Raw genomic sequence first — 56,245 nt, 5'->3', positions numbered from 1 at the left:
CAGCATCCGCTTCACGTCGAAGGCACTCGTGGGCAAGGTGGTGTTGTAGCCGCGCTCGGTCTCCAGCGGAATGCGATCGCCGAGTTGCTTCGCTAGCAGATGCGACCAGGCGCCGGCGGCGACGACGAGGTGCCGGGCCTGTCTGGTCGTGCCGTCTGCCAACGTCAGCGTCGCTCCATCCTGATCCGCCGCGACTTGGCTGATCCGGACCAGCTCAAAGCGAGCGCCCTTGGCCTGCGCATAGGTCCACACCGCTTTGCCCAGCAGTTTCGGGTCGGCGACCGTCTTCCATCCCGGCACGAATGTGCCTTTGATGAAGCGCGGCGACAGCCCCGGCTGCAAGGCGGCCAGTTCCTCGCCCTCGACGTGGCGGAAACCGATGCCGAAACGCTTACGCGCCGCCCAGCCGGGCAGCCCGGCCTGAAATTCGGCTTCGCTTTCGTAAAGCTCGAGCGAGCCATCCTCGCGCAGCATCGACCGCGTGCCGGAGCGATCGAGCAAGCCCATCCACTCCGCCTCGGCAAGCTTCATCATGCCTGCTTGAGCGGCAAGGCTCGCCTCGTATTTCCCCGGCGCACCGGCGCGCCAGAAGCGGATCAGCCAGGGCAGAAGCGTCGGCAGGTAGGCGGGCGGGATGCTGAGCGGGCCGAGCGGATCGGCCAGCCATTTCGGCAGCTGCCGCATCATGCCCTTGTGCGCCAGCGGCAGCACGTCGGAGAAGGCGAAGGCGGCGGCATTGCCCGAGCTCGTCTCCTCGCAAATGCCTGTGCGATCGAAGACGGTGACCCTGCGTCCCGCCTCAGCGAGAGAAGCAGCGGCACAGATACCGATGATGCCGCCACCGACGATGGCTATGTCCAACCCTTCTCCCCGTTCACGGGGAGAAGGCGCCCGAAGGGCGGATGAGGGGCTGCGCCCCGCTTCTGTCGACTTGGAATTTCCTTGCACGTGGGCGCTGCCCCTTATCTGGCTGCCACCATCTTCTCCCTGCGAACAGGAAGAAGAAGCCTCAGAACTGCGGCAGTGTCGGCCGCACCGCGAGCGCATCCTTGACGATCTTCTCGACGGACTTGCGGCGATCGCCAGACAGCGGCTGTCGCGGCATGCGAACGCGGTCATTTGTGTTGATCGCGAACACTTCGGCAAGCTTGATGTTTTGGACCAGATAGGTCGAGACGTCGAGATCGAGCAGCGGCCGGAACCAGCGGTAGATGCCGAGCGCCTCTTCGCGGCGACCCTGCTTCATCAGCTGGTAGATGGCGACCGTCTCGCGCGGGAAGGCGGTGACCAGTCCGGCCACCCAACCGATGGCGCCGACCGACAGCGCCTCGAAGGCCAGATTGTCGACGCCGGTGAACAGGTCGTAGCGAGTGCCCAGGCGATTGATGATCTCGGTCGAACGACGGATGTCGTCGGAGGATTCCTTGATCGCGACAAAGCGCTCGTCCGACGCCAGCTCCTCCATCTGGTCGACGCTGACGTCGACGCGGTAGGCAAGCCGGTTGGAGTAGATCATGACCGGCAGGTCGCCAGCCTGCGCGACCGCGCGCAGCGCCGCGACCGTCTCTTCCGCATTGGTGTGGTAGATCGGGCTCGGCACGACCATCAGGCCGTTGGCGCCTTCCCGGCTCGCGCGCTTGGCGATGCTGGCGGCCTCGCGTGTGCCGGCCTCGTTGACCGTCAGCAGCACCGGCTTCTTGCCGGCGACCTTTTGTGCGGTCTTCAGCACCTCGATCTTCTCATCGGGCGACAGCATCGGCCCCTCGCCGAGCGATCCGCAAACGATGATGCCGTCGCAGCCAGCTTCCATCTGCAGGTTGAAGCAGCGCTCCATCTCGGCATGATCGAGGCGATCATCCGCGGTGAATTTGGTCGTGACGGCAGGAAAAACTCCGGTCCACATGATCATCTCTCCATCTGATATATCACTGGTATATCTATTAACAAACCCGCTGTCAATGCGGAATCCGTTATGATATATTCAAGATATATCAGGAGAGCGCATTTGATATCCACGGCAGCAAGCACCTCGGCGGAGCCGGCCGCGACCAGGGCCTACCATGTGCTCGAGCACATGATCGTCACGCTCGAACTGGCCCCGGCAAGCTTCGTCACCGAGGGCGCCCTGATCGACAGGCTCGGGCTTGGCAGGACACCGGTGCGCGAGGCGATCCAGCGGCTGGCCTGGGAAGGGCTGCTCGACATCAGGCCGCGCGCAGGCATCGCCATCGCCCCGCTGCATCCCGGCGACTGGCTGCGCGTGCTCGACGCGCGTCGCGGCGTCGAGGTGGTGCTGGCCCGCTCGGCCGCCCGCTTCGTCACCCGCGAGGCCGCCGACCTGTTTCACGAAGCAGCGCTTGCCATGCAGAAAGCGGTGATCTCGGGCAACGTGCTTGCCTTCATTCAGGCCGACAAGGCACTTGACGAAGCGTTGGCACTGGCTGCCGACAATCCCTTCGCCGCCCGTTTGGCCGCCCCGTTGCAGACCCACAGCCGCCGCTTCTGGTTCCGCTACAAGGCCGAGACCGGTCTTGCCGAATCCGCCGAGCACCATGTCGCGCTGATCCGCTCGATCCTTGCCGGCGACGAGGAGGCCGCGGCCAAGGATGCCAAACGCCTGATGGCGCTGCTGCGCGGCCACGCCGAAACGGCTGCGACGCGCTGAACGTCTTTTAATCCGATGCGCTTTCGCCGCCGGTGCTTCCTCGAAACTCGGATCAGGTCCCTGGCAAAGCAGCCGCCGCCATCAACGAACCGTCCCAGCCTTCGCCCGCCGTGATGACGCAGCTCTGACCATGCGTGTCGGTGGCAAGGATCGTCCAGGTGCCCTGGTCGGAGACGAATATCTCAAGAATGACGCTCGGGTTGACCAGGCCGCGCGCAGCCTCGCTTTCGTGGAATTTTTCCCCGAGCGCTTTGATCATATCCGCACGGGCTGCGCATTGCTCCGCCATCGCCGGGACGGCGGCAAACGCGGAAACCGCCGCGAAAAATAGCGTTGCCACAAGACGGGTCATCTGACACCTCCTTGCGCCAGACGATGTCCCCGAAGCTGTCGCCAGCGCCGTTGCTTGATCTGCCGTACCTCCTTGCGGCAGGACTGCAAACCAAGACGGCAGATGCCCACTTGGTTCCATCACATTAGCGTTCACGCAGATAGGGTCGTCGCCGACCTGCAAAAAAGCCCGGGCGCGAGCGCCCGGGCCTCAAATTCAAAATCAATCTGTTGTCCGGTCAGTTCATCGTCGGGATGACGAATTCGGCACCGTCCTTGATGCCTGCCCGCGCGACCGCAGCCGAAGGCGAGGACGCGCAACCAGGAAATCGTCCGGTCAGTTCATCGTCGGGATGACGAATTCGGCACCGTCCTTGATCCCGGACGGCCAGCGCGAGGTCACCGTCTTGGTCTTGGTGTAGAAACGGAACGCGTCCGGGCCGTGCTGGTTGAGGTCGCCGAAGGAAGACGCCTTCCAACCGCCGAAGGTGTAGTAGGCGATCGGCACCGGGATCGGCACATTGATGCCGACCATGCCGACCTGGACACGGCTTGCGAAGTCGCGCGCGGCATCGCCGTCACGGGTGAAGATGGCGACGCCATTGCCCATCTCATGGTCGTTGGCGAGCTTGATCGCGCTCTCATAGGTCGGCGCGCGCACAACCGACAACACCGGCCCAAAGATCTCTTCCTTGTAGATGCGCATGTCCGCGGTGACGTTGTCGAACAGGCAGCCGCCCATATAGTAGCCGTCTTCATAGCCCTGCATGGAGAAGCCGCGGCCGTCGACGACCAGCTTGGCGCCTTCCTTGACGCCGGTGTCGACATAGCCCTTGACCCGCTCCAGGGCTTGGCGCGTCACCAGCGGGCCGAAATCGGCGGAAGAGTCGGTCGAAGGACCGACCTTCAGGCTTTCGACGCGCGGGATCAGCTTTTCCATCAGCCGGTTGGCGGTGTCGTTGCCGACCGGGACGGCAACCGAGATCGCCATGCAGCGTTCGCCGGCCGAGCCGTAGCCGGCGCCGATCAGCGCGTCGACCGTCTGGTCCATGTCGGCATCGGGCATGATGATCATGTGGTTCTTGGCGCCGCCGAAGCACTGCACGCGCTTGCCGGCGGCCGTGCCGCGCGAATAGATGTAGTGGGCGATCGGCGTCGAGCCGACAAAGCCGATGGCCTTGATGTCGGGATCGTCGAGGATGGCGTCGACCACGTCCTTGTCGCCATTGACGACATTGAGGATGCCCGCCGGCAGGCCAGCTTCGAGGAACAGTTCGGCGATGCGCATCGGCACGCCCGGATCGCGCTCCGAAGGCTTCAGGATGAAGGCGTTGCCGCAGGCGATGGCCGGCGCGATCTTCCACAGCGGGATCATTGCCGGGAAGTTGAACGGTGTGATGCCGGCGACGACGCCGAGCGGCTGGCGCATCGAATAGACGTCGATGCCGGGGCCGGCGCCGTCGGTGAATTCACCCTTCATCATGTGCGGCGCGCCGATGCAGACTTCGACCACTTCGAGGCCGCGCTGGATGTCGCCCTTGGCGTCGGCGATCGTCTTGCCGTGCTCGCGCGCTAGGATGTCGGCCAGTTCGTCATAGTCGCGGGCGACCAGTTCGAGAAACTTCATCAGCACGCGCACGCGACGCTGCGGGTTGGTTGCGGCCCATTTCGGCTGCGCAGCCTTGGCGTTCTCCACCGCAGCGCGCAGTTCCGCCTGTGATGCCAGCGCCACCGTGCCGCGCACGGAGCCGTCCATCGGCTGCATGACATCCTGCTTGCGGCCGCTGGTCCCGGCGACATGCTTGCCGCCGATGAAATGACCATAGTCGATCATGATTTCTCTCCCTTGTTTGTGATGCTGCATTGTCCGCCTTTGGCCGGCGGATGGCAACGCGACGAAGAACGCAACCGTTGTGCGGAAAGTAGATAGCGGTTGACGGACGAGCATCAATTCTCGCAAATGCGGAGACCTCGTCTGATAGCAGCAGGGATTGAGAGATTGAGTTCCCACCACAGGACGCGGCGTCAGCGATTGTCATCTGGACCATCCCCATGAACTGGGATGACGTCCGCATCTTCCTTGCCGTGGCGCGTGCCGGCCAGATCCTTGGCGCCGCCAAACGGCTGGAGCTCAACCACGCCACCGTCTCACGCCGCATCGCCGCACTCGAGGATGCGCTTCGGACAAAGCTGTTTCGCCGGCTGACCACCGGCAGCGAGCTGACTCCCGCCGGCGAGCGCTTCCTCGACATTGCCGAGCGCATGGAGGGCGACATGATCGCCGCGCGCTCGACCATATCAGGCGAAGGCGACGATGTTTCCGGCACGGTGCGCATCGGCGCCCCGGACGGTTTTGGCGTTGCCTTCCTGGCCAAGCGCCTTGGCGCGCTGACCGCCCTGCACCGCGAGCTGACGATCCAGCTGGTGCCGGTGCCGCGCTCCTTCTCCCTGTCGCGCCGCGAGGCGGACATCGCCATCACTGTCGAGCGGCCGACCGAAGGCCGGCTGGTGGCGGGAAAGCTGGTCGACTATTCGCTCGGCCTGTTTGCCTCGCGCGCTTATGTCGATGCCAATGGTCTGCCCAAAACAGCGGCCGAACTCGGCCAGCACACCCTTATCGGCTATGTGCCGGATCTCATTGTCAGCCCTTCGCTCGACTACGCGGCCGAATTCAGCGCGGACTGGCGCACCAGTTTCGCCATCTCCTCGGCGCTCGGCCAGGCCGAAGCAGTGCGCTCGGGCGCCGGCATCGGCATCCTGCACACCTTCGTCGCCCGCTCGATGCCGGAACTCGTGCCGGTCGATGTCGTGGCACCCATCCGCCGCGCCTACTGGCTGGTCTATCACGAATCGGTCAGGCCACTGCGCCGCGTCCAGATCGTCGCCAGCTTCATCACCAAGATGGTGGAGCGGGAGCGGAACCTGTTCGTCTGAGGCATGTCGCCCAAAACTGATCTCGGTTTTGGCGAACGACATGCATAAACTAAGACGCTAAAGCGCATCGCATGAATCCGATCAAACGCGATACGCTTTGGCCGTGCCGCCTTTTCCTTGCCACAAAACCGGCCAGTGTGGCATCAGGCGTGCGGTCGCCGGCCACGGGCAGGTCGCCGGGTGGGGAACCTTTCAGAAAGCTGGCGCGGATAGACATGCGAGCCGTTCTTGCCATCCTGCCGCTGCTTTTCATTTCCGCTTGCGCCAATCCGTGGACGAAGGTTCCGGAGGCCGAACTGCCCAAACCGATCCGCTACGCCATGGCGCGGCCTTCGCCTTTCGTCTTCGGCAATTATTGCGGCCCCGGCACCCGCACCGGCGATCTGTCGGCCCGGCCGGTCGATCGCCTCGACGCGGCCTGCCAGACGCATGATGCCTGCTACGTCGCCCGCCACAACCATTGCGACTGCGACGGCGCCCTGGTCGCCTCGGCGAAAGCGATCCGTGACGACAACGCAACGCCGCGCAAGATGCGCGGCGAGGCCGAACTGCTGATCGCCACCTTTGCCATCCCCGTCTGCAAGGTCTTCCCGCAGGGTTTCATGCCGCCGCGCGATCCGGCGCAATTGAGTGCCCTGAAGACCGGAGCTGCCGGGTGAAGGGTCGCGCATTCACCGCCGTCGTTCTGTTCGGGCTGGCTGTCCTTGCCGGCTGTGCCGGTACTGGTCGCAATGCCTGCGATCTCCTGCAAGGCCAGAGCGCTTGCGCGCGACCCGCGCTCTCCGCGGAGACAGCTGGGCCACGGATCGCCGCCGCGCAGTTTTTCGGCGACGCCGGCACCAGCGACTACGAAAAACGCTTCCTGGCGCTGCTCGCCCGCCATCAGCTTGGCGCCATGGACCGCGCCAACGGCACCGGCCCTTTCGGCCACGACCGCCATGAGATCGCCAACAGCGATTTCCAGGCGACCTACCGGACGCTGCAAAAACTGGCCGGGCCGGTTGCCGAAATGCATCTGCCGCCGGCCGGCGCCAACAGCGGCGAGGGTCATTTTGACGGACGCTGGCGGGTGTCGCGACAGACGCTCTACATCGATGCGGCGGCGCAGCCTTCGGCGCCCAAGACCTTCGATTTCTCCGGCCTGCAAGCGCGCAGCGTCGAGATCGTGCTGCGCCAGGCCGGCAAGCAACCGGCCGACATCGAAGGCGTCTGCGACGGCACGCTGGCGATCCGTGCCGGCGGCGCTTCACGCACCATCGCCACGGGCACGGCATTTCGCTTTCGCCTGTCCGGCGAGGACGATACGGTCAGCCTGTTTCCAAGTGACGGCCTGAACCGCTGCGCGGCAAGAATCCGCTCCAGCCTTGCTCCGGCCGGCGCGCCGCTCACCATCCGACGCGAAGAGACCGCCGATCCGGCGCTTGCCGCTTTCGACAGTCGCTACGAGCGTTGCCCGACGCCAGACCCAACCGGCCTCGATCCTCTCAGCCGCGCCTTCTATGCCAGCCGTTGGCTGTCGCAGACCTGTGCCTTGCCGATCGGAAAGCCGCGCCTGCTGCGCAAATCGCGCGATGGCTTCAACGCCAAGGTCGAGGCGCTGATGGGAGCGCCGCTGTCCGACAGCGCCATCGACAAGGGCGACCCGGAGCTGCCGCTCGACTTCTCCAGGGCCCCAAAACTGAAGCTGATCTATCTGTCATCCCTGGAGTTCAAGGCCGACTTCTCCGGCCGCATCATCGAACGGCTGATCCGTCATCATGCAGCCCTCGGCACCAAGGTGCGCATCCTGGTCACCGACGTGCTGGAGCGCGACAAGGACGACGCCATGCTGCATCGGCTGGCGGCCGAATTCCCCAATGTCGGGCTGCAGGAATATCGCTGGCGGGCGGACCGGGGCGCGCCGATCGACGAGCAGATTTCACAATTGCACAAGGTCCATCACGTCAAGATGCTGGCGACGCTTGCCGACGATCCACGGCGGTCGCGCGCCATCGTCGGCGGCCGCAACATCCATGACGGCTTCCTGTTCCACCAGCCGATCGATCTGTCGCGCTATCCCGACCTTGAGCAATACGGCAAGACCGATGGATTCTCGCTGAACTACTATTCGAACTGGAGCGACTTCGACGTCGAGTTCGCCGATCCGGCCACGGTCGAGACCCTTGCCGCGCATCTTTCGACAGTGTGGCTGCGCGACGCCGACACCAATCTGGCGCGCCCCTTCTCCATTCCGGCCCGGTCCGCCGGCGGCCGCCCCTCAGGCACGGCGCGGCACTTCATTTCGGTGCCCTACGAGGATGGCCATGCGCTGGAGGATTATTTCGTCGAGCTGGTCGACGCCGCCCAGCACCATATCCAGATCGTCAACCCCTATCTCAACCTGACGCCCAAGCTTGCCCAGGCTGTTGACCGGGCGCTCGCCCGCGGCGTCAGGATCGACATTGTCGGCCGCATCGATCTCAAGGGCGATATCGGCGGCAAGTTTCTCACCGCGCTCAACAAGCTGTTTGTCGAGAAATATGGCGATCGCATCAACATCCGCGAGTTCAAGGCGCCTGACGTGGTGCTGCATTCCAAGATCATGATGATCGACGAAAGGCTGGTCGCCATCTCGTCGGTCAACCTCAACAACCGCAGCTTCTTCCACGACAGTGAGAACGGCATGATGGTGCTCGATCCGGCCTTCTACACCAGGATGAAGCCGATCTATGACGACTATGTCGCCCACTCCAAACCGGTCGCCACCAATGTGACGATCCCGTGGGCGTATCGGCTGCTTTTCGACGAGGACTGGGTCCGGCAGGCGTTCTGACTCTCTAGCGCAGATAGCGCTCCTGCGCGAGGTCGCGGACGTCGATGTCAGGCACCCGGTTGGAGATGATGTCGGCCAGCACCTTGCCCGAGCCGCAAGCCATGGTCCAGCCGAGCGTGCCGTGGCCGGTGTTGAGATAGAGATTGGAAAGCTCGGTGCGGCCGATCAGCGGCGGGCCATCCGGCGTCATCGGCCGCAGCCCGCACCAGAACGTCGCGTCCCGCATGGCGCCGGCGCCCGGAAAGAGATCGCCGACCGAGTGTTCCAGCGTGCGCCGCCGCGATTCGTGCAGCCTGAGGTCGAAGCCGGAAATCTCGGCCGTGCCGCCAACCCGGATGCGGTCGCCAAGCCGGGTGATCGCCACCTTGTAGGTCTCGTCCATCACCGTCGAGACCGGTGCCGCGGCGGCGTCCTTGATCGGCACGGTGATCGAATAGCCCTTGACCGGATAAACCGGGATCGGCCGCTTCACTCGGCGCATGAAACCCGCCGAATAACTGCCCAGCGCCATCACATAGGCGTCGGCGGTCTTCCAGCCCTTGCTGGTGCTGAGATTGGCAATGCGGTTGCGGCTGCGGATGACGCGCCAGATCGTCACGTCGTACTCGAACTTGACGCCGCGCGCCACGCAAAGCTCGGCCAGCCTGTCGGTGAACATCTTGCAGTCGCCGGTCTCGTCGTGCGGCAGCCTGAGGCCGCCGACGAACTTTTCGCGCACCCCGGCAAGGCCAGGCTCAGCCGCGATGCAACCGTCCTGGTCGAGGATCTCGTAAGGCACGCCATACTTCTTCAGCACCTCGACATCGCCGCCGGTGCCGTCAAGCTGCTTTTGCGTCCGGAACAGCTGCAGCGTGCCCTGGGTCCGCTCGTCATAGGCGATGCCGGTCGCCTCGCGCAGCGCCTTGAGCGTATCGCGGCTGTATTCGGCCAGCGGCACCATGCGCGCCTTGTTGATCGCATAGCGCTCGGCCGTGCAGTTGCGCAGCATCTTGATGAGCCATGTCCACATATGCGGATCGAAGGCCGGCCGCACCACCAGCGGGCCATGCTTCATCAGCAGCCATTTGATCGCCTTCAGCGGAATGCCGGGCCCGGCCCAGGGCGAGGCGTAGCCGGGCGAAATTTCGCCGGCATTGGCGAAGCTGGTTTCCAGCGCCGGGCCTTTCTGGCGGTCGAGAACCGTCACCTCGTGACCGGCCTCGGCGAGAAAGTACGCCGTGGTCACTCCGATGACGCCGCCGCCCAGCACCATGATCTTCATCGTTTACTCCTTGCCGCGTCGCACGCCCTTGAGGACGCCTGGACGCGGCCGCATTTCCGATTTGCGCATGATCCCCGGCGAAAATCGATGCCGATTTTCGAGATCATGCAGTGTTGCCTGTTCACGCCGCCGCAGGACCGGGGTCGTCATCCCCTGTCTGCCGCATTCCGGCCCTTTCGCCAAGGGGCCGCCAATCGGCTGCGGCGCTGTAGACGAGGGTGAGCCCATGCGGCCGTCGCGCCTCGGCCTGGGATTTCTCCCTAACGGCACGCCGCGCGGCCTCCGGCTGGTAGAGCACGGTCGCGATCAGGACCGACTCCCGCCTGCCGTCGGCCTGTTCGATCCATGCGGTCTGGCCCTCGGCCATGCCGAGCATGCAAAGCCCCCGCCTTGTCATGATCGACAGGCTGGAGCCGACCGGGCCGCGCACCTCATTCTGCACCAAGGTCCGGGTCTGGGCGGGGCCGGCATCGACACGGAACACCAGCCTGCTGTTCAGCGTCACGATATCGGATCCGACCGAATCGACCGCGACGACCTCGGCCTTGGAAAGCTTGTCTTCAAGCATTGGAACAATCGGATCCGCGAAAGCCCGCCGACGCTCCAACATGATTTCGAGGACGGCGAAGTCCTTTGTCGTCAGCCGGAAATTCGCGCCTGTCATCACCGTCTCCATGATCAGGCCCCCTCCCGCCCGCAGGCCGGCGTATCGACCACTTCGATGGTCGCTGACAGTTCCCGGCCGCCACGGCTGCTCCAGCACACCGTCTGCCCAGCGGTCGCGCCGATGAGCGCCGTCCCCATCGGTGTCAGCACCGAGATCCTGTTTTCACTGATGTCTGCTTCGCCGGGATAGACCAGCGTGACGCGCTGGATGTTGCCGCCATCGTTGCGGATTGTCACCGCCGAACCCATCCGCACGACATTGGCCGGCATGGAAGCCGCTGCCGTGACAACGGCACGGTCCATCTCCGAAAGCAATTCTTCGGCCGTCTCGGGCACGCGGTCGAGCGACGCCCGCGCCAGGCCCGTCAGCCTGAGATGGTCGGCATCGGTGACCAGAAGCCGGCTCGGTGGACGCAATCCTGTTGCATGTTGCATGGCAAACCTCATGACTTGGCGCATCGAACAGACGCGCGCCTGCCGCCGCGCAAACGGTGGCTTGATGAAAAACCGGCAGCCGCGAAGCTGTCTGGCTCGGGAATGATAATGTCAGGTAGAAATGCCCCGGTTCGGACGGACGCCAAAAGGCGACCGCGCCGGGGCTACGATCCCGCGATCGGGCAGACCCTGAACAAGGTTCTGATATAAGCTGGGTTGCTCATGCATGGAGCCTTGCCGACAGGCGTCCGCTTGTCAAGCGCGGCCAAACCGCTCAACCGCCGACATAGCGCCGGTGGAAGCGCGGGCCGAGGCTGGTCAGGATCTCGTAGCCGATGGTGCCGGCATGGCCGGCGGCGTCATCGACGCTTTGCGAGGGACCGAGCAGTTCGACCAGATCACCCTCGCGCAGCCTGCCGGCCGGCAGGGCGGAAATGTCGAGAATGATCGAATCCATCGATACCCGCCCGACGAAAGGTAGCCGCACGCCCTCGAACCAGGCGGCGGACGCGGCGCGGCGTTGCCAGCCATCAGCGTAGCCGAACGAAATCGTCGCCAGCCTGAGCGGGCCTTGCGCATGATAGGTGTGGCCATAGCCGACGCCGGCGCCCTTTTCGACGCTGCGCGTCTGTGCCACCTTTGCCTGCAGCCGCACCACCGGCAGCATCGGATTGGACTTTGGCGGCGTCGGATTGATGCCGTAGAGGGCGGCACCGGGGCGGGCGAGATCGTAGTGAAAGGACGGCCCAAGAAAGATGCCGGAGGAATTGGTCAGCGAGGCCGGTGCCGCCGGCAGCATCTTGCGCAGCTGCTCGAATGCCAGTCGCTGCTTCTCATTGGCCGGATGCTCCGGCTCGTCGGCGCAGGCCAGATGGCTCATCACGTAACGGATGTCGATGCCGTCGAAAGCCTGCGGATCGGCGGCGATGCGATCCACATCCCGAGGCGCCATGCCGAGCCGCGACATGCCGCTGTCGACCTGGACCGCGGCCGGCAGTTTTCGGCCGGCGCGGCGGGCCGCAGCACGCCAGGCTGCCAGTTGCTCGTGGCTGTAGATAACAACGCAAAGGTTTGCTGCCACAGCGTCCGGCTCGGCACCGGGCGGAATGCCGTTCAACACGAAAATGGCAGGGCCGGCCCCAAGCGAGCGGCGCAGGGCGACGCCTTCGCCCAGAAGCGCAACGAAGAAGATATCGCAGCCTTCGCGCAGCAGTGCCGCCCCGACCTGGCCGGCGCCAAGGCCGTAGCCGTCCGCCTTGAGCACACCAGCGCAGGCAACATCGCCCAACCGCGCCTTCAGCCGCCGGTAGTTTTCACGGATTGCACCGAGGTCGATGGTGAGGATGGCCCCAGCCGCCACTTCGCTTGTGGCGGTGACCTCTTCTGGCGGCGATTTTTGGGGGGCGTCGTTCATGGCGACCGTTCTTGTGGTGGATGGGTTAGTCAGTGTCAGTAGTCAGTAGTCAGTAGTCAGTAGTCAGTAGAAATTGGCGCGGACCGCAACAGAACATTCAACCCTACTCCCCTACTCCCCTACTCCCCTACTATCGCACCAGATGCCGGAACGCCGCCACCACATCCTCATAGACATGGCGCTTGAACGGCACGATCAGGTCGGGAAGGTCCTGCATCGGCCGCCATGCCCATTTGTCGAACTCGGCGGTGTGGCCACCCGGCGGCGGATTGATCTGGATCTCGCTGACATCGCCGTGGAAACGAAAGGCGAACCATTTCTGCGTCTGGCCGCGATACCGGCCCTTGAAGGCGATGCCGACGAGATGCTCCGGCAAATCATAGTTGATCCAGTCCGGCGCCTCGGCCAGTAGCGAGACGCCGCGCATGCCGGTCTCCTCATAGAGCTCGCGCTCGGCCGCCTGCAGGGGCTCCTCGCCCTCGTCGATGCCGCCTTGTGGCATCTGCCAGAGCTGCGTCGTGCCGGCAAATTCGCTGTCCGGTTCGGCAATGCGGTGCCCGACCCAGACCAGGCCCTCGGCATTGAGGATCATCAGCCCGACGCAGGGTCGGTAAGGCAGCGTTTCGCGGTCGATTTTGTTCGTCTTTGGCATCAGTCACTCTTTCCAGCCGTCTTCCGAGGGCTAGCCTTTTTGCGGATCGATAGCCACCGCTGAAATCGGCACGATCTCGATGCCGCGCTTCTTGGCCTCGACCACCCAGGATGACACGGTATCGACCGTCAGGTCGAAGGCCGAACCGATGCCGACGGCAGTGCCTTTGGCCCGCGCGGTCGCCTCCAGGCTGTCGAGCTTCTTCAGGATTTCGCCGCGATCCTGCACGGCATCAATCGCCATGTCGCCGGCGACGAAGGGCACGCCGTCCTTCAGCGCCAGATCCGGCGCCAGACTGCGCGCCGACGAGCCGTCATCGATATAGGCGAGGCCGCGTTTGCCGAGCTCGGCGATGAACGGCTCCATCGCCGCCGCGTCAGCGGAAAAGCGGGCGCCCATATAGTTCATGACGCCGGTATAGTTGGTCGTCCGCGACAGCGCCCAGTGCAGGCTCTTCAGGTTCTCGTCCGCGCTCGCCGCCACCGTCAGCGTGTTGCGTCCCGGATTGACCTTGGGATAATCGAACGGTTCGAGCGGCACCTGCATGACGATCTCGTGGCCGCTCTGCCTGGCTGCCTGCATCCAGCGGCCGATGCTGTTGCCTTGCGGCGCGAAGGCCAGCGTCACTTCCGCCGGCAGCTTGGCGATGGCCGCCTGGGTGCCGGTCTGCGAAACCGAAAGTCCACCGATGACGATCGCCACCCGTGCGCCGCGCCCGCCCGACCAGGGCCGCGCATAGACGTCGAACGGCCGCCTGCCATCGGCGGCGCGCACCGGCAACGGCCCGGTCTCGCTGGCCTCGATCAGCGCCTTGTCTGGAATATGCGCGACCTTCAGGTTCTGGCCGACGGTCGACGGGTCGCGAATGACGATCGCTGCCTTGGGCGGCCCATCGCCCTCCTCCGTCTGCACATGGATTATCTGCGGCCCACCTGATTTGACCGGCGCCTCCGGCTTCGGTGCCGCCGGGGCCAATGCAGGCGGCGCGGCGGCAGGTTCGGCCGCCGCGGTCACTTTCGGCGTTGAAACGGCAACCTGTTGCGGCTTACGAAACGGCTTTTCCCTGAGCGCGATCGCGCCGGAGATGCCTGCCACCACCAGCACGGCCACTGTCGCCATGATCGCACCGCCGCTGAGCTTGCCGGCGGCGCGCGGCGGCCGGACTGCCTGTCCGAGCGGGCGTTCGATGTCCTTGCCGATATCAGTCAAGCGTAATCCCCGGGCGCATGGCTCCGAAGGCGAAGCCACTTCGAAACGGCATGCGCGAATTCATCAATCCCGGCGCACCCCCGCGCCATGCCTTGGGAGCTTTGCCTCGCCCCCGAATCAAACTGCCGGAACCTTTCGGTCCCGGCAGCATCGCATTGCTTCCATCATGCTCAAACAGAAAGATGGAGCGGCGCGTGGGCCGCTCCAGATGCTTACTGGTTGAGAACCGCCTTTTGCGGATTGGGCGGGAAGGACGGATCGGTCTTCTGGCCGCGCAGCAGCTGCTCGGCATAGATGAGCTGCAGATCGTCCTTCGGATCCGGTGGCACATAGGCCGCAGAGCCCGAACCCGTCGTGCTCTCGTCGGCGCCCTTGATATGGCCCTTGAGATCGGATTCGCCACGCGTCAGATCCCTGCCCTGCAGTTCCGGCGGCAGTGGCTGTTCGACCTTGATGTCGGGCGTGATGCCCTTGCCCTGGATCGACTTGCCGGACGGCGTGTAATAGAGCGCCGTCGTCAGCCTGAGCGCACCATTCTCGCCGAGCGGAATGATGGTCTGCACCGAACCCTTGCCGAAGGACTGCGTGCCGACCACCGTGACGCGGCGCAGGTCCTGCAGCGCGCCGGCGACGATTTCCGAGGCACTGGCCGAACCGCCATTGACCAGGACGATCATCGGCTTGCCGTTGATGTCGTCGACCTGCTTGGGCTTGGCGTCGAAGCGGGTGACGTCCTTGGGGTCGCGGCCGCGCGTCGAGACGATCTCGCCGCGGTTGAGGAAGGCATCGGACACGCTCACCGCCTGGTCGAGCAGGCCACCCGGATTGAGGCGGAGATCCAGAACGTAGCCCTTCAGCTTGTCGTCGGGAATCTGCTTCTTGATGGTGTCGATGGCGTTCTCGAGGTCGTCGTAGGTCTTTTCGGTAAAGGAGGTGATCTTCATGTAGCCGATGTCGTTCTCGACCCGGAACTTGACCGCCTTGACCTTGATGATGTCGCGCACGACCGTCAGTTCGATCGGCTTGTCGGCGCCCTGGCGCAGGATGGTCAGCTTGATCGGCGTGTTGACCAGGCCGCGCATCTTGTCGACCGCATCGTTGAGGGTCAGGCCGCGAACCTCTTCGCCGTCGATCTTGGCGATGTAGTCGCCGGCCAGCACGCCTGCCTTGGCGGCCGGCGTGTCGTCGATCGGCGTGATCACCTTGACCAGATCGTTCTCCATGGTGACTTCGATGCCGAGGCCGCCGAACTCGCCCTTGGTCTGGACGCGCATATCCTGCGCCTGCTCGGCATTCATGTAGGAGGAGTGCGGGTCAAGCGAAGCCAGCATGCCGTTGATGGCATTCTCGACCAGCGACTTGTCGTCGGGCGGCGTCACATACTGTGCCCGCACGCGCTCGAAGATATCGCCGAAGATCGCCAGTTGCTTGTAGGTCTCCGACCCTGCAGCGTTCGCCGCCGAGCCGGGTGCGCCATAGACCAGGCTCATGGCGGACGCGCCCATCAGCGCACCGGCAAACAGAAGCGACAGTTTCCGCATTATTCACGTCCTTCCAGAAAAACGGTCCGCCCACCATGGGGCCGGATCGACGGGTTTTCCATCCTTGCGGAACTCGACATAGAGTTCCGGCGTGGCATTTCCATTCTTCGAAACCGAGGTGCTCGCCACCCGGGCCTCTCCCATCGCACCGATCGGCTCTCCTGCAAGCACTGATTGACCGGTCGCGACGCTGATTCTGCTCATCCCCGCCAAAACGACATGATAGCCGTCGCCTGCGTTCAGGATCAAGAGTTGACCATAAGAGCGAAACGGCCCCGCATAAAGCACATTTCCATCCGCCGGCGCGGTAACGATGGCTCCCGATTGTGTCGCAACCATGTCGCCTAGCATCACCGCGCCGTTACCGTCGTCGGCGCCGAATCGCCGCTTGATGCGGCCGGTCACCGGCAGTGCGATCTGTCCCTGCAGCGCCGAAAAGGGCACCGCGGCGGCAAGTTGGTTGCTTTCCGGAACGGGCAGCGACGCCAGTTCCGCCGGCGCGGATGTCTTGTCGCCATCCGCCGTCTTCTGCTCAGCGGCCTTGGCGGCATCGGCGGCCTTGCGGCTCTTGTCGGCCTGCGCTTCGAGCGAGGCGATCAACTCTTTCAGGCTGCCGGCCTTGGCCGCCAGCGCTTCGGATCGCTGCTTTTCCGCGGCCATTTGCGTTTGCGTGTCGGCTTCGAGCTTCTGCTTGGCCTCCAGCAGCATGCCGAGCCGCTTCTTTTCCGCCGTCTGGTCGCCGACCGCCGCCGTCAGCCGCGCCCGTTCGGCCTCGATCGACGCCGTAATCCTGGTCTGTTCCTTGAGATCGGCAAGCAGGCTATCGGTCTGCTGGCGCAGTTCCGGCACAACCGCGCCGAGCAGGATGGCGCTGCGCACCGACGACAGCGCGTCCTCGGGCTTGACCAGGATCGCCGGCGGCGGGTTGAGGCCCATGCGCTGCAGCGCGCCCAGCACTTCGGCCAGAACGTCGCGCCGCGCCATCAGCGAGGCGCGGATCTTCTGTTCCTGGCCCTTCAACCCTTCCAGCCTGGCGCCGATGTCCTCGATGTCCTGGCCGAGCTTCTGCTCGGTCATCGCCGACTGGATCAATGCGGCGGTGATCGAGGCGTGATCCTTCTTGATCGTCGCGATGTCGGCGGAGAGCTTGGCCAATCGTTCGGACGACAGCGTGATCTCCTTCGAGACCCGTTCGTATTCGGCCCGGCTCTGGTCCGGATCGGGAGCCAGGTCGAGCGTGTTTTCCGCCCGCCCCGCATGCAGCGACAGCACAAGCACCGCCGCCGCGATGCCGCAGCGCGCGCGCCATGAGCCCGTTCTTGATTTTCTGTCTTCAGACATTGAAGCCCGACTCTATGCGTGGCTTCGTTAACGAACAATCAACCATGTTCGAAACCGCCCACTCGATGCAATGTTACGTTGGCATTGGGGCGGAAATCCGGGTGTGTCGCACCAATTCACCGGCTTACGAGCGATGGTAGGGATGTCCCGAAAGGATGGTGGCCACACGATAAAGCTGCTCTCCCAGCATCACGCGCACCAGTTGATGCGGCCATGTCAGCAATCCGAACGACATCACCAGTTCGGCCTGGTCGCGCAGCGGCTGATCGTGGCCGTCGGCGCCGCCGATGGCGATGATCAGCGCCTTGCGGCCACCGTCACGCAACAGGCCGAGGCGCCCGGCGAAATCTTCCGAGGAAAAGCTTTTGCCGCGTTCATCGAGCAGGATCAGGGCAGTGCCGGGCTGCAACTGCGTCTGCAGTTTCTGGCCTTCCTCACGCCGGCGCTCGTTGGCGGTCTGGCCGCGCCCCTCGGCTATTTCGGCAATGCCGCCAAATTCAAGCCCCACCGCCGGGCCGCTCTTGGCGAAGCGCTCGAAATAGCGGTCGGCCAGCAGCTTCTCGGGGCCGGCTTTCATCCGGCCCACGGCATGAACTGATATCTTCATCCTTGCCTTGTAAGCCGCGCGAACGACTTAGTGGAGCGTTTCTTCCTCGAGGTCCGGCGCCTGCCACATCTTTTCGAGATTGTAGAATTCGCGGACTTCGGGGCGGAAGACATGGACGATGATGTCGCCAGAATCGATCAGGACCCAGTCGGCGCCGGACAGCCCCTCGACGCGCGCGGTGCCGAGACCGGCATCCTTGATCGCTTTGAGAAGATGATCGGCGACAGCCGCGACATGACGGTGCGATCGGCCCGAAGCGACGACCATATAGTCGCCGAGGCTCGATTTCCCCTGGATGTCGATGGAGACAATATTTTCGGCCTTGGAGTCTTCCAGACTGGCAAGGACTGTCTTGATGGCGCGGGACACGGCGTCGTCTACGCTGATCCTGGCCGGCGAAGGCATGATATCGGCCTTCTTCCGCAGTGCTGTTCTCAGTGTATTTCCTTTCGCAGCAAGAACAACCAAATCACCCCTTGAAGCAGGTGACACCACTTAGATAGGCAGAGTTCCCTGACAGTTTCAAGACGGGACCCTGCCTCGCACGAACGTATTGTCGCTCCTGTGGTTCCGCCGCACACCGGAAAAGATCGGAACCCTCGCCGTCGGCATGGGTTATCGGCTCACCGACCAACCGGATTTCCCCCATGCCGATCGACCCGCAAAACGCCTTCCTCAGCGTCCAGGCTGGCCTCGCCCAACTGAGCACGCTGATTGTTTCCTACTCCTTCTCGGCCATCGGTGCCGTTATCCTCTTGATCGTCGGCTATATCGTCGCCGGCCTTGCCGAACGTTCGATCTTCGCCGGTCTCGGCCATATCCATGGTTTCGACGCGACGTTGCGGCATTTCTTCTCCAAGATCGTCCGCTATGCCATCCTGATCCTCGTCACCATCATGGTGCTCGGCCAGTTCGGCGTGCAGACGGCCTCGATTATTGCCGCGATCGGTGCCATTGGCCTCGCCATCGGCCTGGCGTTGCAAGGCACGCTGCAGAACATCGCGGCCGGCATCATGCTTCTGGCGCTGCGGCCGTTTCGCATCGGCGAGTCCGTCGAGGTCGGTTCGATTGCCGGTACGATCGAGGAGATCGGCCTGTTCGCAACCAAGCTCAGGACGGCCGACGGGGTCTACATATTGGCGCCCAACTCGACGCTATGGAACCAGCCGGTGCGCAACTTTTCGCGCAATGGCGTGCGCCGTAGCGACATCACGCTCAGCATCGGCTCCTGGAACGACATCGACAGGGCCCAAAAGACCTTGCTTGCCATTGCCGCCGCCGAACGGCGGGTCAAGCGTGAGCCGGCACCGATCGCTTTCGTCGCGACATTGGGCGACAGCACTGTTTCGATTGCCTTGCGCTACTGGACATCGTCGGCCGACTTCTTCGCCACCCAGACCGATCTCACCAAGCGCGCCAAACAGGAATTCGATAGCGAAGGCATATCGATCCCGCTGCCGCCACCGGAAGCCCCGTCGCCGGAAGCCCGTCGACAATAGTCGGGTGGCTCAGTGCCGGCCCTCATCGTCCGGTGCGAAGGCGAGTTCGACCGGCAACGGCGCCTGCGCCGTCATCGGTGCGAAACTGCCGGTTTCGCCGACCGGGACCGCACGCGTCGTGAACACACGCAAAAGCACGAACAGGCAGAAGGCTGCGGCGATGAGAACAGCCACATAGATGAAAGCCTGCGTTCCGAAGACGGCCGACAGCGCCGTCACGATGCCGGGCACGACGAAGCCCGACAGCGACCAGGCAAACAAAAGCGAACTGGACAGCGCCACCATGTCGTCCTTGCCGGCGCGGTCGGCGGCGTGCGCACTGGCCAGCGAATAGATCGATTCCGAAGCGCCGTCCCACACGATATAGATCACAACCAACGCGGCCAGCGCGCCGCCATCGAACCCGAGTGCAAACAGGCCGGCGACCATGGCGAGCGCGGATGCGGCGATCAGCACATAGCGGCGGTCGGTTCGGTCGGAAATCCAGCCAAGCGGGATCTGCAGGATCAGCGTGCCGAGAGGCATCGCCGAAAGCAGCAGCGCCACGTCGGCCTGGCTGTAGCCCTTGGCCGTGGCGTGGATCGGTGCGAAGCCAGCAATCGACATCGACAGGCCGCCGACGGCAAGCATGCCGGCGACGCCGACCGGTGAAACCCGCCAGGCACGGCGCAGCGCCACCGAGGCCGCCTGCGGCGCCGGCGGCTGGGCAAGTTTGGTCATCCCGACAGGGAGGATCGACAGCGCGGTGAAGACGATGCCGATCAGCGGCGCATCCGCTGTCCTGATATCGACCAGCGCTAGCGTCGCGTAGCCGACGCCGAGCCCGGCGACATAGGCAACGTAGAAGAAAGCCATCACCCGGCCGCGGATGGCGTTGGCAACCGCATCGTTCAGCCAGCTCTGCGCGACGATGAACAGGCCGCATATGGCAAAGCCGTAGAGCGCGCGGGCGGCTATCCACAGCAGCGGAAGGACCCCGGCGCCGACAGCGGCGTTGGCCAGCGCGATCAGCGCCGACAGCACCATGAAGGCGCGGGCATGGCCGACCCTTCGCACCAGCGGTCCGGTCAAGATGCAGCCGGCGAGCCCGCCGGCCGAAAGCCCGGTGATGATCAGCCCGGCCCAGGTCGGATCGAAACCCTCGGCGCCAAGCCGGACCGGGATGTAGGCAAACATCAGCCCGTTGCCGACGGCAATCAGCGCCATCGACACGATGACGCTGGCAATCGCGATCAGCGGCGTGGGCTCGGCGCCCTGCTCGGCTTCGCTGCGGTTTTTCCTGGGAATCGACATGCCTGCTCAGGATTGCCCATGAAACGGGCAAAGGAAGCGATAAAAGCGACATGGCCGGGCGGCCGGGCTCACCCCTTCGCCAGCTTGCGGATCGCGCTCGATGACAGCGACGAGCGCGGGCCGTGAATGAAGGTCCAGGCCGGCGCCTTCATGCGGGCAAGCCGCGGCGCATCGCCCTCGTCGATGCGGGCATAGTCGAAGGTCTTGGCGACGACCGAGGACAGGAACGACAGCGTCGCGCCCGGGCGGTCGATGACGGCGATCGGGAAGGTCATGACGATCTCGCGCCAGCGCTGCCAGCGATGGAAATCGCGCAGACTGTCGGCACCCATGATCCAGACGAAATCGACACCAGGGTTGCGCGCCTTGACCAGCGCCAGCGTATCGGCGGTGTAGCGGACGTGATGGGCGGCTTCGAAAGCGGTGACCTTGATCTTCGGGTTCTTGGCGATCTGTTCCGACAGCTGCAGCCGTTCGCCCAGCGGCGCCAACTCCCTGGTGTTCTTCAGCGGATTGCCCGGCGTCACCATCCACCACAACTGGTCGAGCGCCAGGCGTCTGAGCGCGATCTCGGCGACCAGCGCATGGCCGGCATGCGGCGGATTGAACGAACCGCCGAACAGGCCGACGGCAAGGCCTTTCTCGGCGTGCGGCATTTTGAAATAGTGGGAGGGGATAGCCTCCTTACCCTCCCCCTTGTGGGGAGGGTCGATCCGCGAAGCGGAGCGGGGTGGGGGTATCGCGGAATTCAGCGTCGTCCCCCCACCCGGCTCGCTATGCTCGCCACCCTCCCCACAAGGGGAAGGGTAAGACCAGCGCTCAAGGTCTCACCTGTCCCGAGCCGCGCACACGGTATTTGAACGACGTCAGCTGTTCGACGCCCACCGGTCCGCGCGCATGCATCTTGCCGGTGGCGATGCCGATCTCGGCGCCCATGCCGAATTCGCCGCCGTCGGCGAACTGCGTCGATGCGTTGTGCAGCAGGATCGCCGAATCGATCTCGTTGAAAAACCGGTCGACGGCTTGCGCATCCTCGGCGACGATCGCCTCGGTGTGATGCGAGGAAAACGTCTCGATATGCTCGATCGCACCACCGATACCGTCGACCAGTTTTACCGCGATGATGGCATCGAGATATTCTGTCACCCAATCGGCATCGGTCGCCGGCTTGGCGTCGAAAAACACTTTCAGCACCTCGGCGTCGGCATGGATTTCGCAGCCGGCGGCGCGAAGTGCATCAAGGATCGGCACCAGGTGCGTGGAGGCAACCGCCCGGTCGACCAGCAGCGTCTCTGCGGCACCGCAGACGCCGGTGCGTCGCATCTTGGCGTTGACGGCGATCCTGACAGCCATATCGAGCTTGGCGGAACGGTCGATGTAGAGATGGCAGATGCCTTCGAGATGCGCGAAGACCGGGACCCGCGCCTCGGCCTGCACCCGTCCGACCAGGCTTTTGCCGCCGCGCGGGATAATGACGTCGAGGTTGCCGCCCAACCCCTTCAGCATCTCGCCGACGGCGGCGCGGTCGGTGGTCGGCACCAGCTGGATGGCATCCTCCGGCAGGCCCGCTTGCTTCAGCCCTTCGACCAGGCAGGCGTGGATGGCGGCGGAAGAATTGAGCGAATCCGAACCGCCACGCAGGATCACCGGATTGCCGGCTTTGAGGCACAGCGCGCCGGCATCGGCGGTGACGTTCGGGCGGCTCTCATAGATGACGCCGACGACGCCGAGCGGCGTGCGCACGCGCTCGATATGCAAACCGTTCGGCCGGTCCCACTGCGCGATCACGTCGCCAACCGGATCCCGCAGCGCGGCGATTTCGCGGATGCCGTCGGCCATGGCGCGGATGCGCGCCGGATCGAGCTTCAGCCGGTCCATGAAGGAGGTGGAAAGCCCGGATTCATGACCATTCGAAACATCGATGGCATTGGCGTCGAGAATGTCCTGCTCACGGGCCACGATCGCCTCGGCCATGGCCAGCAGTGCGGCGTTCTTGGCGGCGGTCGTGGCAATGGCCAGCGGCCGGGCGGCAGCCCGGGCGCGCCGGCCGATATCGGCCATCAGCGCGACAGTGTCATCCCCGGATTTTTCATGCAGTTTCAGCATGGCTCATCCTCCGCTTACATCGCCACCAACCGTGACTTGGTCACCGGCCCCTGTTTGGTCGCCGGCCCGTACTTGGTCACCCGAATGGCTCACCACAAGGTCGTCGCGGTGGATCATCGCCGAACGCGCCTCGTAGCCGAGCACGGTTTCGATCTCGGCCGTCTTCAGGCCCGCGATCCTTACGGCATCGGCGGCATCATAGGCAACCAGCCCGCGCGCGATCTCGCGGCCCTCGGGCGACAGGATCGCCACCGTGTCGCCGCGCGAGAAATTGCCGCTGACCAGCTTGACGCCGGCCGGCAGCAACGATTTGCCCGACAGCAGCGCGCCGATGGCGCCGGCATCGACCGTAAGCCGGCCGGCCGGCTCGAGCTGGCCGGCGATCCAGGTTTTGTAGCCCTTGATCGGGTTGCTGCTCGGCCGAAAGAAAGTAGCGCGCTCGCCGCGTTCGATCGCCATCAGCGGCGACAGCCGAGTGCCCGACGTGATGATCATCGCGGTGCCGGCGGCGGTGGCGATCTTGCCGGCATCGAGCTTCGTGCGCATGCCGCCGCGCGACAGCTCGGAAGCGGCCGCACCCGCCATCGCCTCGATATCAGGCGTGATGCGGTCGACCACCGGAATGAATTTGGCGTTGGGGTCGCGCGCCGGCGGCGCGGTGTAGAGCCCGTCGATGTCGGAAAGCAGCACCAAAAGATCGGCGCCCATCATGGTGGCGACGCGGGCCGCCAGCCGGTCATTGTCGCCGTAGCGGATTTCGGAAGTCGCCACCGTGTCGTTCTCGTTGATGACCGGCACTGCCTTCATCTTCAAGAGTGTCGAGATCGTCGCCCGCGCGTTGAGATAGCGGCGGCGCTCCTCGGTGTCGCCGAGCGTCAGCAGGATCTGGCCCGATTTCAGGCTGCCCTTGCCGAGCGCGTCCGACCAGGCGCCGGCCAGCGCGATCTGTCCCACGGCTGCCGCCGCCTGGCTCTCCTCCAGTTTCAGGGCTCGCTTGCCGAGGCCAAGGATGGTGCGGCCAAGCGCGATAGCGCCGGACGAGACGACGAGGATTTCAGCGCCGCCCTGGGCCAGCCCGGCAATGTCGTCGGCGAGCGAAGCCAGCCAGTCGCGCTTCAGGCCCGTCGCGCGGTCGACGAGCAGCGCCGAGCCGATCTTGACGGTGATGCGCCGATATTTTCTCAGCGACTGCATGACCCTATTTGTCCCAGCGCGTCTCGACCGGCGCCGCGATCTGCGCGCGCGCCTCAGCAATCACCGCCATCAGCGCCCGCTGCACCGCCTCGACGCCCTCGCCGGTGACCGCCGACAACAGCATCGGCGCGCGGCCGGCAGCGCGTTTCAGCGAGGCGACCTTCTTCTTGCGCGCATCGGCGTCGAGCGTGTCGACCTGGGAAAGCGCCAGGATCTCGACCTTGTCGGTGAGGCCATGGCCATAGGCGTCGAGCTCGGCTCGCACGGTCTTGTAGGCCTTGCCCGGATTTTCCTCCTGCGCCGAAACCAGATGCAGCAGCACACGCGTGCGCTCGACGTGGCCAAGGAAGCGATCGCCGATGCCGACGCCCTCATGCGCGCCTTCGATGAGGCCCGGAATGTCGGCGATGACGAATTCGCGCGCGTCGATGCGGGCAACGCCGAGGCCGGGATGCAGCGTCGTGAAGGGATAGTCGGCGATCTTCGGCTTGGCTGCGGTGACCGCCGCCAGGAATGTCGACTTGCCGGCATTGGGCAGCCCGACCAGCCCGGCATCGGCGATCAGCTTCAGCCGCAGCCAGATGTTGAGCTCTTGCCCCGGCAGGCCGGGATTCGCGCGGCGCGGCGCCTGGTTCGTCGAGGTCTTGAAATGCTGGTTGCCGAAACCGCCATTGCCGCCCTTGGCCAGCAGAAAGCGCTGTCCGACCACGGTCAGGTCGCAGATCAGCGTCTCGTTGTCTTCTTCGAACACCTGCGTTCCGGCCGGCACTTTCAGCGTGACGTCGGCGCCCTTGGCTCCGGTCATGTTGCGGCCCATGCCGTGGACGCCGGTCTTGGCCTTGAAATGCTGCTGATACCGGTAGTCGATCAGCGTGTTCAGCCCGTCGACCGCCTCCAGCCAGACATCGCCGCCGCGGCCGCCGTCGCCGCCATCCGGCCCGCCGAACTCGATGAATTTTTCGCGCCGGAACGACACCGAACCGGCGCCGCCGTCACCGGAGCGGATGTATACCTTGGCTTGATCGAGAAATTTCATGAGATTGTACAGTTTCTACTAGTGGCTTTGCGGCATTGCTCTAAACCTTGGCCCTTGCTCTAAACCAAGGCGCGGCGAAGGGCGAGGCCGTTTTGTGACAATGGCCATGTGGGGTTGGCCGGAGAGACGTCGGAATGAAGCTTGTAACCTACAACATCCAGTACGGCATCGGCCTCGACGGGCAGTACGATGTCGGGCGCATCGCCGATGCCGTGCGCGGCGCCGACGTGATCGCTTTGCAGGAGGTGACCCGCAACAATCCTCGGAATGGCGGCCGCGACATGGTCGCCGAGATCGGCGAGGCGCTGCCCGACTATTTCGCCGTCTATGGCAGCAATTTCGAGGCCAATATCGGTTCGCACATCGACAACGGCCGTGCCGTGACGAAAACCTTCCAGCTCGGCAACATGGTGCTGTCTAGGACGCCCATTCATCTGTCGCGCAACCTGCTTTTGCCGCGCAGCCGCAGCTTCGAGATGATGAACTTCCAGCGCGGCGCGCTGGAAGCGCTGATCGAGACGCCGCTTGGTTTCATCCGCTTCTATTCCATCCATCTCGATCACCGCAGCCCCCTCGAACGCGCCAGCCAGATCCAGTTCCTGCGCCAACGCATGCTGAACTATGCGCTCGAAGGCGGAGCACTGTCCGGCGTCGCCGAGATCGGCCTGCCGGAACTGCCGCATCCCGAAGCCTTTGTCGGCATGGGCGATTTCAACATGCTGGCCGGCTCACCCGAATATGTCGAACTCGCCGGCCGGCCGGACCATGAATTCGGCATGCCGCTGACCGCCGACTTCGCCGTCGATGCCGCCTTGCGGCTGAACGCCACCGGCGACGATCTCATCAGTTGGGTCGATCCCAAGCAACCCACCGATCCCAGCCGGCACAAGCGCATCGATTATATCTTTACCAGCGCTTCGCTTGCCAGATCCCTGCAGCGTCTGTGGGTCGACCGAAAGGCAGTCGGCTCGGACCATCTGCCGGTGTGGGCCGAACTGGGCTGATGGCCATTCATCTGGCGGCGTTTTCGCGTTCGACGATCGCCATCATGATCGTATCGCGGTATTCCCCGTCGACATGGACGGCATCGCGCTGCACGCCCTCCCTGACAAACCCGACCTTGTCGTAGAGAGAGATGGCGCGAGCATTGTCGGAATGCACGGAGAGTTCGATGCGGACGAAACCGGCCCTGCGCGCTTGCGCCAAGGTTGCATTGATGAGCCGCAGTCCAAGCCCTCGCCCCCGATAGGGAGGAACAATCCCCATCCCGAGGGAGCCGCGATGGGCATGGATGAGCCGATCATGGCGTGAGATGTCGCACCAGCCGACGACCTCGCCACGAACAACGGCCACGAACCCCGGATCGCCTCTCCCGATACGATCCATTGCGAAACTTCTGACTTGATCCAGCGGTGGCGCCTCAAGGAAGGACAAGTACTTTCGCTCACGCGCTACGACATCGAGCGCGCGATGAAAGCTTTCGATATCCCCAGGCGTCATCGGCGCGATCGCGGCCGTTTCAATATCGCTGCTGTCGACCATTGGCTTGACCGCCGTCATCCATCAGAAATGCACCCAGTTCCGCAGGCTGGTCCAGGTCTTGCGATCGAGCCGGTAGCGCTCGACGGGAACCTGGCCGGCGACGATCGAGTTCAGCATGCCCTGGCCGGCATACTGGAACCCGCATTTGTGGATGACGCGGCGCGAGGCCGGATTGATGACCCGCGTCGAGGCATGCAGGACCTGGATCGACGTCCTCTGGAAGGCGAGATCGACCAGCGCGTGCGCTGCTTCCGTCGCATAGCCCTTCTTCCAGTGCGGCTCGCCGATCCAGTAACCGAGCTCCAGCCCGCGATCGGTGGTGTTGAGGCCGGCGCAGCCGACGAAGGTGTCGGTGCCAGCCAGCGTCAGGGCATAAGCAATGCCGGCCCGACGCGATTTGGTCATGGCCAGGAACGCGCGCGCCTCGGCCTCGCCATAGGGGTGCGGCATGCGTGCCAGCATTTCGGCGACATGGCGGTTGTCGGCAAGCTCGACCAGCTGCGCGATATCGCCCTCGTGTGGCGCCCGCATCACCAGCCGCTCGGTGACCAGCACCGGGCAGTCTATCGCGTAACTTTCGTCTTCTGAGTCTTCCGCTTCGGCAACCATTTGAAAGTCCTCCAGGCACAAGAAAAAGGGGAGATGGAAACCCATCTCCCCTGATCCTTTTCCTGGCTTTGCCAGACACCGGTTCCCGAGATGGGCGCCGGTGTTCTAGTGCGGAACCGGCTACTCCGCGGCTTTGGCAATCGGGTTGACCGATACGTAGGTTCGGCCGTTGGCTTTTTTGTTGAACGTCACGGCGCCGGTCTCGAGCGCAAAAAGCGTATGGTCCGTGCCCATGCCGACATTGACGCCGGGATGCCACGTGGTGCCGCGTTGACGAATGATGATGTTGCCCGGGATGACGGCTTCGCCGCCGAACTTCTTCACGCCCAGACGCTTGGAATGCGAGTCGCGACCGTTGCGCGACGAGCCGCCAGCTTTCTTGTGTGCCATCTAACTAACTCCGTTGCGCCGCAAGGCGCCTAAAAGGCCTTATGAACGCGTTCGCGTTCCGTTTCAAGTCCGATCCGGCGACCTGGTCGCCAGAAAATTACTTCGCCGCCAATTCCTTGGCCTGCTCGCGCCAGTCCTTGATCTGGTCGGCGCTGAAGGGCATGTGCTCGTCGATCTTGGCGACATCCTTGTCGGTCAGCTTGGCGAGCTGCGCGAAGGTGATGATGCCCTGCTCGTTGAGATCCTTGGCCGCGACCGGGCCGATGCCCTTGATCACGGTCAGATCGTCCGGCTCACCCTTGGGCGCCTTGAACAGCGGCGCTGCCGCGGTCTCGGCTGCCTTTGTCTCGGCTGCCTTGGCCTTGGGCTCCTTCTTCGGCGCGGCTTCCGCCTGCACCTCGGTGGCGGCCTCGGCCTTCACCTTCTTCGGCGCCTTGACCGCTGCCGTCTTCGTCGGCTTGGCGCCACCCAGCAGGATCTCGGAGATCCGCACGGTGGTCAAAAGCTGGCGATGGCCGATCTTGCGGCGCGAATTCTGCCGGCGGCGCTTCTTGAAGGCGATGACGGTGCGGTTCTTGCCCTGCTCGACGACTTCGGCGGTGACCACCGCGCCGTCGACGAACGGCGCGCCGAACGTGACATTCTCGCCTTCGCCATGTGCGAGGACGTGGCCGATCTCGACCATATCGCCGACAGCGGCTTCGAGTTTTTCGATCTTCAGGAGATCGTTGGCGGCAACGCGATACTGCTTGCCACCCGTTTTAATGACTGCGAACATTTTTTGCCTTTCGCTGTTCGGTCGGCCTTGATGAGCCGCCTCTGGCGGTTCAGCCGTCTTTTTGTCAGTCTGCGGGTTCAAAAAACAAGCGGCGCGGAAGAACCCTCCACGCCGATTGCGCGCTGTCCCTAACCGAAGGTTGAGTGCGAGTCAAGGCAAACAGCTGTTGTCGGGACTGTTGTTGGCGGCCGAAGGATCGAGCGTGTCAGCACGACTGCACGACGTGACCATCGTCGAGGCAAGCACGCGTGACTGGTTACCAACCTATCCAGGCCTCGCCGCCGCTGAACCGTCGCGAATCCGCTGCTTGTCCGGCAAGCCAAATAACTGACGGATTGGCCTTGTAACCTGCCCGTTCAGCCGTTATCTAGTGCGCCGCGCCGGCAACGGCCGACCATGACCGCGGAGAGGTGGCAGAGTGGTCGAATGCACCGCACTCGAAATGCGGCATGGGTGCAAGCCCATCGGGGGTTCGAATCCCTCCCTCTCCGCCATTCAATCCCGAGAAAACCGGACATTTCCTGGGCCGCCTGCCGCATATCCGCAGCAGGACAAAGCCGCTCGAGCCGGGACACTCTGGCCTTCGCGGAGGCCGTAAAGCTTCGGCGATGGGCAGGCCCATTCGGCATCTCCGCACATCGCTTCTGTCCGCAAGCGCAGCCATGCCGCTGTGAATTTACCAGCCGGTTTAGCCCAAATGGGGAGAGGCCCGGCCCACGATCTCGTAACGGTTGGTTCGCCGAACCCAGTTAGGAGACCACGATGCGCAAAGCCTCTCTCGCCATCGCAGCTTTCTTCAGCCTTTCCACTGTCGTATCGGCATGCGTGTCGATGGACGGCAACGTCGTCGTGAACAACTGCAATTATCGCGTCATGGGAAATTACAAAGGCTCGGATGGCAGTTGGGGTGGCTTCGGACCCATCCGCGCGGGCGGTCGTGAGGCAACTTCCAAAAGACGCGATGCTGGCTGGGGCATCAGCTTTTGCAACTATGAAGCATGGGGGGCCGGCACATGTCGGCCGAAGGATCCCAGGCAGATGTAAGCTTTCAAGCACGTCACTTCGCGCGCTTGGCTCGTTGCCGACGATGTGGCCGGCATCGTACGCCTGCCACTCTGTCGGCACACGATAAATCCGTTACTGCTCCTTCTTGAACAGGTCCTGGAAGATCAGCTGGCCCCAAGTGCGGCCGCGTGCGTGCACCAGCGTGCCGCCCTCGTTGAGCTTCCCCAGCTTGACCGGTGCGAACCCGAGTTGTTTGGCCAATGCCGCCACGGGAGCGATCGCGTCCTCGTCGTCGCTCGACAGAAAGACGACCCGGTGCCCGCCCTCGACGATCGGATCGGCAGCCAGGGTGGCCGCAATCAGGTGATTGAAGCCTTTGACGAGCTTGGCGCCGGTGAACGCCTTCGCGACGAAGGCGGAGGACGGCAGACCGTCCAGCTCTTCGGGGACTGGAAACACGTTCGTCGCGTCGATGATCGTCTTGCCTTCCCAGCTTGGCAGCGCCTTCGCGACATCCGGGTGCGATTCAAAGCGGACAGCCAAAAAGATGATGTCCGCCTTGACGGCGTCCGCCAGTGTTTTCGGGATGATCATGGGTCCGATCGCGGCCGCGTCGGATGCAAAGCTTTCCGGGTCGCGCGTGGTTGCCACGGACACTTCGAGGCCCTTGCGGGCAAATGCCTTGGCAAGAGCCTGGCCGATCTTGCCGAAGCCGATAATTGCGTAGCTCATGTATACTCTCCTTCAGTTTACCAGGCCCTGCGGGCTCGGGATATCGAATGGAATGAACGGCGGGGCGTAGCGGGTCAGATTTGCGCCAAGCCCCCGTCGACGGCGACCTCGCTGGCAGTCATGAAGCTGCTGTCGGGCGACGCGAGAAACGCAGCCGCCGCCCCGATCTCCGCTGGATCGGCCATACGCTGAAGCGGATTCATCGAGGCGAAGACCTTCAGGCCCTCCTCGCCTATCGCTGCCTTCGCGAGTTCGGTCGCCGTCGGCCCGGGCGACAGCACGTTTACCCGGATGCCGGTGCCCTTCAAGTCTTCCGCCCAGGTCCGCGCGAGGTTGCGCACCGCCGCCTTGCTCGCGCTATAGACGCTGAATGCGGGCGCGCCCGTGGTGCCGGCGCTCGATCCGGTCAGGATAATCGAACCGCCCTCGCCCATCAGCGGCAGCGCCTTCTGGACCGTGAAGATCGTACCCTTCACATTGGTGTTGAAGGTTTCGTCAATGTGCTCGGCGGTGAGCTTGCCGAGCGGAAGCAGGCTTCCCACCCCGGCGTTGGCGAAGATGATGTCGAGGGTTCCGCGCTCGGCCTTCACCGCCGCGTAGAGCCGATCGAGGTCGGCCTCATCCGAGACCGAGCCCTTCACCGCGCGGGCATTGGGCCCGAGCTCGGCCACAGCGGCGTCTAGCGCTTCCTGCCGGCGGCCGAAGATGAAGACGAAGGCGCCCTCCTCGATGAAGCGCTTTGCAGCGGCGAGGCCGATGCCGGTGGCACCACCCGTTATAACCGCAACCTTACCATCCAGTTTTCCCATGACTTAATCCTTCCAGGCTCTGTCTTTGGTCGTTCGGGGACGCCCCGAGAACCTCTAGATGGGCCCGCCGGGGTCGCGCGGTGAGTGCGGAAGCGCGCACATCGGTGGTGCAGAATCGATCCGCTTTCAGGATTGACGCCAGCCCGCGACGATCCGTGTCCGCCGTTCGGAATAGCGTCGCCCTTGTCGACACAAGCCACGATATCCCGCCCCTACTGCTGTAGGATGTGTTAGATACGGGCTTTGGAAGGCGCACCGCGCGGTGCCGGATTGCACCATGATCGACTGGGATGACGTTCGCTACTTTCTAGCCGTCGCACGCGGAGGCTCGGTGCGGGCTGCCGGCGCGCAGCTCGGGGTGAATCACTCGACCGTTCTGCGACGCATCGCACAGCTTGAGGAACGCCTCGGGGCGCAAATGTTCGAAAAGCTGCCTTCGGGCTACCGCCTGACCGCTGCCGGCGAGGAGGTCCTCGAGCTCGCGAACCAGATGGAAGCGTCGTCGCACCAGCTGGAGACGCGCGTCTTCGGGCGCGACCAGAGCGTACGCGGACTTCTGCGGGTGACGCTGGCACCGCCCCTCGCGACGCACCTGCTCATGCCGGACTTCGCCGATTTCGCGCACCTGCATCCAGACATCGAGATGGAAATCTTGTCGTCCGGCGAGCTGGCAAATCTGACCAACCGAGAGGCCGACGTGGCGATCCGCGTCGTCTACGACCGCAAAAACCTGCCGCTCAATCTTCACGGACTGAAGGGAGCGGAGGTGTTTGGCGGCGTCTACATGTCCCGCGATCGCCTGGCCGCGTGGCGTGCGGGCGCACCTGATCCCATCCGGTGGATCGTCATAAGCGTTCATGGAATTCCAGAGTGGGCCAGCGCGGGTGAGGTTGGCACCACGGGAGTTCCATTCAGGATCACGGACGCCGAGGCGCAGATCGTTGCCGTACGGCAAGGTCTCGGGATCACGACACTGCCGTGCTTCGTCGGAGATGCCGACCCCCTGCTGGTGAGGGTGCCGGGCACCGACCTGCACCTGTACGGAACGCTCTGGCTTCTCACACATGGGGAGACACGCAAGACGAAGCGCGTGCGGCTCTTCACTGAGTTCGTATCCCGCAGGCTCGCCGCCTACGCTCCGCTTCTCGCGGGACTGTCCACATCGCGCGACTGACGCCCGGCGGGTCGCCCGCGACGCTTGCAGTGGATAGGTGCCTGCAAGCGGACAGCGGCATCTATTGCGGTTGCAAATGCTCGGCCATGAAGTCGATGCACGCCTCAGTCTGGGCCTGATCTGTCGACCGGCCGGCCAGAAAACGTTGAACTAATCGGTCCCTGGGGGGCATGGGCGGTGGAGGAATGGGCGGCGGCGGCACAGGAGGTTTCGGAGCGGATGCCTTCTCCGAAGATCCCTCTGCTTCACGGCGCGTGACCAGTCGCTGATCTGACCTCAGGCCGCCTCACCCGACCGGTGCTCGGCAATCGCACTCAGAAAAACCTGGCCGAACTCCTTCAGCTTTGCCGCCCCAACCCCATTCACTTCAGCGAAGGCGTCGAGGTCGTTCGGGCGGCGCTCTGCCATGTCGATCAGCGTGCGATCGGAGAACACCACATAGGCCGGCACCTGGCGCTCCTTGGCGAGCCGCAGGCGCAAGGATTTGAGCGCGGCCAGTAGCCCGGTGTCCACAGCCGACTGCCCGAGATCCTGCCCGGAGCGCATCTTGCCGCGCAAGGCGCGGCTGCGTACCTCGACACGATAATGGAACGGCACCTCGCCACGGCCAAGCGCATGACCCTTTTCGGCGATGGCGAGGCCGCCATGACCGGCCGGATCCGGCATCAGGAACCCGCCGGCGACGAGTTGCCGGATCAGCGATAGCCAGAAATCCTTCTTGTGCGCCAGACCACTGCCGAAACTCGTGAGCCTCTGGTGGTTCCTGGCAAGCACCTTCTCGGTTTCATGGCCGAGCAGGATGTCGATGACATGACCGGCACCGAAACGCTCACCGCTCTGGGCGATCGCCGTCAGGATGATTCGAGCCTCGGCTCCGCCATCGGCGCGCGGTGCCTGGTCGAGGCAGGTGTCGCAATTGCCGCAAGGCTGCGCTTCCTCGCCGAAATACCCGAGCAGCACCTGGCGGCGGCACTGCGCCGTCTCGCAATAGCCTATCAGCGTGTCGAGCCGGCCATGCGAGCGCCTCTTGTGCTCGGGCGGCGCATCCTCGTCGTCGATGAACATCCTGCGCATGCGGATATCGCCCAGGCCGAACAGCATATGCGCCTCGGCGTCCCGCCCATCGCGGCCGGCGCGGCCTATCTCCTGGTAGTAGGCCTCCAGGCTGCCCGGCATGTCGGTGTGGAAGACATAGGCGACGTCAGGCTTGTCGATGCCCATGCCGAAGGCGATGGTCGCCACCATGACGACGCCGGACAAGGTCATGAAGCTGTTCTGGTTGGCGTCACGCGCCTCCTTGCTCATGCCGGCATGATAGGCGAGCGCGGTGACGCCGTTCTTCTCGAGGAAGGCCGCCATCTCCTCCGTCTTCTTGCGCGACAGGCAATAGACGATGCCGCTGCGGCCGGGATGGCGCTCGACGAAGCGCAGCAATTGCCGCTTGCTGTCCTGCTTGGCCTCGATGGCAAGCTTGATGTTCGGCCTGTCGAAGCCCAGCACCAGGGTCTCGACGCGCTCGGCAAACAGCCGGGATTCGATGTCGGTGCGCGTGCCTTCGTCCGCCGTCGCCGTCAGCGCGATGATCGGCACGCTGGGAAAGATGCCGCGCAGACGCGACAGGTCCTCGTATTCGCGCCGGAACGCCGGCCCCCATTGCGAAATGCAATGCGCCTCGTCGACGGCGATCAGGCTGATATCGAGCCTGGCCAGCGCCTCGAGCATGCGCTCGGTCATCAACCGCTCCGGCGCGAGATAGAGCAGGCGCGTCTGGCCCGAGGCGACGCGACGCCATGCGGCGATATTGGCATCGCGGTCGATCGAGGAATTGATCGTATCGGCGGCCACGCCGGCAAGCCGCAAGGCGGCGACCTGATCCTGCATCAGCGCCACCAGCGGCGAGACGACAATGGTGAGCCCGCCCAGGACAAGCGCCGGCACCTGGTAGCAAAGCGATTTGCCCGCACCAGTCGGCATCACAGCCAGCACATGACGCCCGGCCAGCAGCGCGTCCATGACATCGGCCTGCCCGGGGCGAAAATCATCGAAGCCGAACACGTCCTTGAGCACGCGCCGCTTGGGATCCAGCTCTTCTGTCGCGAGGGCCGCCGGTGCCTGCATCACCGCGCGTCCACGGTCGGCGTGCTTATTGGCATGTCATAGCCGAACTCGGCGCAGAAACGTTGGACGCGGGCGAGAAATGCCGGGGGCAGGCCGCCGAGATAGGTCCTGAATTCTTCATTCCGTTCCCATTTTCTCAACGAAGCCACCCGGATCGGATTGTCCGGGTCCTCGCTGAAACGAATGCGCGGTGTCAGTCCGAATGACTGCGCGATTCTGTCCTGCTGCGCATCGGGCGCGCCGATCATGTCTTCGTAGCGGACGAAAAGGATCTGCCGGTGCGGTTGTGCCTTCTTCAGCCGGATCAGCGCGTCGTATTCGGTCAGCCAGCGTTGCGGCGTGACGTGGAACCGACGCTGGTTGCGTGTTTGCGGATGCGAACTTGTCAGCGTGTCGAATGGATGGCGCACGCAATAGATCAAGCCGATGGAGGTCGGTAGCTTCGCCAGATGCGCAAAACCGCGCGCATCGCGCTTGACGACGAGGTTCGATTCCGGCCGGTCCAACATGTCCAGCATTGCGTATCGCGCTTCGGGCGGATGGACGAAAATGTCCTCGAAACACCTCATCAGCCGCTGTGTCAGCGTCGTCCCGCTGCGTGCGCAGCCCGAAATGAAAATTCTGTTGGCGGGCGTCGCGCGTGCATATCTGCGTCTTTGCATGCGCTGTCTCAGAGACAGCGGCACGAACCGCAGGAACTCCCGCATAACCCTTCGCGCAGCCGCTCCAAACGCAGCCTCAAGCCTGTGAGCGCCCTTCATCCGCAATTCCGCTGGGCCGCGCGGCGCGGAACGCGCCGCTTGGGGTCCATGGCCAAGATGCTCGTCGCCGATATCAGCATCAGGCGGACACCGGGCTGGAATTTCGTAGACTGGAGAGGATGTGGAAACCGGTCAAGACGACTCTCTGGCGTGGGCACCATGCCTTAGCGCAGCTGTCATCGTGCCACAACAGGAACAGGTCGCCTGCAGCCTGCGCCTTCCCTTGCGACACCTTCACCTCGCTGGATTCCTTCACCCAGCAATGTAAGCTTGGCCCGGCAAGCCAGGGAGGGCGCGATGCTGCAGACCAGACAGAATGTTCTCGCCGAGCGGTTCCACCTGCAGCGCGCCGCCTTCGAGGCGCAGTCTTTCCCCAACTTTGACGTTCGCAAGGATCGCCTCAAACGCCTGCTCGCGCTGACCGAGCGGCATGAAGCCGACATCTGCACCGCCATCGACACTGACTTTGGCGGCCGTTCCGCGCATGAGACGCGTCTTGCGGAACTGTTCGTCGTACGTGCCGGCATCCGCCACGCGCTGTCGCACCTCAGGGGCTGGATGCGCGAACGCCGCGTTGCCACCACCATGCCGTTCCTGCCCGGCAGAAATCGCCTCATCCCGCAGCCGCTCGGTGTCATCGGCATCGTGTCGCCCTGGAATTATCCTTTCCAGCTCGCCGTCGCGCCGGTCATCGCGGCACTCGCGGCCGGCAATCGCGTGCTCATAAAACCTTCCGAATTGACGCCGGCATTTTCCGCGCTGCTGGCCAAACTCGTTGCCGAGCATTTCGCAGCCGATGAGCTCAGCGTCATCAGCGGCGATGCGGAGATGGGAAAGGCCTTCGTGTCGATGCCTTTCGATCATTTGCTGTTCACCGGCTCGACCGCGGTCGGACGCCAGGTCGCGATCGCCGCGGCCGCCAACCTGACCCCGGTCACGCTCGAACTCGGCGGCAAGTCGCCGGCAATCTTCGATCCGTCATGCGACCTCGACGCGGCAGTATCGAGCATTGCCTACGGTAAGCTGTTGAATGCCGGGCAGACCTGTATCGCGCCGGATTACCTTCTGGTGCCGAAGGGGCAAGCAGGCACGGTCGCTGCCAGGCTCGCAACGGCGATCGCTAAGCTCTACCCGACCCTGCGCGACAACCCCGATTATACCGCCATCATCAGCGATCGGCACCACCAGCGCCTGCGCGACATGGTCACTGAAGCGCTTGACGCCGGCGCCGATGTCACCGAAATCAACCCGGCCGGCGAGGAACTTGACGCCAATAGCGGGAAGTTGCTGCCGACCCTGGTCCGCAATGCCGGCGCAAACCTGCGGCTGATGCGCGAAGAGATCTTTGGGCCGGTGCTGCCCATCGTAGAATACACCGGGATCGACGAGGCGATCGCCCATGTGAACGGGGCCGACCGCCCGCTGGCACTCTACTGGTTCGGCTGCGACAGCGGCAACCGTCAACGCATCCTGCGCGAGACAATTGCCGGCGGCGTCACCGTCAACGACTGCATGCTGCATCTGGTACAGGAAAACCAGCCTTTCGGCGGCGTCGGCGCCAGCGGCATGGGCGCCTATCACGGCGAATGGGGCTTTCGCACCTTCAGCAAGGAGAAACCGGTTTTCCTGCAGTCGCGGCTGAGCGCGGGAAGCCTGCTGCGCCCGCCCTACGGCAAGACGTTCGAGCGGCTTTTCAGCCTCCTGCGGCATATCACCTGACCGACCGAGCTACGCAGCCCCGGTGCATTAAGACTATCTTCACCACGGTGCGGCAGGGTCCTCATCCTGCGGTGATGTCTTGAGTACCGCGGCGCCACAAGCGCCCAGGCAACAAACCCGCGCCTCTTTCTGGGGTGCGGGTCATTCCCCACTCGATCTCTTACCCCTCGTTAGAGCAATTCCAGGAAAAGTGTGAAGCGGTTTTCCGTCTAGAATTGCGTCAAAACAAAGAGTTAGAGCAGCTCGCCGTTTCCGTGAAACGGTGAAATGCTCTAGCCGAGGAAATCGGCCCGGTGCGGCGTAAAGCTGTCGACCAGCCGCCCCGCTTCCAGCGCCTTGACGCCGTGCACCAGGCCCGACGGCACGATGAAACTCCCGCCCGTCCCAACGATCTCGGTCCGACCGTCGATGGTCACCTCGAAGCGGCCCTCGGCGACGTAACTTGCCTGGACGTGCGGGTGCGAATGCAGGGCGCCGACGCCACCCTTGTCGAAGCCGAATTCGACCAGCATCAACTCGTCAGTGTGCAGGAGAATGCGGCGCCTGTTGCCGTCCGGTGTCGCCGTCCAGGCGCCCTCGCCGGCATGCGCGAAGATCTTTGCGGTCATCGTCGTCTCCTCAGAGCAATTCCAGGAAAAGTGTGAAACGGTTTCCGCCCGGAATTGCGTCAAAACCTAGCGCGCCAGCCAGCCACCATCCACCGGCACCACCGCGCCATGCATGTAGTTCGACGCCGGCGCCAGCAGGAAGACGGCGGCATCGCCAATGTCGCCCGCCTCGCCCCAGCGACCGGCCGGGATGCGCGCCAGGATAGCGGCGCTGCGGTCGGGATCGGCGCGCAGCGCCTGCGTGTTGTTGGTTTCGATATAGCCTGGCGCGATAGCGTTGACGTTGATGCCTTTTTGCGCCCATTCGCAGGCAAGCAGCCGGGTGGTGCCCAGCACGCCATGCTTCGAGGCGGTGTAGGACGCGACGCGGATGCCGCCCTGAAAGCTCAGCACGGAGGCAATGTTGACGATCTTGCCTGTCCGCTCAGCGGCCAAGGCACGCCTGGCAAAGCTTTGGCAGAGCAAAAAAACCGTCTTCAGATTGACGTCCATGACGTCGTCCCAATCGGTCTCGCTGATATCGACGGCATCGGCGCGCCGGATGATGCCGGCATTGTTGACCAGCCCGTCGAGCGGGCCGCTTTCGTCCCAGACGCGGTCGAGCAAGGGGCCGGCGGCTGACGTGTCGGCAAGATCGGCGCTCACCGCCTCGAATTGCCCGCCCATCGTTGCGATCTTTCTGGCCGTATCGTCCATCGACGAGCGACCGACGCCGATCACCGTGCCGCCGGCGCGTGCGATCGATACGGCGATGCCCTGGCCGATGCCGGTGTTGGCGCCGGTGACCAGGATACGTTTTCCGGCAAGGCTGAAGGGGTCGCTCACCGCAGATCGCCTAACGCCACCGGGTCGACATCGGTGTAGTCGACATTGTCGCCGGCCATCGCCCAGATGAACGCATAATTGGAAGTGCCGGCGCCGGAGTGGATCGACCAGCCCGGCGACAGCACGGCCTCTTCGTTGGCCATGACGATATGGCGCGTTTCGTCCGGCTCGCCCATGAAGTGGAAGACGCGCGCCGTCTCGGCCAGGTCGAAATAGAGATAGGCCTCCATGCGCCGGTCATGCACATGGCAAGGCATGGTGTTCCAGATAGAGCCCGGCGCCAGTTGGGTCATGCCGACCACCAGCTGGCAGGTCTTTGCGCCATCGGCATGGATGAACTGGAAGATCGAACGCTCGTTGCAGGCATCCTTGCTGCCAAGATCGAGGCGCTTTGCATCGCCGATGCGGATCAGCCGGCTGGGATGAGCCAGATGCGCCGGCGCGCTGAGCAGATAGAACTTCGCCGGCGCCCCCTCATCCGCTGAGGCGAAGGACACATCCTGTGTGCCCATGCCGAGATAGAGCATGTCGCGCGCCTGCAATTCGAAGGACTGGCCGCCGGCCGTGATGACGCCCACGCCACCGATGTTGACGGCGATCAACTCGCGCCGGTCGAGGAAACCTTTGGTGCCGGTCGGCTTGATCGCCTCCAGTTGGAGCGGCGAGCCTATCGGCACGGCGCCGCCGACGATCATGCGGTCGTAGTGGGTGTAGGTCAGGCTGATGCGGCCGGACTGGAACAGGCCGTCAATGTGGAAATTGTGACGGAGTTCATCGGTTCCCATCGCCGCGGCGGCAACCGGGTCTATGGCAAAGCGGGATGTGTAATCGGTATGGCTCTGGCTCATTTTCGTCCTGACTTGAAATGGGTCATTCGCCGGCGGCGGCCCTGACCGAACTGGCATAGAAAGCCTGCCGCGCATGCAGGCGTTCGCGGTAGCGCTGCTGGCTGGCTGTGAGGTGCGCGCGCATTGCCTCGCGCGCCGCTTCGGCATCGCCCGATGTGATCGCATTGAGGATCACCAGGTGTTCGCGCTGCAGCCCGCGCTGGTAGCTGTCGGATTGCGCCAGTTCGGTCGACCAGGGCGAGGTCACGTCGCACGGAATGGCGCGCCGGCCGAGCACGTCGAGCATCTCGACATAGAATGGGTTGTTGGTCGCGCTGGCGATGGCGCGGTGGAAAGCGAGGTCGGCCGGGCCGGTCGGCTCGCTGGCAAGCAGCAGCCGCTCGAATTCGAAGAAGGCTTCCTGGATCGCCGCCTCCTGCGCGGCGTTGCGACGAATAGCGGCGATCCCGGCCGACTCGATCTCGATTGCCAGGCGTACCTCGAGCACGTTGAGCGCGATCGAATCCTTGGCTCCCATGTCGGCGGCAAGCGCTCCGAACATCGTCGAGAGATGCTCGGTGACGAAGACGCCGGCGCCTTGACGCGGCTCGACCAGGCCGTCGGCGGCAAGCTTGGCCAGCGCCTCGCGGATGACGGTGCGGCTGACGCCGAAGGTCTCGGTCAGCTGGCCCTCGGTTGGCAATTTGTGGCCAGGCAGGATTTCGCCCGCCTGCAGTTGCTTGCGGATCGCCGCAACGACGGTCTCCGACAGCTTGGGTTTTCTCTCGACCTTGAGATCGGCGGATGCAGCGGACACGTGATGGTCTCCTAAAGCAATTCCAGGAAAAATGTGAAACGGTTTCCGTCCGGAATTGCGTCAAAACAAAGGGTTAGAGCAGTTCGCCGTTCCCGTGAACTGCTCTAGTGGAACAGGTGCGGCAACCACAACGAAATTTCCGGCACGTAGGTGACAAGCATCAACACAGCGAAAGCCGCCCCATAGAATGGCCAGATCGAACGCATCGCCGTCCAGATCGGGATCCGACCGATCGCGCAGCTGACGAACAGCACGGCCCCCACCGGCGGTGTGCACAAGCCGATGCCGAGATTGAGAATGAGGATCACGCCGAAATGCACCGGATCGACGCCGTAGGCCATGACCACCGGCAGGAAGATCGGCGTGGTGATGATGATCAGCGGCGACATGTCCATGAACGTGCCGAGGATGAGAAGCACGACGTTGATCAACAGCAGGATGACCAGCTTGTTGTCGGATACCGACTGCAGGAAGGCGACCAGAGCGGCCGGCACCCGGAGATAGGCCAGCAGCCAGCCAAAGGCGGCGGCGCAGCCGATGATCATCAGCACCATTGCGGTTGTGCGCACGGCAGCGGTGGTCGCGGTGACGAAGTCGTTCCAGCTCATTGAGCGATAGATCAGCAGGGTCACCAGGAAAGCATAGACGATGGCGATGCAGGAGCTTTCGGTGGCGGTGAAGACGCCGGAGCGAACGCCGCCGAAGATGATGCCGATCAGGATCAGCCCGGGAATTGCGGCAACGAGCAATTGCAGCGCCCTGCCGAAGCCGGCGAACGGCTCGGTCGGATAGGCGCGGCGGCTGGCGACCCAATAGGCCGTGACCATCAGAGATAGCGCCAGCAGCAGGCCCGGTATGATGCCGGCGGTGAACAGATCGGCGATCGAGATCCGGCCGCCGGCCGAAATCGAATAAATGATCATGTTGTGCGAAGGCGGTATCAGCAGCGCAATGATGGCGCCGACCGAAGTGATGTTGACAGCATAATCGACGCCGTAGCCGCGCGCCTTCATCTGCGGGATCATCAGCCCGCCGACCGCGGAGGCATCGGCCACCGCCGAGCCGGAAATGCCGCCGAACATGGTCGAGGCGGCGATGTTGACCTGGCCGAGCCCGCCTCGCAGGTGGCCGACCAACGCCCCGGCCAGCGCAACAAGGCGGGCGGCAATGCCGCCGCGCACCATCAGGTCACCGGCGAAGATGAAGAACGGGATGGCCATCAGCGAAAACACGCTGACACCGGAGTTGAGGCGCTGGAACACCACCAGCGGCGGCAGCCCCAGCACCAGAACCGTGGCGAAGCTGGCGACACCGAGGCAGAAGGCGATCGGTGTGCCGATGATCAGAAGAAAGACGAAGGTGCCGAACAGAACCGTCAATGCCATCTAGAGACCCTCCTCGCCCGTGGCGTATTGATCGGCATCGACCGGCAGTCCGGCAAACCGCCCGGCAAGCCGCTCGAGCGAAAACAGGCAGACAAGCGCGCCGCCCAGGATGACCGGCAGGAAACTGACGCCGCCCGGGAAAGCGAGAGACGGCATCACCGTGTTCCATGTCAGCCGGGTGAGCTGGGCGCCGTAGACGATCATGCCGAGACCGAAGGCGAGCACGACGACATCCGAAATGCTGCGCAGTACCGCCTTTGCGGCGGGCGGCAGGAAATAGAGCAGCACATCGAAGCCCAGATGCGTGCGTTCGCGGACACCGACGGCCGCGCCCAAAAAGATGAACCACCCCATCAAAATCACCGAGAAGGGTTCCGTCCAGCTTGGCGAACTGTTGAGCACATAGCGTGAGAACACCTGCCAGAAGATGATCACCGTCATCAGCGTCAGGCCGATGCCGCTGACCCACAGCGCAAGCCTCGCCAGCCGTGACAGCAGCCGTTCTATTGCCAGCCAGAATGGTTTCATATGCGCGCTTCCCACTGGACGGTGGCGCGCAAGCTCGCGCCACCATTGCCGCGAACGGATTATTTGGTCGCCTGGATGCGCGCGGCGAGATCTTTCAACTCGGGGGTCGAGAGATATTTCTCGTAGACCGGCTTCATCGCATCGATCAGCGGCTGCTTGTCGATCTCACTGACCTTGACGCCGGCTTTCTCGACGATGTCGCGCGACTTCTTCTCCTGCGCGTCCCACAATTCACGCATCTTGACGACGCTGTCCTTGGCCGCCTGCCGCACGATCGCCTGGTCTTCCGGGGCGAGCTTGTCCCAGCTCGCCTTCGACATCACCAGAACCTCGGGCACGATCTGGTGCTGGTCGAGCGTGTAATGCTTGGCGACCTCGAAATGCTTGGCGGACTCGAAGCTCGGCCAGTTGTTCTCGGCGCCGTCGATGACGCCTGTCTGCAAAGCCGAATAGACCTCGCCATAGGCCATCGGCGTGGCGTTGGCGCCCAACGCATTGACCATGTCGACGAACACGTCGGACTGGATGACGCGGAACTTCATGCCCTTCATGTCGGCCATCGAGGTGATGTCCTTCTTGGTGTTGTAGAAGGAGCGTGCCCCGGAATCGTAGAAGGCGAGACCGACAAGGTCGTGAGTCTCAAAGGCTTTCAGGATCTCGTCCCCGATCGGCCCGTCCATGACATGGCGCATATGCTCGACGGAGCGGAACATGTAGGGCAGCGACGGCACCGCGGTTTGCGGAACGATGCCGTTGAACGGCCCCATGGAGACGCGGTTGAGATCGATGACGCCGGTTTGCGTCTGCTCGATCGTGTCCTTCTCCTCGCCGAGCTGCGCCGAATGATAGACCTCGACCGAATAGCGGCCATTGGTGCGCTGCTTGATCAGCTCGCCCATATATTTGACCGCTTCGACGGTTGGATAGCCGTCGGGATGGGTATCGGACGACCGCAGCACGGTTTCGGCGTTGGCAATGCCGACCAGCAACGAGCCGAAAACGAATGTGACTGCCGTCAATTTCGAAAGATGCAACATGACTTCCTCCCTATGAAAACCAAAACGCCCGGCTCAGAGCCGGTAGGCCTTTTTCGCAAGTGTATAGGCAAGCTCCCGCGCCAGCTCATGCGCCTCGTCCTCGCGCAGCCGATGCTCGGCGACGAGACGCGCCAGGAACGCGCAGTCGACCCGCCGCGCCACATCGTGGCGCGCCGGGATCGAGGGAAAGGCACGGGTGTCGTCGTTGAAGCCGACCGTGTTGTAGAAGCCGGCGGTCTCGGTGGTCATCTCGCGGAAGCGCCGCATGCCTTCCGGGCTGTCGTGGAACCACCAGGCCGGCCCGAGCTTCAGCGCCGGGTAGACACCGGCGAGTGGCGCCAGTTCGCGCGCATAGCTTGTTTCGTCGAGCGTGAAGAGAACGATTGTGAGGTCGCGCTCAAGTCCGACGCAGTCGAGCAGTGGCTTCAGCGCCGTCACATAGTCGGTCCGGGTCGGGATATCGAAACCCTTGTCGCGGCCGAATTTTTGGAAAACAGCCGACGAATGATTGCGCCAGGAGCCGGGATGGATCTGCAGCACCAGCCCGTCGTCGAGGCTCATCTTGGCCATCTCGGTCAGCATCTGGGCGCGGAACAGTTTCCGTTCGCGCTCGTCGTCGGAGCCACGGCGAACGCGATTGAACAGCTCCTGCGCTGCAGCATCCGAAAGATTGGCGGTCTCGGCCGTCGGATGGCCATGGTCGGACGAGGTCGCGCCGAAGCTTTTGAAGAAGGCGCGCCGCTGGCGATGCGCATCGAGATAGCCTGCCCAGCTGCCGGTGTCGCAGCCGGTGATCTCGCCGAGCCGGTCGAGATTGGTTGAAAACCCCTCGAAGTCGGGATCGACGACGGCGTCGGGACGGTAAGCCGTGACCACACGGCCCTGCCAGCCGCTGTCGCGGATCATCTGGTGCCATTTGAGATCGTCGAGCGCGCCTTCCGTGGTCGCGATGACCTCGATGTTGAAGCGCTCGAACAGGGCGCGCGGGCGGAAATTCTCCCACTGCAGCAGCGTCGCGATGGCGTCGTAGTGGCGGTCGGCGGTCGCTGCGGTCAGCGGCTCGTCGATGCCGAACAGATCGGCAAGCACATGATCGAACCACAGCCGGGTCGGTGTGCCCCGAAACAGATAATAGTGCTCGGCAAAAAGCCGCCAGATCGCCCTGCCGTCGGTCTCGACCGGCGCGCCGTCCAGCGTCGCCACGCCGAGATCCTCAAGGCGGATGCCTTGGCTGAACAGCATGCGGAAAATGTAGTGATCCGGAACGATGAGCAGTTGCGCCGGATCCGTAAAAGGCTCGTTCAGCGCATACCAACGCGGATCGGTGTGGCCATGCGGGCTGACCAGGGGCAGGTCCTTGATCCCGGCATAGAGATCGCGGGCAACCGAGCGCGAATGCGCATCGGCGGGAAACAGCAGATCCGCATCGGTCAGTGGCACGGCAATCCTCCCAGGGCCGCTATCGGTAGGGGCGGCAAGAAATAATGTCAACATACAAAAATTAGATTGTTGTATGATGACTTTTCGGCCCATTGTGTGGCGGGAAATCGAATGTTACGCCGCTTTGCCGATCCCTGCCGAGGCCACTTATGTCATCCGACCAGACCAGTCGCACCACGACGACCGAACGCCTTTCCACGAAGACGGTGCGCGCATTGCCGGCTTCGATCGCGACACCCTCGTATGACCGCAGCCGCGTCGTCCCGGGCATCGTGCATCTCGGCGTCGGCGCCTTCCATCGCGCCCACCAGGCCGCCTATGTCGACGATTGCCTGGCGGCTGGCGAGACGGATTGGGGCATAACAGGCGTTTCGCTGCGCAGTACCGACACGCGCGACGCGCTCACGCCGCAGGATGGGCTCTACACGCTGGCGATCAGAAGCAGTGTTACCGAAAAACTTCAGGTCATCGGCTCGATTACCGCGATGCTGGTGGCGCCGGAGGATCCGGGCGCGGTAGTGGCCGCGCTGACCGATCCGCGCACCCGCATCGTCACGCTTACGATCACCGAAAAGGCCTATCTGAGGGCGGCTGGCGGCGGATTGGACGCTGCTCATCCCGATATCGCCCATGATCTGGCCAATCCGCAGATGCCGAAGACAGCGCATGGTTTCCTGACCGAGGCGCTTGCCCGGCGACGCGCCGCCGGCACGCCGCCCTTTACCGTGCTCTGTTGCGACAATCTGCCGGCCAACGGCGCCACGCTGCATCGGCTGTTGGTTGAATTCGCCCAGTTGCGAGATGCCGGGCTCGCCCAATCGAGTGATGTCGGAATTGCCGATCACATCGCCCATCAGGTCGCCTTTCCTTCAAGCATGGTCGACCGCATCGTGCCGGCAACCACCGATGCCGATCGGGCGCGGATCGCTGAAGAACTCGGTGCCGAGGACGCTTGGCCTGTCATGACCGAGCCGTTCTGCCAATGGGTGGTCGAAGACAATTTCCCAGCGGGCCGCCCAGACTGGGAACAGTTCGGCGTCACCATGGTTCGCGACGTCGGCCCGTTCGAGGACATGAAGCTCAGGCTGCTCAACGGCTCGCATTCGGCCATCGCCTATCTTGGCCTGCTCAGCGGTCATGCCACCGTCGACCGCGCCTTCGCCGACCCGGCGATCCGGCAATTCGTCGATGCATTGTGGGCCGAAGCCATCCCGACCCTGCCCGAGGATGCCGGGCTCGACACGAGCGCTTACACCGCGGAGCTCGCTGAGCGTTTTGCCAACACTGCACTTGCCCACCGTACGGCTCAGATCGCCAATGACGGCAGCCAGAAATTGCCGCAGCGCATCGTCGCTTCCGCCATCGAATGTCTAGAAGCCGGTACCGAGCTGGTCCATCTCACGTTGGTGGTGGCTGCCTGGATCGCTGCTTGCGCCGCACGAGGAAAAACCTTGCCGGAGGGCCATTTCACCGACCCACTCGACGCGGCGTTGACGGCACTTTTGGGCGAGCAACTGCCGGCGAACGAAACCGTGACCGCGGTGTTCGACCTCGCCGGCTTCGCCAGGGACCATGCCGAGCGCCAGACCTTGATCGAGCTCGTGGCCGTGCATCTCGTCCACCTGCGACGAGACGGCCCGACATTGGCTTTCGCAGCCTTGGGCATTTAAACAAAAAAGCGAGGCAAGGCCCCGCTTTTTACTCTTTCATCGAACCGAATTTCAAGCCGGCAGGATGGCGCCTTCCAGCGTGGTGAGCTGGCTAAGGAACTGTTCCGCCTTGCTGCGAGCCTCGTCGTCCTTGGCATCAGTGGCGTCTTCTTTGGCTTCCTGGATGCGGCGCGCGAGATCGGCGCGGTCGACATCCTTCACCGCGACAGCCGATTCTGCCAGCAGCGTGCAGCCGGCCGGAACGATGTCGGCGAAGCCGCCGAACACCACATAGCGTTCTTCGCCGCCCGCTGCGGTCTTTACGGTGACGACACCCGGCTTGATCGTCGTCATGACCGGCGCGTGATGCGCCATCACGGTCATCTCGCCTTCGGCTCCCGGAATGACGACGGATTCAACCTGCTCGGAAACAAGCAGGCGCTCCGGCGAGACCAGTTCGAACTTGAAAGCTTCAGCCATGATCAATTTAGCGAATAGCGAATAGCGAGCAGCGAGTAGTCAGAAGAAGAATTCGCCGGCCCATATTCCCTATTCGCTACTCCCTATTCGCTATTCGCTTGATTACGCCGCTTCAGCCGCGAGGCGCTGTGCTTTCTCGACCGCTTCCTCGATGCCGCCGACCATGTAGAAGGCAGCTTCCGGAAGGTGATCGTAGTCGCCGTTGCAGAGGCCCTTGAAGCCCTTGATGGTGTCGGCGAGGTCGACCAGCTTGCCCGGGGCGCCGGTGAACACTTCGGCGACGAAGAAGGGCTGCGACAGGAAGCGCTCGATCTTGCGGGCGCGGGCCACGGTCTGCTTGTCTTCTTCCGACAGCTCGTCCATGCCCAGGATGGCGATGATGTCCTGCAGCGACTTGTAGCGCTGGAGGATCGACTGCACCTGGCGGGCGACGCCATAATGCTCGTCGCCGACGACCAGCGGGTCGAGCATGCGCGAGGTCGAATCCAGCGGATCGACGGCCGGATAGATGCCCTTTTCGGCGATGGCGCGGTTCAGCGTCGTGGTCGCGTCAAGGTGGGCGAACGAGGTCGCCGGCGCCGGATCGGTCAAGTCGTCGGCGGGCACGTAAATGGCCTGCACGGAGGTGATCGAGCCCTTGGTGGTGGTGGTGATGCGTTCCTGCAGCGCGCCCATGTCGGTGGCGAGCGTCGGCTGATAGCCCACGGCCGAAGGAATACGGCCGAGCAGAGCCGACACTTCCGAGCCAGCCTGCGTGAAGCGGAAGATGTTGTCGACGAAGAACAACACGTCCTGGCCCTGGTCGCGGAAATACTCCGCAACCGTCAGGCCGGTCAGGCCGACGCGGGCGCGCGCGCCCGGCGGCTCGTTCATCTGGCCGTAGACGAGCGCGGCCTTGGAGCCTTCGCCGCCGCCCTTCTTGTTGACGCCGGATTCGATGAACTCGTGATAGAGATCGTTGCCTTCGCGGGTGCGCTCGCCGACGCCGGCGAACACCGAATAGCCGCCATGCGCCTTGGCGATATTGTTGATCAGTTCCTGGATCAGCACGGTCTTGCCGACGCCGGCGCCGCCGAACAGGCCGATCTTGCCGCCCTTGGCGTAGGGAGCCAAGAGGTCGAGCACCTTGATGCCGGTGATCAGGATCTGTGCTTCCGTCGACTGCTCGACATAGGTCGGAGCCGGCTGGTGGATGGAGCGCATTTCGATCGCGTCGACCGGGCCTTCTTCGTCGACCGGCTCGCCGATGACGTTGATGATGCGGCCGAGCATGCCCGGGCCGACCGGCACGGTGATCGGCGCGCCGGTGTCACGCACTTCCTGGCCGCGAACCAGACCTTCGGTCGAGTCCATGGCGATGCAGCGCACGGTGTTTTCACCCAGGTGCTGGGCGACTTCGAGCACCAGACGGTTGCCGACATTGGTCGTCTCGAGCGCGTTCAGGATCGCCGGCAGGTGATCGCCGAACTGCACGTCGACGACGGCGCCGATGACCTGGCGGACCTTGCCGACAACGCCGGTTGCCTTGCTGGCCACTGCCGATGTCTTGGCAGCTGCGGTCTTCGCCGGTGCTGCTGCCTTGGCCGGGGCCGCCTTCGCGGCTGCTGCTGGAGCCTTTGCCGCCTTCGCGGGGGCTGCTGCCTTCGCGGCTGCGGCCTTGGGGGCTGCCTTCTGGGGGGTCGCTGCTTTCGCCATCGTCTTTACCCTTTTTCGTCCTTTGTTTCTCACGCGGTCCGGTCGCGGGCAAAAAACCCGCGGACCGCGCCTAGAGCGCCTCGGCGCCCGAAATGATTTCGATCAGTTCCTTGGTGATCTGCGCCTGCCGCTGGCGGTTATAGGTGATCGACAACTTGTTGATCATCTCGCCGGCGTTGCGCGTCGCATTGTCCATGGCGCTCATCTTGGCGCCCATCTCGCCGGCCGCGTTTTCGAGCAGTGCCCGGAAAACCTGCACCGAGATGTTGCGCGGAATGAGATCGGAGAGGATTTCGCCCGGCTCCGGTTCGTATTCATAGACAGCGTTGCCGCCATCCGTCACTTCCGCCTGAGCCGAAGCAACGCCCGCCGGAATGATCTGCTGCGCGGTCGGGATCTGGCTGATCACCGACTTGAACTGCGAATAGAACAGCGTGCAGATGTCGAAGCCGCCCTCGTTGAAGAGATGGATGACCTTCTTGGCGATGGCATCGGCATTGACGAAACCGAGTGTCTTGACCTCGCGCAGATCGACGCGATCGATGATCAGCGACGCGTAGTCGCGGCGCAGGATGTCGAAACCCTTCTTGCCGACGCAGATGATCTTGACCTGCTTGCCGTCGGCCAAAAGCTTGCGGATGTGGTCGCGGGCAAGACGGGCGATCTGCGAATTGAAGCCGCCGCACAGGCCGCGCTCGGCGGTGCAGACGACGAGCAGATGCACATCATCCTTGCCGGTGCCGGTCATCAGCGCCGGGGCATCGCCACCGCCGCCGATCGCCTGGGTGATGTTGGCCAGCACGGAACCCATGCGCTCCGAATAGGGGCGCGCCGCTTCCGCAGCCTCTTGCGCACGGCGCAGCTTCGCCGCAGCGACCATCTGCATCGCCTTGGTGATCTTCTGCGTCGCCTTGACCGAGGCGATACGGTTACGAAGGTCTTTTAATGAAGGCATGCTTCAAACCTGATCCCGTCTTGTCGCTTCGCTCAGGCGAAGGTCTTGGCGAAAGCGTCGATCTCGGCCTTCAGCTTGGCGCGCAGATCGTCCGACAGTGCCTTTTCCTTGCGGATGGCGTCGAGAACGTCCTTGCCGGCCGCACGCATGTGGCTGAGCAGGCCATGCTCGAACTTGCCGACCTGGTTGACCGGCAGCTTGTCGAGATAACCGTTAACGCCGGCGAAGATCACCGCGACCTGCTCTTCCGTCTTCAGCGGCGAGAACTGCGGCTGCTTCAGGAGTTCGGTCAGGCGCGATCCGCGGTTGAGCAGGCGCTGCGTGGCAGCGTCGAGATCCGAGCCGAACTGCGCGAAGGCCGCCATTTCGCGGTACTGCGCGAGCTCGCCCTTGATCGAGCCGGCAACCTGCTTCATCGCCTTGATCTGCGCGGCCGAGCCGACGCGCGACACCGACAGACCGACGTTCACCGCAGGACGGATGCCCTGGAAGAACAGGTTGGTTTCGAGGAAGATCTGGCCGTCGGTGATCGAGATCACGTTGGTCGGGATGTAGGCCGACACGTCGTTGGCCTGCGTCTCGATGATCGGCAGAGCGGTCAGCGACCCGCCGCCCAGATCGTCGTTGAGCTTGGCGGCGCGCTCGAGCAGGCGCGAGTGCAGGTAGAACACGTCGCCCGGATAGGCTTCGCGGCCCGGCGGGCGGCGCAGCAGCAGCGACATCTGGCGATAGGCGACGGCCTGCTTCGACAGATCGTCATAGCTGATCAGCGCGTGCATGCCGTTGTCGCGGAAATATTCACCCATGGTGCAGCCGGCGAACGGCGCCAGGAACTGCATCGGCGCCGGGTCGGAAGCGGTGGCGGCGATGATGATCGAGTATTCGAGCGCGCCGCGCTCTTCCAGCACCTTGACGAACTGCGCGACGGTCGAGCGCTTCTGGCCGACGGCGACGTAGACGCAGTAGAGCTTTTCCTTCTCGGGGCCGTTGTCGTGCACCGACTTCTGGTTGAGCATCGTGTCGAGGATGATGGCGGTCTTGCCGGTCTGGCGATCGCCGATGACCAGCTCGCGCTGGCCGCGACCGACCGGGATCAGCGCATCGATGGCCTTGAGACCGGTCGACATCGGCTCGTTCACCGATTTGCGCGGGATGATGCCGGGCGCCTTGACGTCGACGCGCTTGCGCTCGACTGCCTTGATCGGACCCTTGCCATCGATCGGATTGCCGAGCGCATCGACAACGCGGCCGAGCAGGCCTGGGCCGACGGGAACATCGACGATGGCGCCGGTGCGCTTGACGATGTCGCCTTCCTTGATGTCGCGGTCGGCGCCGAAGATGACGACGCCGACATTGTCGGCTTCGAGGTTGAGCGCCATGCCGCGGATGCCGCCGGGGAATTCGACCATCTCGCCGGCCTGGACATTGTCGAGGCCGTAGACACGAGCGATACCGTCACCGACGGACAGCACCTGTCCAACTTCGGAGACCTCGGCCTCCTTGCCGAAATTCTTGATCTGGTCTTTCAGAATTGCGGAAATTTCCGCGGCGCGGATGTCCATCAGCCGACCTCTTTCAGTGCAAGCTTGAGCGAATTGAGTTTGGTTTTGAGCGACGTATCGATCTGGCGCGAGCCCATCTTGACCACCAGCCCGCCGAGCAGCGACGGATCGACGGTGACGGAGATAGCCACATCCTTGCCGGCAACGCTCTTCAGCGCCGCCTTGAGTTCGGTCTGCTGGACAGCCGTCAGCGCGTGAGCCGACGTCACTTCAGCAGCGGTCTCGCCACGGTGTTCGGCTGATATCTGGCGGAACGCCCTGATCATGCCGAGAATGGCGAACAGCCGGCGGTTGCGGGCGACGACACGCAGGAAATTTCCGGTAAGGCCGGTGATCCCGGCCTTGTCGGCGATCGCCGCGATGGCCTTCGCCTGGTCCTCGCTGGAGAACACCGGGCTGTTGATCAGCCGGGTGAGATCAGCGCTGCCCGCGAGCATGATTTCGAAACTGTTGAGGTCGGCTTCGACCTTGGCCACGGAATTTGCCTGCAGGGCGAGTTCGAACAGCGAACCCGCATAGCGTTCTGCGACACCTGAGATTGGCGATGACGATTGAGCCACGGACCGTCTTTTCTCTTGTCTGACAGGCCGTAGATTGTTGGCGCGAGCAAAAACTCTGGCTAAATCTTTGACCTTACTGCATTTTTTCGAGCACGGAGGCGCGGCTTCCGCTATCCCCGGCCGAAAGTCGATTGCCGTCTAGCACAGGCATTTTAAGACCGCAATGCGTCGTTCCGCATGGTTTTCAGGCACTATTGTCGCATCCGGCGAAAGTCGCCCGTCTTCCATCGCGGAATACCCAATGATTCAGGGCAGAAAGCCGAAGGCGAAGGCGAGCGGCAACGCCGCCAGGACCAATTCCAGCACAATGGAAACCCAATTGAAAGGCGTGTTGGCGCCATCAGACATCATCGACAGCAGCCGGCCGAAGGCAGTGAACAGCCAGGAGAAGCCAAGCGCCATGTAGATCAGCGGCTGCGCCAGCAGGATACAGCACAGGCCGACACCCAGATAAAAGCCCGACATCCTGCCGCGCCCCTCGGCGATCGCCGCAGCCTTCTCTGGCTTGACCTGCAGGCGCAGGGCACGAAAGGCGAGACCCGGCGCTAGGAAGAACAAAAGCCCGAGCAGCACCGTGAAGACGGCGCTCGACCACGCCAGCCATTCGCCCTGGCTCGTCGGCCATGGAAGCGCAAAATCCATCTTGTCCCCTCGAAATGCCTGTTTTGAAATTCCGGGCATTCTAACGGAGGAAAGCCCCCGCGCCAGATGGGTCCAGGTACTTTAGGCAGCGCGCATCAACCGAGCGCGAATTCCACAGCCGCCTCGGCATGGATGCGCGTCGTGTCGAAGACCGGGATGTCGAAATCCTGCTGGCCGATGAGCATGGTGATCTCGGTGCAGCCCATGATGACGCTGTCGGCCGCCTCTTCGCGGCGCAGGCGTTCTGTCTCGGCGATATAGGCCGCCTTGGATGTTTCGGTGACGATGCCCTGGCACAGTTCCTCGTAGATGACACGGTGCACCATGTCGCGCCCGGCCGCATCAGGCACCACGGGGTCCAAGCCAAATCTGTCAGCGAGCCGGCCTTTGTAGAAATCCTGCTCCATGGTGAAGCGCGTCGCCAGCAGCGCCGGACGCTGCATTCCGGCACGCTTGACCGCCACTGCGGTGGCATCGGCGATGTGGATCAGCGGGATCGACACCGACGCCTGCACCTGATCGGCCAGTTTGTGCATGGTGTTGGTGCACAAAAGCAGACCTTCCGCGCCGCCGGCCTCAAGCTTGCGCGCCGCTTCTACGAGGAGCACGCCGGCACCGTCCCAATCGCCGTGATGCTGCCGCTCGGCGATCTCGGCAAAGTCGAACGACCACAGAAGCAGTTTCGCCGAATGCAGCCCACCCAGCCGTTCGCGCACGATCTCGTTGAGCAGGCGATAGTAGATGGCGGTCGATTCCCAGCTCATGCCGCCGAGCAGGCCAAGGGTCTTCATATGAGTTTCCACATCTCGCTGGCTTGCGGGCAACCTATCGCTGAAAGCGCAACCTTACAAAAAACTCTGCGGGTCGATGTCGACCTGCACCCGGACCGAACCGCGCTGCTTCGGCCCGTTGGCCAGCATCGCACGAATAAATCCTTGCATGTCGGCGCGCCGTTCGCCTTGGATCAGCAGGCGGAACCGGTGACGGCCGCCGAGCAGTGACAACGGCGCCTCCGCCGGGCCGAGCACGAACAGATCTGACGCCTCGGGCGCGGCGCGGCGCAGGCCGCGTGCATGGCCTTCGGCTTCGGCCCGCGTCACCGCGCTGACGATGACACCGGCCAGCCGGCCGAACGGCGGCAGGGCGGCCCGTTCGCGCTCGGCAATCTCGCGCTCGTAAAAAGCCTCTGCGTCGCCGGAGACGATCGCCCGCATCACCGGATGGTCGGGCTGAAAGGTCTGCAGCAGTCCCAGGCTCTTCTTGCCGGTGCGGCCGGCGCGGCCGGTGACCTGGCTAAGCAGCTGGAAGGTGCGCTCGGCGGCACGCGGATCGCCATTGGCAAGGCCGAGATCGGCATCGACGACGCCGACAAGGGTCATGTTCGGGAAATTGTGGCCCTTGGCAACGAGCTGCGTGCCGATGACGATGTCGGCCTCGCCATCGGCGATCGCCTCCAGTTCCAGCCGCAGCCGCCGCACGCCGCCCATCAGGTCGGACGACAAGACGATGGTGCGCGCGTCGGGGAAATGCGTCACGACCTCCTCGGCGATGCGCTCGACACCCGGCCCGCAGGCGACCAGATGATCCAGCGTGCCGCATTCCGGGCAGGCTTCGGGGCGGCGCTCATTGTGGCCGCAATGATGGCAGACGAGTTGCCCGCGAAACCGGTGCTCGACCAGCCAGGCCGAGCAGACCGGGCAGCCGAAGCGATGGCCGCAGACCCGGCACAGCGTCAGTGGCGCATAGCCGCGCCGGTTGAGGAACAGCAGCGATTGCTCCTGCCTCTCCAGCGTCTGGCGCATCTGGTCGAGCAGAACCGGCGACAGGAAACCGCCACGCGCCGGCGGCGCACGCCGCATGTCGACCGCCTTCAGATGCGGAAGTGCTGCCTCGGCGAAGCGAGCGGAAAGCACCGCCCTGTTATATTTACCTTGGCTGGCATTGACCCGGCTTTCGACCGACGGCGTCGCCGACGCCAGCACCACGGGGAAGCTGCCGATATGGCCGCGCACCACCGCCATGTCGCGCGCATTGTAGAAGACGCGGTCCTCCTGCTTGTAGGCAGGGTCGTGCTCCTCGTCGACGACGATAAGGCCGAGCTCCTTGAACGGCAGGAACAGCGCCGAGCGCGCGCCGGCGACGACCCGCACGCCGCCCTCCGCCACTTGCCGCCAAACCCGCTCGCGCATCCGCGGCGGCAGGTCGGAATGCCATTCGCCCGGCTTGGCGCCGAAGCGCTGCTGGAAGCGCTCGAGAAAGGCATGCGTCAGCGCGATTTCCGGCAGCAGGATCAGCACCTGCCTGCCCTGGTCGAGCGCAGCCGCCACAGCCTCGAAATAGACCTCGGTCTTACCGGATCCGGTGACGCCGTCGAGCAGCGCGACGTTGAACACGCCGGCTGCGACATTGGCGCGCAGCATCTGCGCCGCGGCGCCCTGGTCCGGCATCAGTTCCGGAATAGCGTAGCCGGGATCGGGCGCGGCCACCACCGGGCGCGGCGGGATCATCACGGTCTCGAACACGCCTTGCGCCCTCAGGCCGTCGATCACCGTCGAGGACACGCCGGCGGCGTGAGCGAGGCCGGAGCGCGTCCAGGCAAGGCCGCCTTCGGCCGTCTCCAGCACGCGCTGCCTGGCGCCCGTCATCCGGTCAGGTGCGAGAAGCGTGCGCTGCAACCCCTCGATCCACGGTTCGGGGTCGAAAGCCTCCGGCGCCCTGAGCAGCATGCGCGCCACCATGCCGGGCGGCGATAGCGTGTACTGCGCCACCCAGTCGACGAAACGGCGCATCGCGCGGTCGATCGGCGGGCAGTCGAAGACCTGTTCGATAGGACGCAGCTTTTTCGCGTCGACCTTCTCGACCGCGCCATCCCAGACGATGCCGGCGACCTGGCGCGGACCGAGCGGCACGCGCACGATCGAGCCCGGCGCCACGCGCATGCCGGCCGGCACGGCGTAGGTGTAGGGGCGTTCGGCGGGCATCGGCACCAGCACCGGTGCGGCTGCGACAAAGGGCGAATCTTCGATCATGAGGCGTGACCTTGCCCTGACTTTGGTCTAGATCAAAGGCCGACCCCAAATGTGCATGACATGCACATGAAAATCTTCAGGAGACCCGCCATGAAATTTTTTGTCGACACCGCCGACGTCAAGGATATCCGTGAGCTGAACGATCTGGGGCTGCTCGACGGCGTCACCACCAATCCGTCGCTGATCCTCAAATCCGGCGGCAAGATCGCCGAGGTCACCAAACAGATTTGCGACATCGTCAAGGGTCCGGTCTCGGCTGAAGTCACCGCCACCGAATATTCCGAGATGATGCAGCAGGCCAAGGTTCTGGCCAAGATCGCCGACAATGTCTGCATCAAGGTGCCGCTGACGCTGGACGGCCTCAAGGCCTGCAAGACGATCCGCACCGAGATGAACCGCCTGGTCAACGTCACCCTGTGCTTTTCGGCCAACCAGGCGCTGCTTGCGGCCAAGGCCGGCGCCTCGTTCATCTCGCCCTTCGTCGGCCGCATCGACGACATCGGCATCGACGGCATGGAGCTGATCCAGGAAATCCGGCAGATCTATGATAATTACGATTTCCAGACCGAGATCCTCGTCGCCTCGGTGCGCACCGTGAACCACGTCAAGCAGGCGGCACTGATCGGCGCCGACGTCGTGACCGCGCCGCCGGCGACCCTGAAGGCCCTGGTCAACCATCCGCTGACCGACAAGGGCCTCGCCGCCTTCCTCGCCGACTGGGCCAAGACCGGCCAGAAGATCGGCTGACGATGGTGATCGGCTGAAGCCAATTCGTTTGTGATGAAAAAGGCCGGGCAACCGGCCTTTTTCATGTGCGCTCCAAGCAGACTGCCGCTCAAGCCGCCCCGTCATCCTCGGGCGGGCTCGCCGGCTGGCGCCGGCCCATGATGATTTCGCGTTTGCCGACATGGTTGGGTGTGCCGACCAAGCCTTCCTTTTCCATACGCTCGACCAGCGACGCGGCGCGGTTGTAGCCTATGCCGAGACGGCGCTGTATGTAGGAGGTCGAGCACTTCTTGTCGCGCACCACCACCTTGACCGCCTCGTCGTAGATGGCATCGCTGTCTTCGGCTGCAACGGATCCCTTGTCGAAGACCGCGCCCTGGTCCTCGTCGATTTCTTCCTCATCCTCGTCGGCGGTCACGGTTTCCAGATATTCGGGGCGGCCCTGTGCCTTCAGATGCGCGACCACATGCTCGACCTCCGCGTCGGAGACAAAGGGACCGTGCACGCGGGAAATGCGTCCCCCACCCATCATGTGCAGCATGTCGCCCTGGCCAAGCAGCTGCTCGGCGCCCTGCTCGCCCAGGATGGTGCGGCTGTCGATCTTGGATGTCACCTGGAAGGAAATCCGGGTTGGGAAATTGGCCTTGATCGTACCCGTGATGACGTCGACCGAGGGGCGCTGCGTTGCCATGATCAGGTGAATACCGGCAGCGCGTGCCATCTGCGCCAGACGTTGGATCGCGCCTTCGATCTCCTTGCCGGCGACCATCATCAGGTCGGCCATCTCGTCGACGATGACGACGATGTAGGGCATCGGCGCGAGGTCGATTCCTGCTGTTCGAAAAGCG

Annotated in this window: 54 protein-coding genes, 1 tRNA gene and 1 pseudogene (2 of these 56 only partly in view); 12 read left to right on the top strand and 44 right to left on the bottom strand. The window is 63.9% G+C overall.

The annotated features are described in order from the left end of the window. Both A9K65_RS06335 and A9K65_RS06330 read right to left on the bottom strand, forming a co-directional pair. Nucleotides 1-861, bottom strand: partial view of an FAD-binding oxidoreductase gene (locus A9K65_RS06335; RefSeq protein ID WP_084016357.1) — the 5' portion only. The gene continues 372 nt to the left of window position 1, outside the view; the window shows 861 of its 1,233 coding nt (coding positions 1-861); its start codon is at nt 859-861; its stop codon lies beyond the left edge, outside the window. Nucleotides 862-1,009: 148 nt separating this feature from the next. After that, the gene (locus A9K65_RS06330) at nt 1,010-1,903 is read right to left on the bottom strand and encodes a dihydrodipicolinate synthase family protein (RefSeq protein ID WP_024502892.1); all 894 of its coding nucleotides are present in this window, start codon (nt 1,901-1,903) and stop codon (nt 1,010-1,012) included. Between the two features lie 69 nt (nt 1,904-1,972). Between A9K65_RS06330 and A9K65_RS06325 the strand changes: the two genes are divergently transcribed. After that, nucleotides 1,973-2,665, top strand: a complete 693-nt coding sequence (locus A9K65_RS06325; protein WP_050596296.1) for a GntR family transcriptional regulator — start codon at nt 1,973-1,975, stop codon at nt 2,663-2,665. A 52-nt stretch (nt 2,666-2,717) separates the two neighbouring features. On the opposite strand, the gene A9K65_RS06320 is transcribed toward A9K65_RS06325, so the two are convergent. Continuing rightward, nucleotides 2,718-3,017: a hypothetical protein gene (locus A9K65_RS06320; protein ID WP_024502890.1), complete on the bottom strand. Its 300-nt coding sequence runs from the start codon at nt 3,015-3,017 to the stop codon at nt 2,718-2,720. 315 nt (nt 3,018-3,332) lie between these two features. Beyond that, entirely contained in the window at nt 3,333-4,829 is a 1,497-nt protein-coding gene (locus A9K65_RS06315) for a CoA-acylating methylmalonate-semialdehyde dehydrogenase (protein WP_013529086.1), read from the bottom strand. 218 nt (nt 4,830-5,047) lie between these two features. Here A9K65_RS06315 and A9K65_RS06310 point away from each other — a divergent pair, with 218 nt between their 5' ends. The 3 genes from A9K65_RS06310 to A9K65_RS06300 all read left to right on the top strand — a co-directional run bounded on the left by A9K65_RS06310 (nt 5,048) and on the right by A9K65_RS06300 (nt 8,741). Beyond that, nucleotides 5,048-5,929, top strand: a complete 882-nt coding sequence (locus tag A9K65_RS06310) for a LysR family transcriptional regulator (RefSeq protein WP_013529085.1) — start codon at nt 5,048-5,050, stop codon at nt 5,927-5,929. A 215-nt stretch (nt 5,930-6,144) separates the two neighbouring features. Continuing rightward, entirely contained in the window at nt 6,145-6,588 is a 444-nt protein-coding gene (locus A9K65_RS06305; RefSeq protein ID WP_064995976.1) for a hypothetical protein, read from the top strand. After that, a complete protein-coding gene (locus tag A9K65_RS06300; RefSeq protein WP_064995930.1) occupies nt 6,585-8,741 on the top strand; it encodes a phospholipase D-like domain-containing protein in 2,157 nt (718 codons plus the stop codon). Before A9K65_RS06305 ends, A9K65_RS06300 begins: the two co-directional genes overlap by 4 nt. 4 nt (nt 8,742-8,745) lie before the next feature. Here the strand turns inward: A9K65_RS06300 and A9K65_RS06295 are convergent, their stop codons facing one another. From A9K65_RS06295 to rsfS, 10 genes are all read right to left on the bottom strand, one after another. Next, the gene (locus A9K65_RS06295; RefSeq protein WP_013529082.1) at nt 8,746-10,002 is read right to left on the bottom strand and encodes a D-amino acid dehydrogenase; all 1,257 of its coding nucleotides are present in this window, start codon (nt 10,000-10,002) and stop codon (nt 8,746-8,748) included. 121 nt (nt 10,003-10,123) lie between these two features. Next, entirely contained in the window at nt 10,124-10,666 is a 543-nt protein-coding gene (locus tag A9K65_RS06290; protein ID WP_064995977.1) for a nucleoside-diphosphate kinase, read from the bottom strand. A gap of 14 nt (nt 10,667-10,680) precedes the next feature. After that, nucleotides 10,681-11,103 (bottom strand): nucleoside diphosphate kinase regulator, encoded by a 423-nt coding sequence (gene rnk, locus A9K65_RS06285; RefSeq protein ID WP_013529080.1) that lies wholly within the window; start codon nt 11,101-11,103, stop codon nt 10,681-10,683. 274 nt (nt 11,104-11,377) lie between these two features. Further along, nucleotides 11,378-12,517: an alanine racemase gene (gene alr / locus A9K65_RS06280; protein WP_064995931.1), complete on the bottom strand. Its 1,140-nt coding sequence runs from the start codon at nt 12,515-12,517 to the stop codon at nt 11,378-11,380. A 130-nt stretch (nt 12,518-12,647) separates the two neighbouring features. After that, nucleotides 12,648-13,169, bottom strand: coding sequence for an RNA pyrophosphohydrolase (locus tag A9K65_RS06275; RefSeq protein ID WP_013529078.1), 522 nt, complete (start codon nt 13,167-13,169; stop codon nt 12,648-12,650). A gap of 30 nt (nt 13,170-13,199) precedes the next feature. Continuing rightward, nucleotides 13,200-14,378, bottom strand: coding sequence for a divergent polysaccharide deacetylase family protein (locus tag A9K65_RS06270; RefSeq protein WP_063169215.1), 1,179 nt, complete (start codon nt 14,376-14,378; stop codon nt 13,200-13,202). A gap of 212 nt (nt 14,379-14,590) precedes the next feature. Next, nucleotides 14,591-15,922 (bottom strand): S41 family peptidase, encoded by a 1,332-nt coding sequence (locus A9K65_RS06265; RefSeq protein WP_024502881.1) that lies wholly within the window; start codon nt 15,920-15,922, stop codon nt 14,591-14,593. After that, nucleotides 15,923-17,260, bottom strand: coding sequence for a murein hydrolase activator EnvC (locus A9K65_RS06260; protein WP_024502880.1), 1,338 nt, complete (start codon nt 17,258-17,260; stop codon nt 15,923-15,925). 124 nt (nt 17,261-17,384) lie between these two features. Continuing rightward, entirely contained in the window at nt 17,385-17,867 is a 483-nt protein-coding gene (gene rlmH / locus A9K65_RS06255; protein ID WP_024502879.1) for a 23S rRNA (pseudouridine(1915)-N(3))-methyltransferase RlmH, read from the bottom strand. 27 nt (nt 17,868-17,894) lie between these two features. After that, entirely contained in the window at nt 17,895-18,272 is a 378-nt protein-coding gene (gene rsfS / locus A9K65_RS06250; RefSeq protein ID WP_013529073.1) for a ribosome silencing factor, read from the bottom strand. Between the two features lie 242 nt (nt 18,273-18,514). Here rsfS and A9K65_RS06245 point away from each other — a divergent pair, with 242 nt between their 5' ends. Then, nucleotides 18,515-19,366, top strand: a complete 852-nt coding sequence (locus tag A9K65_RS06245) for a mechanosensitive ion channel domain-containing protein (protein WP_013529072.1) — start codon at nt 18,515-18,517, stop codon at nt 19,364-19,366. Between the two features lie 9 nt (nt 19,367-19,375). Here A9K65_RS06245 and A9K65_RS06240 read toward each other — a convergent pair whose 3' ends face one another. From A9K65_RS06240 to obgE, 5 genes are all read right to left on the bottom strand, one after another. Then, entirely contained in the window at nt 19,376-20,659 is a 1,284-nt protein-coding gene (locus A9K65_RS06240; RefSeq protein ID WP_013529071.1) for an MFS transporter, read from the bottom strand. Nucleotides 20,660-20,727: 68 nt separating this feature from the next. After that, complete coding sequence (locus A9K65_RS06235; RefSeq protein WP_013529070.1) at nt 20,728-21,315, bottom strand: nicotinate-nucleotide adenylyltransferase; 588 nt, start codon at nt 21,313-21,315, stop codon at nt 20,728-20,730. Nucleotides 21,316-21,478: 163 nt separating this feature from the next. After that, a complete protein-coding gene (locus A9K65_RS06230; protein WP_064995932.1) occupies nt 21,479-22,765 on the bottom strand; it encodes a glutamate-5-semialdehyde dehydrogenase in 1,287 nt (428 codons plus the stop codon). Nucleotides 22,766-22,768: 3 nt separating this feature from the next. After that, nucleotides 22,769-23,959: a glutamate 5-kinase gene (gene proB / locus A9K65_RS06225; protein WP_064995933.1), complete on the bottom strand. Its 1,191-nt coding sequence runs from the start codon at nt 23,957-23,959 to the stop codon at nt 22,769-22,771. Between the two features lie 4 nt (nt 23,960-23,963). After that, the gene (gene obgE, locus A9K65_RS06220; protein ID WP_013529067.1) at nt 23,964-24,995 is read right to left on the bottom strand and encodes a GTPase ObgE; all 1,032 of its coding nucleotides are present in this window, start codon (nt 24,993-24,995) and stop codon (nt 23,964-23,966) included. A gap of 134 nt (nt 24,996-25,129) precedes the next feature. Between obgE and A9K65_RS06215 the strand changes: the two genes are divergently transcribed. After that, on the top strand, nt 25,130-25,999 hold the full coding sequence (locus A9K65_RS06215) for an endonuclease/exonuclease/phosphatase family protein (RefSeq protein ID WP_027163446.1): 870 nt from the start codon (nt 25,130-25,132) through the stop codon (nt 25,997-25,999). A gap of 7 nt (nt 26,000-26,006) precedes the next feature. On the opposite strand, the gene A9K65_RS06210 is transcribed toward A9K65_RS06215, so the two are convergent. The 4 genes from A9K65_RS06210 to A9K65_RS06195 all read right to left on the bottom strand — a co-directional run bounded on the left by A9K65_RS06210 (nt 26,007) and on the right by A9K65_RS06195 (nt 28,314). After that, a complete protein-coding gene (locus tag A9K65_RS06210; RefSeq protein ID WP_027163447.1) occupies nt 26,007-26,537 on the bottom strand; it encodes a GNAT family protein in 531 nt (176 codons plus the stop codon). A gap of 21 nt (nt 26,538-26,558) precedes the next feature. Then, complete coding sequence (locus A9K65_RS06205; RefSeq protein ID WP_024502874.1) at nt 26,559-27,146, bottom strand: GNAT family protein; 588 nt, start codon at nt 27,144-27,146, stop codon at nt 26,559-26,561. A 120-nt stretch (nt 27,147-27,266) separates the two neighbouring features. Further along, on the bottom strand, nt 27,267-27,536 hold the full coding sequence (gene rpmA, locus A9K65_RS06200; RefSeq protein ID WP_013529063.1) for a 50S ribosomal protein L27: 270 nt from the start codon (nt 27,534-27,536) through the stop codon (nt 27,267-27,269). A 97-nt stretch (nt 27,537-27,633) separates the two neighbouring features. Next, nucleotides 27,634-28,314: a 50S ribosomal protein L21 gene (locus A9K65_RS06195; RefSeq protein WP_013529062.1), complete on the bottom strand. Its 681-nt coding sequence runs from the start codon at nt 28,312-28,314 to the stop codon at nt 27,634-27,636. 404 nt (nt 28,315-28,718) lie between these two features. Here A9K65_RS06195 and A9K65_RS06190 point away from each other — a divergent pair. Both A9K65_RS06190 and A9K65_RS06185 read left to right on the top strand, forming a co-directional pair. Continuing rightward, nucleotides 28,719-28,808, top strand: a tRNA-Ser gene (locus tag A9K65_RS06190). A 268-nt stretch (nt 28,809-29,076) separates the two neighbouring features. Then, on the top strand, nt 29,077-29,358 hold the full coding sequence (locus A9K65_RS06185; protein WP_064995934.1) for a hypothetical protein: 282 nt from the start codon (nt 29,077-29,079) through the stop codon (nt 29,356-29,358). Nucleotides 29,359-29,451: 93 nt separating this feature from the next. Here the strand turns inward: A9K65_RS06185 and A9K65_RS06180 are convergent, their stop codons facing one another. Both A9K65_RS06180 and A9K65_RS06175 read right to left on the bottom strand, forming a co-directional pair. Beyond that, nucleotides 29,452-30,051, bottom strand: coding sequence for an NADPH-dependent F420 reductase (locus A9K65_RS06180; protein WP_064995935.1), 600 nt, complete (start codon nt 30,049-30,051; stop codon nt 29,452-29,454). 74 nt (nt 30,052-30,125) lie between these two features. Continuing rightward, a complete protein-coding gene (locus tag A9K65_RS06175) occupies nt 30,126-30,860 on the bottom strand; it encodes an SDR family oxidoreductase (protein WP_013529053.1) in 735 nt (244 codons plus the stop codon). A 277-nt stretch (nt 30,861-31,137) separates the two neighbouring features. Here A9K65_RS06175 and A9K65_RS06170 point away from each other — a divergent pair, with 277 nt between their 5' ends. Next, complete coding sequence (locus A9K65_RS06170) at nt 31,138-32,034, top strand: LysR family transcriptional regulator (protein WP_064995936.1); 897 nt, start codon at nt 31,138-31,140, stop codon at nt 32,032-32,034. Between the two features lie 276 nt (nt 32,035-32,310). Here A9K65_RS06170 and recQ read toward each other — a convergent pair whose 3' ends face one another. Together recQ and A9K65_RS06160 are read right to left on the bottom strand one after the other, a co-directional pair. Then, nucleotides 32,311-34,152 carry a DNA helicase RecQ gene (gene recQ, locus A9K65_RS06165; RefSeq protein ID WP_064995937.1) on the bottom strand — a complete coding sequence of 614 codons (1,842 nt, stop codon included), beginning with the start codon at nt 34,150-34,152 and terminating at the stop codon, nt 32,311-32,313. After that, nucleotides 34,152-34,814, bottom strand: a complete 663-nt coding sequence (locus tag A9K65_RS06160; protein WP_245267641.1) for a sulfotransferase — start codon at nt 34,812-34,814, stop codon at nt 34,152-34,154. Before A9K65_RS06160 ends, recQ begins: the two co-directional genes overlap by 1 nt. A gap of 396 nt (nt 34,815-35,210) precedes the next feature. Here A9K65_RS06160 and A9K65_RS06155 point away from each other — a divergent pair, with 396 nt between their 5' ends. Beyond that, nucleotides 35,211-36,632, top strand: coding sequence for a coniferyl aldehyde dehydrogenase (locus A9K65_RS06155; RefSeq protein WP_064995939.1), 1,422 nt, complete (start codon nt 35,211-35,213; stop codon nt 36,630-36,632). A gap of 272 nt (nt 36,633-36,904) precedes the next feature. On the opposite strand, the gene A9K65_RS06150 is transcribed toward A9K65_RS06155, so the two are convergent. The 8 genes from A9K65_RS06150 to uxaC form a co-directional block, all read right to left on the bottom strand. Further along, the gene (locus A9K65_RS06150; protein ID WP_013529048.1) at nt 36,905-37,240 is read right to left on the bottom strand and encodes a cupin domain-containing protein; all 336 of its coding nucleotides are present in this window, start codon (nt 37,238-37,240) and stop codon (nt 36,905-36,907) included. Between the two features lie 66 nt (nt 37,241-37,306). Next, nucleotides 37,307-38,065: a 2-dehydro-3-deoxy-D-gluconate 5-dehydrogenase KduD gene (gene kduD / locus A9K65_RS06145; RefSeq protein ID WP_064995940.1), complete on the bottom strand. Its 759-nt coding sequence runs from the start codon at nt 38,063-38,065 to the stop codon at nt 37,307-37,309. Then, on the bottom strand, nt 38,062-38,913 hold the full coding sequence (gene kduI / locus A9K65_RS06140; RefSeq protein ID WP_064995941.1) for a 5-dehydro-4-deoxy-D-glucuronate isomerase: 852 nt from the start codon (nt 38,911-38,913) through the stop codon (nt 38,062-38,064). Before kduI ends, kduD begins: the two co-directional genes overlap by 4 nt. Nucleotides 38,914-38,935: 22 nt before the next feature. Beyond that, a complete protein-coding gene (locus A9K65_RS06135) occupies nt 38,936-39,709 on the bottom strand; it encodes a FadR/GntR family transcriptional regulator (protein WP_013529045.1) in 774 nt (257 codons plus the stop codon). 104 nt (nt 39,710-39,813) lie between these two features. Next, nucleotides 39,814-41,094, bottom strand: a complete 1,281-nt coding sequence (locus tag A9K65_RS06130) for a TRAP transporter large permease (RefSeq protein ID WP_013529044.1) — start codon at nt 41,092-41,094, stop codon at nt 39,814-39,816. Further along, nucleotides 41,095-41,622, bottom strand: a complete 528-nt coding sequence (locus tag A9K65_RS06125) for a TRAP transporter small permease (RefSeq protein ID WP_013529043.1) — start codon at nt 41,620-41,622, stop codon at nt 41,095-41,097. It lies immediately after the preceding gene. Nucleotides 41,623-41,681: 59 nt separating this feature from the next. Beyond that, a complete protein-coding gene (locus tag A9K65_RS06120; RefSeq protein WP_024504231.1) occupies nt 41,682-42,659 on the bottom strand; it encodes a TRAP transporter substrate-binding protein in 978 nt (325 codons plus the stop codon). 33 nt (nt 42,660-42,692) lie between these two features. Next, nucleotides 42,693-44,153, bottom strand: coding sequence for a glucuronate isomerase (gene uxaC, locus A9K65_RS06115; protein WP_064995942.1), 1,461 nt, complete (start codon nt 44,151-44,153; stop codon nt 42,693-42,695). 95 nt (nt 44,154-44,248) lie between these two features. Between uxaC and A9K65_RS06110 the strand changes: the two genes are divergently transcribed. Further along, nucleotides 44,249-45,769 carry a mannitol dehydrogenase family protein gene (locus A9K65_RS06110; protein ID WP_064995943.1) on the top strand — a complete coding sequence of 507 codons (1,521 nt, stop codon included), beginning with the start codon at nt 44,249-44,251 and terminating at the stop codon, nt 45,767-45,769. 51 nt (nt 45,770-45,820) lie between these two features. On the opposite strand, the gene A9K65_RS06105 is transcribed toward A9K65_RS06110, so the two are convergent. From A9K65_RS06105 to A9K65_RS06070, 8 genes are all read right to left on the bottom strand, one after another. After that, nucleotides 45,821-46,228: a F0F1 ATP synthase subunit epsilon gene (locus A9K65_RS06105; RefSeq protein WP_013529039.1), complete on the bottom strand. Its 408-nt coding sequence runs from the start codon at nt 46,226-46,228 to the stop codon at nt 45,821-45,823. Nucleotides 46,229-46,330: 102 nt separating this feature from the next. Then, entirely contained in the window at nt 46,331-47,923 is a 1,593-nt protein-coding gene (gene atpD / locus A9K65_RS06100; protein ID WP_024504228.1) for a F0F1 ATP synthase subunit beta, read from the bottom strand. Between the two features lie 70 nt (nt 47,924-47,993). Beyond that, the gene (locus A9K65_RS06095) at nt 47,994-48,878 is read right to left on the bottom strand and encodes a F0F1 ATP synthase subunit gamma (protein ID WP_013529037.1); all 885 of its coding nucleotides are present in this window, start codon (nt 48,876-48,878) and stop codon (nt 47,994-47,996) included. A 32-nt stretch (nt 48,879-48,910) separates the two neighbouring features. After that, nucleotides 48,911-50,440, bottom strand: a complete 1,530-nt coding sequence (gene atpA / locus A9K65_RS06090) for a F0F1 ATP synthase subunit alpha (protein ID WP_013529036.1) — start codon at nt 50,438-50,440, stop codon at nt 48,911-48,913. Then, nucleotides 50,440-51,000, bottom strand: a complete 561-nt coding sequence (locus tag A9K65_RS06085; protein ID WP_064995944.1) for a F0F1 ATP synthase subunit delta — start codon at nt 50,998-51,000, stop codon at nt 50,440-50,442. The genes atpA and A9K65_RS06085 overlap by 1 nt, the downstream gene beginning before the upstream one ends. Before the next feature lie 246 nt (nt 51,001-51,246). Continuing rightward, a complete protein-coding gene (locus A9K65_RS06080; protein ID WP_013529034.1) occupies nt 51,247-51,642 on the bottom strand; it encodes a DUF4345 family protein in 396 nt (131 codons plus the stop codon). Nucleotides 51,643-51,737: 95 nt separating this feature from the next. Continuing rightward, nucleotides 51,738-52,433 carry an aspartate/glutamate racemase family protein gene (locus A9K65_RS06075; protein ID WP_013529033.1) on the bottom strand — a complete coding sequence of 232 codons (696 nt, stop codon included), beginning with the start codon at nt 52,431-52,433 and terminating at the stop codon, nt 51,738-51,740. Between the two features lie 54 nt (nt 52,434-52,487). Then, nucleotides 52,488-54,671 (bottom strand): primosomal protein N', encoded by a 2,184-nt coding sequence (locus A9K65_RS06070; RefSeq protein WP_063173288.1) that lies wholly within the window; start codon nt 54,669-54,671, stop codon nt 52,488-52,490. 90 nt (nt 54,672-54,761) lie between these two features. On the opposite strand from A9K65_RS06070, the gene fsa reads away from it, so the two are divergent. Next, the gene (gene fsa / locus A9K65_RS06065) at nt 54,762-55,418 is read left to right on the top strand and encodes a fructose-6-phosphate aldolase (protein ID WP_013529031.1); all 657 of its coding nucleotides are present in this window, start codon (nt 54,762-54,764) and stop codon (nt 55,416-55,418) included. A gap of 88 nt (nt 55,419-55,506) precedes the next feature. Here the strand turns inward: fsa and A9K65_RS36460 are convergent. Then, nucleotides 55,507-56,245 (bottom strand): annotated as a pseudogene (locus tag A9K65_RS36460) (DNA translocase FtsK) (it continues 1,942 nt past the right edge of the window).

The organism is Mesorhizobium sp. WSM1497, from assembly GCF_001672455.2.
GTDB lineage: Bacteria > Pseudomonadota > Alphaproteobacteria > Rhizobiales > Rhizobiaceae > Mesorhizobium > Mesorhizobium ciceri.
The sequence above is the reverse complement of the archived record's forward strand: the minus strand, read 5'-3'. Positions and strand labels throughout refer to the sequence as shown.

Excerpts from the sequence above, each read along its gene's own strand:
- A9K65_RS06330 (WP_024502892.1), bottom strand. The coding sequence starts at position 1,903 with ATGTGGACCGGAGTTTTTCCTGCCGTCACGACCAAATTCACCGCGGAT.
- A9K65_RS06325 (WP_050596296.1), top strand. The coding sequence starts at position 1,973 with ATGATATATTCAAGATATATCAGGAGAGCGCATTTGATATCCACGGCA.
- A9K65_RS06320 (WP_024502890.1), bottom strand. The coding sequence starts at position 3,017 with ATGACCCGTCTTGTGGCAACGCTATTTTTCGCGGCGGTTTCCGCGTTT.
- A9K65_RS06315 (WP_013529086.1), bottom strand. The coding sequence starts at position 4,829 with ATGATCGACTATGGTCATTTCATCGGCGGCAAGCATGTCGCCGGGACC.
- A9K65_RS06310 (WP_013529085.1), top strand. The coding sequence starts at position 5,048 with ATGAACTGGGATGACGTCCGCATCTTCCTTGCCGTGGCGCGTGCCGGC.
- A9K65_RS06305 (WP_064995976.1), top strand. The coding sequence starts at position 6,145 with ATGCGAGCCGTTCTTGCCATCCTGCCGCTGCTTTTCATTTCCGCTTGC.
- A9K65_RS06295 (WP_013529082.1), bottom strand. The coding sequence starts at position 10,002 with ATGAAGATCATGGTGCTGGGCGGCGGCGTCATCGGAGTGACCACGGCG.
- A9K65_RS06290 (WP_064995977.1), bottom strand. The coding sequence starts at position 10,666 with ATGACAGGCGCGAATTTCCGGCTGACGACAAAGGACTTCGCCGTCCTC.
- rnk (WP_013529080.1), bottom strand. The coding sequence starts at position 11,103 with ATGCAACATGCAACAGGATTGCGTCCACCGAGCCGGCTTCTGGTCACC.
- alr (WP_064995931.1), bottom strand. The coding sequence starts at position 12,517 with ATGAACGACGCCCCCCAAAAATCGCCGCCAGAAGAGGTCACCGCCACA.
- A9K65_RS06275 (WP_013529078.1), bottom strand. The coding sequence starts at position 13,169 with ATGCCAAAGACGAACAAAATCGACCGCGAAACGCTGCCTTACCGACCC.
- A9K65_RS06260 (WP_024502880.1), bottom strand. The coding sequence starts at position 17,260 with ATGTCTGAAGACAGAAAATCAAGAACGGGCTCATGGCGCGCGCGCTGC.
- rlmH (WP_024502879.1), bottom strand. The coding sequence starts at position 17,867 with ATGAAGATATCAGTTCATGCCGTGGGCCGGATGAAAGCCGGCCCCGAG.
- rsfS (WP_013529073.1), bottom strand. The coding sequence starts at position 18,272 with ATGCCTTCGCCGGCCAGGATCAGCGTAGACGACGCCGTGTCCCGCGCC.
- A9K65_RS06245 (WP_013529072.1), top strand. The coding sequence starts at position 18,515 with ATGCCGATCGACCCGCAAAACGCCTTCCTCAGCGTCCAGGCTGGCCTC.
- A9K65_RS06240 (WP_013529071.1), bottom strand. The coding sequence starts at position 20,659 with ATGTCGATTCCCAGGAAAAACCGCAGCGAAGCCGAGCAGGGCGCCGAG.
- A9K65_RS06235 (WP_013529070.1), bottom strand. The coding sequence starts at position 21,315 with ATGCCGCACGCCGAGAAAGGCCTTGCCGTCGGCCTGTTCGGCGGTTCG.
- A9K65_RS06230 (WP_064995932.1), bottom strand. The coding sequence starts at position 22,765 with ATGCTGAAACTGCATGAAAAATCCGGGGATGACACTGTCGCGCTGATG.
- proB (WP_064995933.1), bottom strand. The coding sequence starts at position 23,959 with ATGCAGTCGCTGAGAAAATATCGGCGCATCACCGTCAAGATCGGCTCG.
- obgE (WP_013529067.1), bottom strand. The coding sequence starts at position 24,995 with ATGAAATTTCTCGATCAAGCCAAGGTATACATCCGCTCCGGTGACGGC.
- A9K65_RS06215 (WP_027163446.1), top strand. The coding sequence starts at position 25,130 with ATGAAGCTTGTAACCTACAACATCCAGTACGGCATCGGCCTCGACGGG.
- A9K65_RS06210 (WP_027163447.1), bottom strand. The coding sequence starts at position 26,537 with ATGGTCGACAGCAGCGATATTGAAACGGCCGCGATCGCGCCGATGACG.
- A9K65_RS06205 (WP_024502874.1), bottom strand. The coding sequence starts at position 27,146 with ATGGTTGCCGAAGCGGAAGACTCAGAAGACGAAAGTTACGCGATAGAC.
- rpmA (WP_013529063.1), bottom strand. The coding sequence starts at position 27,536 with ATGGCACACAAGAAAGCTGGCGGCTCGTCGCGCAACGGTCGCGACTCG.
- A9K65_RS06195 (WP_013529062.1), bottom strand. The coding sequence starts at position 28,314 with ATGTTCGCAGTCATTAAAACGGGTGGCAAGCAGTATCGCGTTGCCGCC.
- A9K65_RS06185 (WP_064995934.1), top strand. The coding sequence starts at position 29,077 with ATGCGCAAAGCCTCTCTCGCCATCGCAGCTTTCTTCAGCCTTTCCACT.
- A9K65_RS06180 (WP_064995935.1), bottom strand. The coding sequence starts at position 30,051 with ATGAGCTACGCAATTATCGGCTTCGGCAAGATCGGCCAGGCTCTTGCC.
- A9K65_RS06175 (WP_013529053.1), bottom strand. The coding sequence starts at position 30,860 with ATGGGAAAACTGGATGGTAAGGTTGCGGTTATAACGGGTGGTGCCACC.
- A9K65_RS06170 (WP_064995936.1), top strand. The coding sequence starts at position 31,138 with ATGATCGACTGGGATGACGTTCGCTACTTTCTAGCCGTCGCACGCGGA.
- recQ (WP_064995937.1), bottom strand. The coding sequence starts at position 34,152 with ATGCAGGCACCGGCGGCCCTCGCGACAGAAGAGCTGGATCCCAAGCGG.
- A9K65_RS06160 (WP_245267641.1), bottom strand. The coding sequence starts at position 34,814 with ATGCAAAGACGCAGATATGCACGCGCGACGCCCGCCAACAGAATTTTC.
- A9K65_RS06155 (WP_064995939.1), top strand. The coding sequence starts at position 35,211 with ATGCTGCAGACCAGACAGAATGTTCTCGCCGAGCGGTTCCACCTGCAG.
- A9K65_RS06150 (WP_013529048.1), bottom strand. The coding sequence starts at position 37,240 with ATGACCGCAAAGATCTTCGCGCATGCCGGCGAGGGCGCCTGGACGGCG.
- kduI (WP_064995941.1), bottom strand. The coding sequence starts at position 38,913 with ATGAGCCAGAGCCATACCGATTACACATCCCGCTTTGCCATAGACCCG.
- A9K65_RS06130 (WP_013529044.1), bottom strand. The coding sequence starts at position 41,094 with ATGGCATTGACGGTTCTGTTCGGCACCTTCGTCTTTCTTCTGATCATC.
- A9K65_RS06125 (WP_013529043.1), bottom strand. The coding sequence starts at position 41,622 with ATGAAACCATTCTGGCTGGCAATAGAACGGCTGCTGTCACGGCTGGCG.
- A9K65_RS06120 (WP_024504231.1), bottom strand. The coding sequence starts at position 42,659 with ATGTTGCATCTTTCGAAATTGACGGCAGTCACATTCGTTTTCGGCTCG.
- uxaC (WP_064995942.1), bottom strand. The coding sequence starts at position 44,153 with ATGTTGACATTATTTCTTGCCGCCCCTACCGATAGCGGCCCTGGGAGG.
- A9K65_RS06110 (WP_064995943.1), top strand. The coding sequence starts at position 44,249 with ATGTCATCCGACCAGACCAGTCGCACCACGACGACCGAACGCCTTTCC.
- A9K65_RS06105 (WP_013529039.1), bottom strand. The coding sequence starts at position 46,228 with ATGGCTGAAGCTTTCAAGTTCGAACTGGTCTCGCCGGAGCGCCTGCTT.
- atpD (WP_024504228.1), bottom strand. The coding sequence starts at position 47,923 with ATGGCGAAAGCAGCGACCCCCCAGAAGGCAGCCCCCAAGGCCGCAGCC.
- A9K65_RS06095 (WP_013529037.1), bottom strand. The coding sequence starts at position 48,878 with ATGCCTTCATTAAAAGACCTTCGTAACCGTATCGCCTCGGTCAAGGCG.
- atpA (WP_013529036.1), bottom strand. The coding sequence starts at position 50,440 with ATGGACATCCGCGCCGCGGAAATTTCCGCAATTCTGAAAGACCAGATC.
- A9K65_RS06080 (WP_013529034.1), bottom strand. The coding sequence starts at position 51,642 with ATGGATTTTGCGCTTCCATGGCCGACGAGCCAGGGCGAATGGCTGGCG.
- A9K65_RS06075 (WP_013529033.1), bottom strand. The coding sequence starts at position 52,433 with ATGAAGACCCTTGGCCTGCTCGGCGGCATGAGCTGGGAATCGACCGCC.
- A9K65_RS06070 (WP_063173288.1), bottom strand. The coding sequence starts at position 54,671 with ATGATCGAAGATTCGCCCTTTGTCGCAGCCGCACCGGTGCTGGTGCCG.
- fsa (WP_013529031.1), top strand. The coding sequence starts at position 54,762 with ATGAAATTTTTTGTCGACACCGCCGACGTCAAGGATATCCGTGAGCTG.